This is a genomic window from Streptomyces sp. NPDC001108 (genome assembly GCF_053598535.1).
Window position 1 is genome coordinate 1 of the sequence record NZ_JBSFKL010000028.1, and the last position, 53,108, is coordinate 53,108.

General features: G+C 70.3%; 50 protein-coding genes and 2 pseudogenes. 23 read left to right on the forward strand and 29 right to left on the reverse strand.

Annotated elements, in window-relative coordinates; translation table 11 throughout:
• The first annotated feature begins 858 nt into the window (after positions 1–858).
• Both ACWC97_RS32685 and ACWC97_RS32690 read left to right on the forward strand, forming a co-directional pair.
• Positions 859–1,077, forward strand: a complete 219-nt coding sequence (locus ACWC97_RS32685) for a hypothetical protein (RefSeq protein ID WP_450653310.1) — start codon at positions 859–861, stop codon at positions 1,075–1,077.
• A gap of 102 nt (positions 1,078–1,179) precedes the next feature.
• A complete protein-coding gene (locus ACWC97_RS32690) occupies positions 1,180–4,317 on the forward strand; it encodes a Tn3 family transposase (RefSeq protein ID WP_450653312.1) in 3,138 nt (1,045 codons plus the stop codon).
• 143 nt (positions 4,318–4,460) lie between these two features.
• On the opposite strand, the gene ACWC97_RS32695 is transcribed toward ACWC97_RS32690, so the two are convergent.
• Together ACWC97_RS32695 and ACWC97_RS32700 are read right to left on the reverse strand one after the other, a co-directional pair.
• Entirely contained in the window at positions 4,461–4,985 is a 525-nt protein-coding gene (locus ACWC97_RS32695) for a hypothetical protein (protein ID WP_450653314.1), read from the reverse strand.
• A gap of 89 nt (positions 4,986–5,074) precedes the next feature.
• Positions 5,075–6,241: a hypothetical protein gene (locus tag ACWC97_RS32700; protein WP_450653316.1), complete on the reverse strand. Its 1,167-nt coding sequence runs from the start codon at positions 6,239–6,241 to the stop codon at positions 5,075–5,077.
• A gap of 420 nt (positions 6,242–6,661) precedes the next feature.
• Between ACWC97_RS32700 and ACWC97_RS32705 the strand changes: the two genes are divergently transcribed.
• The 3 genes and pseudogenes from ACWC97_RS32705 (at position 6,662) to ACWC97_RS32715 (ending at position 8,939) form a co-directional block, all read left to right on the forward strand.
• A complete protein-coding gene (locus ACWC97_RS32705) occupies positions 6,662–7,585 on the forward strand; it encodes a recombinase family protein (RefSeq protein ID WP_450653317.1) in 924 nt (307 codons plus the stop codon).
• 139 nt (positions 7,586–7,724) lie between these two features.
• Positions 7,725–8,351 (forward strand): annotated as a pseudogene (locus ACWC97_RS32710) (site-specific integrase); the annotation flags it as partial.
• 102 nt (positions 8,352–8,453) lie between these two features.
• Positions 8,454–8,939 (forward strand): hypothetical protein, encoded by a 486-nt coding sequence (locus ACWC97_RS32715; protein WP_450653319.1) that lies wholly within the window; start codon positions 8,454–8,456, stop codon positions 8,937–8,939.
• Between the two features lie 93 nt (positions 8,940–9,032).
• Here the strand turns inward: ACWC97_RS32715 and ACWC97_RS32720 are convergent.
• Positions 9,033–9,338, reverse strand: a pseudogene (locus ACWC97_RS32720) (Tn3 family transposase); the annotation flags it as partial.
• Positions 9,339–9,714: 376 nt separating this feature from the next.
• Between ACWC97_RS32720 and ACWC97_RS32725 the strand changes: the two are divergent.
• The 3 genes from ACWC97_RS32725 (at position 9,715) to ACWC97_RS32735 (ending at position 11,207) form a co-directional block, all read left to right on the forward strand.
• Positions 9,715–9,861: a hypothetical protein gene (locus ACWC97_RS32725; RefSeq protein ID WP_450653321.1), complete on the forward strand. Its 147-nt coding sequence runs from the start codon at positions 9,715–9,717 to the stop codon at positions 9,859–9,861.
• Positions 9,862–10,157: 296 nt separating this feature from the next.
• Positions 10,158–10,826, forward strand: a complete 669-nt coding sequence (locus tag ACWC97_RS32730) for a class I SAM-dependent methyltransferase (RefSeq protein WP_450653323.1) — start codon at positions 10,158–10,160, stop codon at positions 10,824–10,826.
• 129 nt (positions 10,827–10,955) lie between these two features.
• Entirely contained in the window at positions 10,956–11,207 is a 252-nt protein-coding gene (locus tag ACWC97_RS32735) for a hypothetical protein (protein WP_450653325.1), read from the forward strand.
• A gap of 335 nt (positions 11,208–11,542) precedes the next feature.
• Here ACWC97_RS32735 and ACWC97_RS32740 read toward each other — a convergent pair whose 3' ends face one another.
• Positions 11,543–12,799 (reverse strand): hypothetical protein, encoded by a 1,257-nt coding sequence (locus tag ACWC97_RS32740; RefSeq protein WP_450653327.1) that lies wholly within the window; start codon positions 12,797–12,799, stop codon positions 11,543–11,545.
• The gene (locus ACWC97_RS32745; protein ID WP_450653329.1) at positions 12,796–13,575 is read right to left on the reverse strand and encodes a hypothetical protein; all 780 of its coding nucleotides are present in this window, start codon (positions 13,573–13,575) and stop codon (positions 12,796–12,798) included. The genes ACWC97_RS32740 and ACWC97_RS32745 overlap by 4 nt, the downstream gene beginning before the upstream one ends.
• 333 nt (positions 13,576–13,908) lie before the next feature.
• Between ACWC97_RS32745 and ACWC97_RS32750 the strand changes: the two genes are divergently transcribed.
• The 3 genes from ACWC97_RS32750 (at position 13,909) to ACWC97_RS32760 (ending at position 16,105) form a co-directional block, all read left to right on the forward strand.
• Positions 13,909–14,730, forward strand: a complete 822-nt coding sequence (locus tag ACWC97_RS32750; protein WP_450653331.1) for a ParA family protein — start codon at positions 13,909–13,911, stop codon at positions 14,728–14,730.
• On the forward strand, positions 14,727–15,086 hold the full coding sequence (locus tag ACWC97_RS32755) for a hypothetical protein (protein ID WP_450653333.1): 360 nt from the start codon (positions 14,727–14,729) through the stop codon (positions 15,084–15,086). The genes ACWC97_RS32750 and ACWC97_RS32755 overlap by 4 nt, the downstream gene beginning before the upstream one ends.
• A 632-nt stretch (positions 15,087–15,718) precedes the next feature.
• On the forward strand, positions 15,719–16,105 hold the full coding sequence (locus tag ACWC97_RS32760) for a peptidoglycan-binding domain-containing protein (protein ID WP_450653335.1): 387 nt from the start codon (positions 15,719–15,721) through the stop codon (positions 16,103–16,105).
• Between the two features lie 431 nt (positions 16,106–16,536).
• Here the strand turns inward: ACWC97_RS32760 and ACWC97_RS32765 are convergent, their stop codons facing one another.
• From ACWC97_RS32765 to ACWC97_RS32785, 5 genes are all read right to left on the reverse strand, one after another.
• The gene (locus ACWC97_RS32765) at positions 16,537–16,974 is read right to left on the reverse strand and encodes a bifunctional DNA primase/polymerase (RefSeq protein WP_450653337.1); all 438 of its coding nucleotides are present in this window, start codon (positions 16,972–16,974) and stop codon (positions 16,537–16,539) included.
• A gap of 286 nt (positions 16,975–17,260) precedes the next feature.
• Positions 17,261–17,689, reverse strand: coding sequence for a hypothetical protein (locus ACWC97_RS32770; RefSeq protein ID WP_450653339.1), 429 nt, complete (start codon positions 17,687–17,689; stop codon positions 17,261–17,263).
• A 206-nt stretch (positions 17,690–17,895) separates the two neighbouring features.
• The gene (locus tag ACWC97_RS32775; RefSeq protein ID WP_450653341.1) at positions 17,896–18,813 is read right to left on the reverse strand and encodes a recombinase family protein; all 918 of its coding nucleotides are present in this window, start codon (positions 18,811–18,813) and stop codon (positions 17,896–17,898) included.
• On the reverse strand, positions 18,806–18,952 hold the full coding sequence (locus ACWC97_RS32780) for a hypothetical protein (RefSeq protein WP_450653342.1): 147 nt from the start codon (positions 18,950–18,952) through the stop codon (positions 18,806–18,808). The genes ACWC97_RS32775 and ACWC97_RS32780 overlap by 8 nt, the downstream gene beginning before the upstream one ends.
• Positions 18,953–19,082: 130 nt before the next feature.
• The gene (locus ACWC97_RS32785) at positions 19,083–19,706 is read right to left on the reverse strand and encodes a hypothetical protein (RefSeq protein WP_450653344.1); all 624 of its coding nucleotides are present in this window, start codon (positions 19,704–19,706) and stop codon (positions 19,083–19,085) included.
• Between the two features lie 318 nt (positions 19,707–20,024).
• On the opposite strand from ACWC97_RS32785, the gene ACWC97_RS32790 reads away from it, so the two are divergent.
• The 3 genes from ACWC97_RS32790 (at position 20,025) to ACWC97_RS32800 (ending at position 22,504) form a co-directional block, all read left to right on the forward strand.
• Entirely contained in the window at positions 20,025–20,765 is a 741-nt protein-coding gene (locus ACWC97_RS32790) for a hypothetical protein (protein WP_450653346.1), read from the forward strand.
• 175 nt (positions 20,766–20,940) lie between these two features.
• Positions 20,941–21,330 (forward strand): hypothetical protein, encoded by a 390-nt coding sequence (locus ACWC97_RS32795; RefSeq protein WP_450653348.1) that lies wholly within the window; start codon positions 20,941–20,943, stop codon positions 21,328–21,330.
• Between the two features lie 661 nt (positions 21,331–21,991).
• Positions 21,992–22,504 (forward strand): hypothetical protein, encoded by a 513-nt coding sequence (locus tag ACWC97_RS32800; RefSeq protein WP_450653350.1) that lies wholly within the window; start codon positions 21,992–21,994, stop codon positions 22,502–22,504.
• A 1,104-nt stretch (positions 22,505–23,608) separates the two neighbouring features.
• Here ACWC97_RS32800 and ACWC97_RS32805 read toward each other — a convergent pair.
• On the reverse strand, positions 23,609–24,724 hold the full coding sequence (locus ACWC97_RS32805) for a tyrosine-type recombinase/integrase (RefSeq protein WP_450653352.1): 1,116 nt from the start codon (positions 24,722–24,724) through the stop codon (positions 23,609–23,611).
• Between the two features lie 120 nt (positions 24,725–24,844).
• Here ACWC97_RS32805 and ACWC97_RS32810 point away from each other — a divergent pair, with 120 nt between their 5' ends.
• The 3 genes from ACWC97_RS32810 (at position 24,845) to ACWC97_RS32820 (ending at position 27,248) form a co-directional block, all read left to right on the forward strand.
• On the forward strand, positions 24,845–25,699 hold the full coding sequence (locus ACWC97_RS32810; RefSeq protein WP_450653354.1) for a hypothetical protein: 855 nt from the start codon (positions 24,845–24,847) through the stop codon (positions 25,697–25,699).
• Positions 25,700–26,412: 713 nt separating this feature from the next.
• Positions 26,413–26,625, forward strand: coding sequence for a hypothetical protein (locus ACWC97_RS32815; protein WP_450653359.1), 213 nt, complete (start codon positions 26,413–26,415; stop codon positions 26,623–26,625).
• Between the two features lie 368 nt (positions 26,626–26,993).
• Complete coding sequence (locus tag ACWC97_RS32820) at positions 26,994–27,248, forward strand: hypothetical protein (protein WP_450653364.1); 255 nt, start codon at positions 26,994–26,996, stop codon at positions 27,246–27,248.
• A gap of 81 nt (positions 27,249–27,329) precedes the next feature.
• Here the strand turns inward: ACWC97_RS32820 and ACWC97_RS32825 are convergent, their stop codons facing one another.
• The 18 genes from ACWC97_RS32825 to ACWC97_RS32910 form a co-directional block, all read right to left on the reverse strand.
• Positions 27,330–27,602 carry a hypothetical protein gene (locus ACWC97_RS32825; RefSeq protein ID WP_450653366.1) on the reverse strand — a complete coding sequence of 91 codons (273 nt, stop codon included), beginning with the start codon at positions 27,600–27,602 and terminating at the stop codon, positions 27,330–27,332.
• Positions 27,603–28,318: 716 nt separating this feature from the next.
• Positions 28,319–32,494: a MobF family relaxase gene (mobF, locus tag ACWC97_RS32830; protein WP_450653368.1), complete on the reverse strand. Its 4,176-nt coding sequence runs from the start codon at positions 32,492–32,494 to the stop codon at positions 28,319–28,321.
• A gap of 974 nt (positions 32,495–33,468) precedes the next feature.
• Positions 33,469–34,026: a Uma2 family endonuclease gene (locus ACWC97_RS32835; protein ID WP_450653370.1), complete on the reverse strand. Its 558-nt coding sequence runs from the start codon at positions 34,024–34,026 to the stop codon at positions 33,469–33,471.
• Positions 34,027–34,381: 355 nt separating this feature from the next.
• On the reverse strand, positions 34,382–34,852 hold the full coding sequence (locus ACWC97_RS32840) for a Pycsar system effector family protein (RefSeq protein WP_450653372.1): 471 nt from the start codon (positions 34,850–34,852) through the stop codon (positions 34,382–34,384).
• A gap of 16 nt (positions 34,853–34,868) precedes the next feature.
• On the reverse strand, positions 34,869–35,390 hold the full coding sequence (locus tag ACWC97_RS32845) for a RapZ C-terminal domain-containing protein (protein ID WP_450653374.1): 522 nt from the start codon (positions 35,388–35,390) through the stop codon (positions 34,869–34,871).
• 87 nt (positions 35,391–35,477) lie between these two features.
• Positions 35,478–35,825: a DUF7739 domain-containing protein gene (locus tag ACWC97_RS32850; protein ID WP_450653376.1), complete on the reverse strand. Its 348-nt coding sequence runs from the start codon at positions 35,823–35,825 to the stop codon at positions 35,478–35,480.
• Positions 35,822–36,049, reverse strand: coding sequence for a hypothetical protein (locus ACWC97_RS32855; protein ID WP_450653378.1), 228 nt, complete (start codon positions 36,047–36,049; stop codon positions 35,822–35,824). The genes ACWC97_RS32850 and ACWC97_RS32855 overlap by 4 nt, the downstream gene beginning before the upstream one ends.
• 16 nt (positions 36,050–36,065) lie before the next feature.
• Positions 36,066–36,260, reverse strand: a complete 195-nt coding sequence (locus ACWC97_RS32860; RefSeq protein ID WP_450653380.1) for a hypothetical protein — start codon at positions 36,258–36,260, stop codon at positions 36,066–36,068.
• Entirely contained in the window at positions 36,257–36,751 is a 495-nt protein-coding gene (locus ACWC97_RS32865; RefSeq protein WP_450653382.1) for a hypothetical protein, read from the reverse strand. Before ACWC97_RS32865 ends, ACWC97_RS32860 begins: the two co-directional genes overlap by 4 nt.
• Positions 36,752–36,838: 87 nt before the next feature.
• Complete coding sequence (locus tag ACWC97_RS32870; protein WP_450653384.1) at positions 36,839–39,232, reverse strand: hypothetical protein; 2,394 nt, start codon at positions 39,230–39,232, stop codon at positions 36,839–36,841.
• A gap of 76 nt (positions 39,233–39,308) precedes the next feature.
• Positions 39,309–39,806 (reverse strand): conjugal transfer protein TraB, encoded by a 498-nt coding sequence (locus ACWC97_RS32875; protein WP_450653386.1) that lies wholly within the window; start codon positions 39,804–39,806, stop codon positions 39,309–39,311.
• 4 nt (positions 39,807–39,810) lie between these two features.
• The gene (locus ACWC97_RS32880) at positions 39,811–41,652 is read right to left on the reverse strand and encodes a hypothetical protein (RefSeq protein WP_450653388.1); all 1,842 of its coding nucleotides are present in this window, start codon (positions 41,650–41,652) and stop codon (positions 39,811–39,813) included.
• Positions 41,653–41,788: 136 nt separating this feature from the next.
• Positions 41,789–42,022, reverse strand: coding sequence for a hypothetical protein (locus tag ACWC97_RS32885; RefSeq protein WP_450653389.1), 234 nt, complete (start codon positions 42,020–42,022; stop codon positions 41,789–41,791).
• Positions 42,022–42,564, reverse strand: a complete 543-nt coding sequence (locus ACWC97_RS32890; RefSeq protein WP_450653391.1) for a hypothetical protein — start codon at positions 42,562–42,564, stop codon at positions 42,022–42,024. Before ACWC97_RS32890 ends, ACWC97_RS32885 begins: the two co-directional genes overlap by 1 nt.
• 87 nt (positions 42,565–42,651) lie before the next feature.
• The gene (locus tag ACWC97_RS32895; protein ID WP_450653393.1) at positions 42,652–44,592 is read right to left on the reverse strand and encodes a hypothetical protein; all 1,941 of its coding nucleotides are present in this window, start codon (positions 44,590–44,592) and stop codon (positions 42,652–42,654) included.
• 31 nt (positions 44,593–44,623) lie between these two features.
• A complete protein-coding gene (locus tag ACWC97_RS32900) occupies positions 44,624–45,040 on the reverse strand; it encodes a hypothetical protein (RefSeq protein ID WP_450653394.1) in 417 nt (138 codons plus the stop codon).
• 11 nt (positions 45,041–45,051) lie between these two features.
• On the reverse strand, positions 45,052–45,192 hold the full coding sequence (locus tag ACWC97_RS32905; RefSeq protein WP_450653396.1) for a hypothetical protein: 141 nt from the start codon (positions 45,190–45,192) through the stop codon (positions 45,052–45,054).
• Positions 45,189–45,608 (reverse strand): hypothetical protein, encoded by a 420-nt coding sequence (locus tag ACWC97_RS32910; protein WP_450653398.1) that lies wholly within the window; start codon positions 45,606–45,608, stop codon positions 45,189–45,191. The genes ACWC97_RS32905 and ACWC97_RS32910 overlap by 4 nt, the downstream gene beginning before the upstream one ends.
• Before the next feature lie 544 nt (positions 45,609–46,152).
• Between ACWC97_RS32910 and ACWC97_RS32915 the strand changes: the two genes are divergently transcribed.
• The 6 genes from ACWC97_RS32915 (at position 46,153) to ACWC97_RS32940 (ending at position 52,748) form a co-directional block, all read left to right on the forward strand.
• Positions 46,153–47,076, forward strand: coding sequence for a sigma-70 family RNA polymerase sigma factor (locus ACWC97_RS32915; protein ID WP_450653400.1), 924 nt, complete (start codon positions 46,153–46,155; stop codon positions 47,074–47,076).
• A 1-nt stretch (position 47,077) separates the two neighbouring features.
• Complete coding sequence (locus tag ACWC97_RS32920; RefSeq protein ID WP_450653402.1) at positions 47,078–47,950, forward strand: hypothetical protein; 873 nt, start codon at positions 47,078–47,080, stop codon at positions 47,948–47,950.
• A 778-nt stretch (positions 47,951–48,728) separates the two neighbouring features.
• Positions 48,729–49,976 (forward strand): hypothetical protein, encoded by a 1,248-nt coding sequence (locus ACWC97_RS32925; RefSeq protein ID WP_450653403.1) that lies wholly within the window; start codon positions 48,729–48,731, stop codon positions 49,974–49,976.
• Positions 49,977–50,042: 66 nt separating this feature from the next.
• Positions 50,043–51,449: a replicative DNA helicase gene (dnaB, locus tag ACWC97_RS32930; protein WP_450653406.1), complete on the forward strand. Its 1,407-nt coding sequence runs from the start codon at positions 50,043–50,045 to the stop codon at positions 51,447–51,449.
• A gap of 52 nt (positions 51,450–51,501) precedes the next feature.
• Entirely contained in the window at positions 51,502–52,332 is an 831-nt protein-coding gene (locus ACWC97_RS32935) for a DnaB-like helicase C-terminal domain-containing protein (RefSeq protein WP_450653408.1), read from the forward strand.
• 98 nt (positions 52,333–52,430) lie between these two features.
• Entirely contained in the window at positions 52,431–52,748 is a 318-nt protein-coding gene (locus ACWC97_RS32940; RefSeq protein ID WP_450653409.1) for a hypothetical protein, read from the forward strand.
• Positions 52,749–53,108 lie beyond the last annotated feature (360 nt).

Here is a 53,108-nt window from a genome sequence, read left to right on the forward strand (position 1 = left end):
TAGAGCGGACGGGCTTCGCCCGGCGACCGGAAGGGCAGGGTGGAGTGTCCGTAGATCACCGCCTGACGGCTGTTCGTGGGCTCGGGGTGGAACAGGGCCGCCGTCGGGCGATCGGCGTTCTCCGGGCCGTACAGGGGTGTTCCCGGGGCTGCCCCGACGGGTGGCCCGGTGTAGATGTGGGCGCGATGAGGTCGGTGGCGCACCCGGTGGTCAACCGCGCACGCAGCCCGGCTCGGCGCTGTTCGGCGCTCTCGCGGCCGCTGCTTCGGTGCGCTTGGTGCCGGCTTCCGGGGCACGACCCGCCGGAAACCGGCACCTCCCGAAGCGTCAGCGGATCGCTGACACGCAATTTCCGCTAACTGTTCAGCTCCGCGAATGAGTTGCCGGGAGGAGATCCATACAGGTTGCCTTACAGCTTGTCGAAATAGGTAGCTCTTAGCTAACTGAGCAGACAACATTCCCGCTAGCGAAAATGATCGCCTCATCGGGGGTCTTCAGGGTCGGGTTTCTCGGTTTCCCCTCGCACGTACGGGATCCCGCGTGACGATGACCTCCGGGTTTACCGCGAGAAAGGGAGGACGCGCGTGAGCATGATGCGTCGAGGAGGACGCCCGCCCCGGAGCTGCCGGTTGCTCTCGACATGCCGGGCAAGGTCGGGCAGGAGGGTGGTCAGCGCGATCGGCGCTCTCCGGTGGAGCTGCGCTCCACGGCCTCACTGACCCGCAGGGTCCTCCCCTGGAATTCCCGCTGGTCCGCCCGACCGAGCGCGAGAGCATCCGCGAAGCCACCCTCGAAGGACTCGACGCCGCCGCCCGCAAGGGAAAGCACGGCGGCCGGCCCCCCGTCATCACCGACGACATGCTGCACACCGTGCTCCGCCGCCGGGCGGCAGGCGAGTCCGTCGAGCAGATCCGCCCCGACCTGATCATCCCCACCGGCAAGCGCAAGGGCCACAACCCCGGCCTGGCCAGCATCTACCGGGCGCTCGCCGAGCACGAGAAGCGCCAGGCGTACCCCGAAGCCGTCGAGCAGGCCCGCGCCGACTTCGGCCTCGGGGAACATCGGTACAGCTGTTAACGCTAAGCCGGTGATCATGGCGCCTACCACAGGCGGCAGGCCCGGCGGCGCGGTTCGGTGGAAGATCCCTGAGCGGCTGCGGGCGCCGATAGCTTCGCGTCCATGCCAGTGGAGTTCCTGACCGATGAGCAGGCGGCGTCGTACGGCAAGTTCAATGAGGAGCCGACCCGGCCAGAGCTGGAGCGGTTCTTCTTCCTGGACGACGAGGACCGCAAGCTGATCGCGAAGCGACGCGGGGACCACAACCGGCTCGGGTTCGCCGTCCAGATGTGCACGGTGCGCTACATCGGCCGGTTCCTCCCGGACGACCCGCTGGATGTGCCGTGGGCCGTGGTCGAGCACCTGGCCGCGCAGATCGGCATCGAGGACGTCTCCTGCGTGAAGGCGTACACGGAGCGCAAGCCGACGGCGTACGAGCACGCCTGGGAGATCCGGGACGGCTACGAGTACCACGAGTACGACGACCCGGAATGGTCCCGGCGGTTCCGGACCTTCCTACACGGGCGGGCGTGGACGCACGCCGAGGGTCCGAAGGCGCTGTTCGACCACGCGGTGGGCTGGCTGCGCCGCAACCGGGTGCTGCTGCCGGGCGTCTCGGTGCTGGCCCGGCAGGTGTCGGAGGTGCGGAAGGTCGCGGAGAAGCGGCTGCACGCCACGGTCGCGGGAGCGGCCCGCCGCGCGGACCCGGCACTGCCCGGGGATCTGGTGGCGACGCTGAAGACGCCGGAGGGCTCGCGGTTCTCGGAGCTGGAGCGGCTGCGCCGGCCGCCGACGCGGACGACGGGCACGGCGTTCGCCCGTGCGCTGGAGCGGGTGGACGAGATCGGTGCCTACCGGCTCGGCAGGTTGAGGCTGTCGCAGATCCCGCCGAACCGAATGGCCGCTTTGGCCCGGTACGCGCTGGGGTCGAAGGCGCCGCTGCTGGAGCGGGCGGCGGAGCCGAAGCGCACGGCGATGCTCACCGCGGTGATGCGGCACCTGGAGGCGAAGGCGATCGACGAGGCCCTGGACCTGTTCCAGGTCCTCATGTCCACCCGGCTGCTGAACACGGCGAAGCGCAAGACGGAGAAGGAGCGGCTGTCGACGCTGCCGCAGCTGGAAAAGGCGTCTCGGGTGCTCGCGCGGGCGGCGAAGGTGCTGTTCGAGGAGTTGGAGCTGGTCGAGGAGCATGAGGCGGACCTGGACGTGGCCGCGCTGTGGGCGGCGGTGGAGGAGGTCGCGCCACGCGCCGCCGTGATGAGCGCGGCGGCCACCGTGGTGACCCTGGTGCCCGAGGACGAGAACTCGGCCGAGGTCGCCATGCGGGCCGCGCTCGCGAACCGGTACGCCACGGTGCGACCGTTCCTCGCGTTGCTGGGTGAGTCGAAGGCGCTGGACGCGGCAAGCGCCGGGAAGCGGGTCCTGGCCGGGGTGCGGGGCCTGCCAGCGCTGGCCCGGCGGAAGGTGGGTGTCAAGCCGCTGCTGCCGCGCGAGGTGGACGACAAGCTCGTGCCGCCGGCGTGGCGCAAGGCGGTGTACGCCAACCCGGATCTGCCGCAGGGTGCGGTGGACCGGGACGCGTACGTGGTGTGCGTGCTGGAGCAGCTGCACCGGGCCCTGAACAACCGCGATGTCTTCGCCTCGCCCTCGCACCGCTGGTCCAACCCGCGGGCCCGCCTGCTGGACGGGCCCGACTGGGACGCGGTGGAGGAGGACGTCCTGGCGGCCCTGAGCCTGGACATGCCCGTCACCGAGCACCTGGCGGAGCTGGTACGGGGCCTGGACGCCGGATGGAAGCAGCTCGCCGAACGTTTGGAGGAGGCGGGGCCGGCGGCGAAGGTGTCCATCGAGGTACAGGACGACGGGCGGGTGAAGCTGAACGTCGACAAGCTCGGCGCGCTCGGCGAGCCGAAGTCCCTGACCTGGCTGCGCCAGCGGGTCGAGAAGATGCTCCCGAAGATCGACCTGCCGGACCTGCTGTTCGAGGTGAATGCCTGGACCGGCTTCCTCGACGCCTTCGTCCACCTCGGCAACGGCACGACCCGGATGAAGGACCTGCCCACCTCGGCGGTCGCGCTGCTGGTGTCCGAGGCGTGCAACATCGGCCTGGCCCCGGTGGTCAACCCCGGCTACGAGGCCCTGACCCGGGCCCGGCTCGTGCACGTCGACCAGTACTACCTGCGCGCCGACACGATCGCCGCGGCAAACGCGCGGCTGATCGCCGCCCAGGCCGGCATCCCGATCGTGCGCTACTGGGGCGAGGGGCTGCTGGCTTCGGTGGACGGGCTGCGCTTTCAGGTGCCGGTGCGCACCATCAACGCCGCCCCGTCGCCGAAGTACTTCGGGTTCAAGCGGGGCATCACCTGGCTCAACGCCGTCAACGATCAGGTCGCGGGCATCGGGCAGATGGTCGTGCCCGGCACGCCGCGCGACTCCCTGCACATCCTGGACGCGCTGCTGAACCTGGACGGCGGGGTGAAGCCGGAGATGGTGGCGACCGACAACGCCTCGTACTCCGACATGGTTTTCGGCCTGTTCAGGATCCTCGGCTACAACTTCTCACCCAGGTTCCGTGACCTGGACGACCAGCGGTTCTGGCGGGCCACCATGCCCGGCGTCGAGACCGGAGCATACGGCGCGGTGGAAGACCTGGCCCGCAACCGCGTGAAGCTGAACAAGGTGATCACGCACTGGCCGGACATGCTGAAGGTCGCCGGTTCCCTGGTCACCAACCAGGTCCGCGCCTACGACCTGCTGCGCATGTTCGGCCGCGACGGCCGCCCGACCCCGCTCGGGGCGGCGTTCGCGGAGTACGGGCGGATCGCCAAGACCGAGCACCTGCTGCGGGTGGTCGACCCGGTGGACGACACCTACCGCCGGCAGATGAACCGGCAGCTCACCGTGCAGGAGTCCCGCCACAAGCTGGCGAGGGACGTGTGCCACGGCAAGCGCGGCACCATCCACCAGGCGTACCGCGACGGGATGGAGGACCAGCTCGGCGCGCTCGGCCTGGTCCTCAACGCCATCGTGCTCTGGACCACGAAGTACATCGACGCCGCCATCGCCCAGCTCCGCGCCGAGGGCAACGAGATCCGAGACGAGGACATCGCCCGCCTGTCCCCGCTCAAGCACCGCAACCTCAACCTGCTCGGCCGCTACAGCTTCACCGCCACCGTCCCGGCCGCCGGCGCCCTGCGCCCGCTGCGAGACCCGGACACGCCGGAACTGGACGAGGACGACGACGGGAACGGACAGGAGTAATCGAGGCTGGCACCACATCACCGGGCATTCCCGGCCAGGGGGCAACTTCAGCACGTCGATCAGCTCCGGGCAGAACACCACCGGTGCTGTCACCGGGCCAAATACCGCTTCGCCCGCCGCCACCATTCCGCGATCAAGTTCCGCTATTTTCCGGATGAACCGTTGGTCCCGACGTCCCGACCCTTGACGAAAAGTTGACCGTCGTCAGCACTCTGGCCAAACCATTTAAGGCGATAGTTCGCAGGACCATTATGCTCGCCCACGGCGATCACATGGGCCTCCGATGCATCGTCATCGCAGACGAAGAACAGCGAGACGGAATCGTTACCATTCTTGCTGGTTGACCCTGCGCTGGCATGCCAGGCCGAGTGGGTACTGTAATGCTTATCGTCAGGACCAACGAACACTTGGCCGCTCGAATTTACGCGATCCGTCTTGCCTTTTTTATTATCAGGCACACCGACCGCATTCTGCATAGCTGTCACCACATGCCGCAGATTCGCGTCCCGACTTTCCCGATCACCGCCGAGAAGATTGCCGATCTCCTCAACTGCATCACCGAATTCCCTTTTGTCTGGATTTTGATCCTTCTCGCCTTGCGTCATTTTTTTCAGGGTGAATTTCTTGAGCCTTAGCTTCCTCATTCTCCGGGCCTTGTCATACGGCATTACGTGCAACCTTTCGGTTAATTATCATTCATCATGGTCTCCACGTGGGCGGCCACTTTCTGTTGGCCGCCGATCTACGGGCTTCTCCCCTACTTTGGCGACGAAACGGCCAGGTCAGCCCTCCTTTCCTCGGCCTCATCATCACTCATCTTCGGATAGCAGGTGCTCATGTAGCGACCATAAGCTTTGAAGTCGATTCCCTGGTTCCCGGACGCGTGCGTGTGGTCTGCGTCGTTGCGCACGACCTCGATACGGTGGGTCTCGGCATAGAGGCCCGTGGTGTGGTAGGCGGGCGCCGTGCAGTCGACCACCTTGGTGGTCTGCTGCATCGCGGTCACCGAATGCATACTCTCGTAGCCGAGTTCCAGACTCAAGGAAACAGAGGTCTTGGCGCTGGCACCCATGAACTCCGCCCCGCCCTCATACCCGACAGTCAGCCCCACGCTCGCCCGGAACGTCTCGGCGGCAGTCTTTTCCACGCCCCACATCACTGATTCCGAGATCGAGCCGTCCCGGCCGTTGTCCTTGAGGTTGAGCGATCCCACGAGCGTGTAGTAGCGCTTACAGCGCACGGTGTAGGTGGGGGAGTTCTTGAGAATCCAATCCCACGATTTTTCATGATCAGTCACGGCCGTGCAGGGGACCACTACCTCTCGATAGATTTCCTCCTGGGTCGTGCCCGGAACCGCGTTGTAGTCCGAGATGATTGGTTCCTTGGGACTGGAACCGGTGACGACCTTCATGGGCAGGTCGAGCACGTATGTACTGCCGGGATCATTTCCCCCGTATGTCGTCCACGCGCATTCGCCCGGGGCAACAAGTACTCCCGTCCCCTCGGGAATGATGGCCGGGCTCCTCGCCATCCTGAAAGGCCCGGTCATCAAGGAAGAGCCCAAGGCGACGTAGCGACGGCCGTTGATCACTTCCTTGACGCAGCGGATGTACTTTCGGTCGATTGTATGACCCCACGTAACGCCAGCGAAGGCGTCGGTCAGCATTCGGTAGCCTGACGGCGCGTCGCCGCGCCAAATCTTCAGATTGCCTGACTCTCCAAGCAGACGCCAGTTCGTGGGCTCTGCGAGTGCTCCCGATCCCGGAGTGGTCTCCTTCACCCACGCCATAATCCCTCCACCAGTGTCTGCGGCGAGGGAGAAGTACCCTGAGGGCGGGGCGCTCTCATAAACGCTGAATACCAGCGTCAACTCCCCGAATACCTGCGGCTCCGAGTAGACCATGAATTCCCCTTCGTCGGGCATCTTTTCGTACGTATGCAAGGCGTCAATCAGGCGACTCCCTGCACCTCGCTATTGTTGGATTGCTCTACGGGTGGAAATCTACCAATAGATGTCCTGCGGTTTGTGGAGGCGTCTGGCATTAGGCGCAAGGAATCGATTCTGCAAACCGTTTCCGCAGATTTCCTTTCCCGAACCAGCTGGGGGAGCGGCTGTGGGCAATGGATCTCCATCCCAGGGCAAAGGGGCGCCGATGTGATCCGCAGTCACTCTTGGGGCTGCCTGTCGTCAAACGATCGAATGACGACAGGCGCGGCGCGCGTCCAATGAACCCAGTGATTCCGGGGCCTGACGACGACTCCGATCCAATGAGATCCGATGGTGATTGCTGACGGGGTTTGACGACAGGTAGGGTCCGATCCTCCGTACGGAAGGGGCCCTTCGGTGGCGAACCTGGTCTACAAGCGGGTCTCGACGGACCAGCAGTCGACCGCCCGGCAGGACCTCGTCCTGGCCGAGGCCGGGATCGAGGACCCGGTCGTCTTCGAGGAGGAGCCGGGTACCTCCAGCCGTCTCCACCCGCTCCAGCGCCCGAAGTTCGGCGAGCTGCTGACGTACGCGCGGCCGGGCGACACCGTGCACATCTCCGAGATGTTCCGCCTGGTGCGCGGCAACCAGCACATCCTCGACGTGCTCGACGTCCTGCACCGCGACCGCCTCGCGTTGCGCATCCACGACGGCGCGTTCTCCGCCATGGACCTCACCGCCCGCCACCCGCGCACCGGCGAGCTGCTGTCCACCGTGAAGTTCATGGTGCAGACCCTCGCCGCCGCCGGCGAACTCCAACGCGACCTCCAACGCGAGCTGACCTACGACGGACTGCGCGCCGCCGAGGCCAAGGGCAGCAAGGGCGGACGCCGACCCGCCGTCGCGGCCGCGCAGACCGCCGACGTACGCACCGCGTACCTGGAGGGCCGCTCCATCGCCGCCCTCGCGCGCGACCACGGCGTCAGCCGCGGCGCGATCCGCACAGCCGTCGCCGATCTCCTGCCCGAGCACACGGCTAGCGACCCGAGCGTCCCGGCCCCGGAGCTGCCGGTCACGCTCGACATGCCGGGCAAGGTCGCCGACTACCTCCGCACCACCGAGCTGGAGCCCGCCGAGCGGGTCGCGCTCGACCAAGGGGTGGCCGTACGGCGCGGCCAGGGCTACACCCTGCGCGTCAGCGCCGTCCTCGCCGTACACCGCCAGCTCCTCGCCCGCTGCCACCCGCTTGACGGCGGCCACGGCGCCCCCGCAGTACCAGCTCAGCGCAAAGCCCGCCGAGAGTACGCGAACCGTATCGCCGCTCTCGGGGCCCCGGCCTGATCAAGATCACCGGCGTAGCGTTAACCGCTGTACCGATGTTCCCCGAGGCCGGACTTCGCCACGCTCCAGAACAGCTGACCCCGGCCAGCCTCAAGGCTTCAAGATCGTCTCGCTGCCCCTTTTGGGCTCACCTTGGCTGGACCCGAAGATGGCCGTCGACCGGCTGATCGCCCGGCGCGAGGTCCACCTCCGGGAGAAGACCCTGTGGCGGATGCTCTACGAGACCTCGGGCCGGGCGGAGGAGATCCTCGGCGTGAACATCGAGGACCTGGACTTCGCCGGGCGCCGCTGCTCGGTCAAGGCGAAGGGAGCCCGGAGCAAGGCCCGCCGCCGGGGGCAGGTCCGCGAGGACTACGTGCTGGAGACGGTGTATTGGGACGCCGGTACCGCCCGGCTCCTGCCCCGGCTTCTGAAGGGACGCACTCGCGGGCCGGTCTTCGTCACCCATCGGAAGCCCGGCCCCGGCAAGGTCGTCAGCCAGCGCGACGTCTGCCCTGACACCGGGTTCGCCCGGCTGTCGTACGGGCAGGCCCGCGCCCTGCTGGACGAGCACACCGCCGTACACGGGCCAGGGACCGGGTGGGATCTGCACGAGTACCGCCACTCCTCCCTGACTCACCTCGGCGAGCAGGGCGCCTCACTGCTGATGCTGATGGCGAAGTCGAGGCACAAGAAGCCGGAGAACGTCCGTCGATACTTCAAGCCGTCCCCAGAGGCGATCGCCGGGCTCACCAGCCTGCTCGCCCCGGGCGACAGCCGCCGCTGAGCTGGGGTTGCTTCCAGGTATCCCGCGAGCCTGAAATCCCTGGACCGCAGTATGTGTGTCGAGTCTTGACAATCAAGGGATTTGGAAGCTGCACTTCGGCGCATGAAGAGGACTAGCTTAGCTGCGCTGATACTTACTCCGGTCCTACTCACCGGCTGTACCGGGGGCGGCATGGACCGTGATGATCCGAAGAGGGATGGGACGCTGTCCCCTGGAGCCGAACCTGCTGGCGACGGTGGCCCCTGCGCTGAAGGAGATGCGCGCGGTGACCTCAAGGGCGTCTTGATCTCAGCCCCCGAAGGCGAGGAGACCATGATGGTTGTGATCAAGATCGAGAACAGCTCCAGCGCCACCTGCGATTATGAGTTCGATCTGGAGTACACAGACTCTCAAGGCAACGCACGCACCCTCACTCAAGACATGGGTAGCGGCGGCCACGACTGGAACGGGGTTGCTCCGGGCGAGCTCCGCAGGGTGGAGATCCGGGACGTGCCGACCAAGGACAGGATGGAGGACTGGAAAGGCCCGTCCGGAGGAGTTTCCCCTGACCACCTACTCACCTTCGAGCGCAGGGCGCACATCGGCTAGGTTGCCCAAGCGAATCTCACGGCCGATGCCTAGCCTGGGCCTTCAGCCCGCCTCAGCCCTCCAACCGTCCGACTTTTCGGTCCACTGCCGGATTCACCCGTCCTCTGAAGCCTTCTTGTCCCGCAGGGGGTGCAGGCCCCCTGGCAGGTCGGGGAGCTGGAAGGAGTACCGGCCGAGCATGTTCACGTGGTGGCGGACGAACGGGGAGAGGCGCGCGACGTCCTCGTCGCGGACGTCGAAGCCGTCGGTGCGGAGCTGGGCGACGGCGGCGTCCATGTAGCGGGTGTTGAAGAGGACCAGGGCGTTGAGGACGAGGCCGAGGGCGCCGATCTGGTCCTCCATGCCGTCCTGGTAGCGCTGGTAGAGCTGTCCGGCCCGGCCGTGGAAGATCTCGCGCGCCTTAGCCACGACGAGACCGAACCGAACGCCAGTGACCACACCGGCCGCAATCGGATCGCGGCAGCAGGTGCCCCCCCGCCCGCCCATCTCCGGTTCCGCAGGGCCGCGTACGCGCCCGTCATCCGTGACGGCGGCGGTACGGCGGCCGACCCCGTGGGCGCCCGGCAGACGGCGAACCGACGCCCCGCGACCCCACCCTCCTGCCCGACCACACCGCCAGCGAGGAGGACGCGCCCGCCCCGGAGCTGCCGGTCGCGCTCGACATGCCGGGCAAGGTCGCCGACTACCTCCGCAGCACCGAGCTGGAGCCCGCCGAGCGGACCGCGCTCGACCAGGGGGTGGCCGCGTACGGCGCGGTCAGGGCTACACCTTGCGCGTGACCGCCGTCCCCGCGGTGCACCACCAACTCCTCGCCCGCTGCCAGCCGCTCGACGGCGGCCAGGGCGTCCCGACTGTTCCGGCCCAGCGCAAGGCCCGCCGCGAGTACGAGAACCGCGTCAGCGCCCTCACGTCCCGACCATGATCGTTCTCACCGATAACCGCTGTACCGATGTTCCCCGAGGCCGGTCACCGTACGGCGCGGCCAGGGCTACACCCTGCGCGTCAGCGCCGTCCCCGCGGTGCACCAACAGCTACTCGCACGCTGCCAACCGCTCGCCGGCGCCCAGGGCGTCCCGGTGATACCGGCACAGCGAAAGGCCCGCCGTGAGTACGAGACCCGCGTGAACGCCCTGACGAGGTCAGCCGGGCCGTGAAGAACGGCTTGGCGTCAACCGCTTCACCAGCCCCAAGTCTCCCGTGCGGTCCTATGGTTGGCTGATGCGTGCACACCCTATTGACCGCCCGGCCGATCTCGACGTCGTACGTGATTCCTACGACCGGGTGGCCGACAACTATGCCCACATGGTCGTGACGACTGGAGTCGGCGACATCCGCAGGGATCCGTGGCTCAAGGCGTCGATCGACGCCTTCGCTGACACCGTGCGCGGGCTCGGGCCTGTCCTCGATGTCGGCTGCGGGCCCGGAACAGTGACCGCCTACCTCGCCGAACGCGGACTCGACGTGTCCGGGGTGGATCTCTCTCCTCGCATGATCGAGAACGCACGCCGCCTTCATCCGGAGTGCCGCTTCGCTGTCGCTTCCGCCACCGAGCTCGACCTCGGTGAAGCGACCCTGGGCGGCGTGCTCGGGTGGTGGTCGCTGTTCAACCTCCCCCGCGACGTCCTTCCCCAGGTCCTCGCCCTGTTCGCGCGCGCGTTGAAGCCAGGCGGACACTTCATCACCGGAACACACGTCGGCGACGAGGACGCGGTGCGCACCGAGGCATACGGAGGCGTACCCATCCGCTGGACGACCCACAAGTGGCGGCCGGAACAACTCGTCAATCTGATCGAGCAGGCCGGCCTGAACCCGGTCGCCGAATTGCGGCTCCCCCCGACGGGGTACAGCGGGCCCGGTCTGGTCGTCATGGCCAAACGCCCGGGCTGACGATCAGGCGTCGAAGTGGCGCAGGGTCTTCGGCCTGGATCCATAACCTGACGCCTACCGCTATTTTCCGTTCGGATACTCCCCGAGGGCCAGGACGGCCCGGCCCCGGAGCTACCGGTCACCCTCGACATGCCGGGCAAGATCGCCGACTACCTCCGCACCACCGAGCTGGAGCCCGCCGAGCGCGCCGCGCTCGACCAGGGAGTAACCGTACGGCGCGGCCAGGGCTACACCCTGCGCGTCAGCGCCGTCCCCGCCGTGCACCGCCAGCTCCTCGCCCGCTGCCAGCCGCTCGACGGCGGCCAGGGCCTCCCCGCAGTCCCGGCCCAGCGCAAGGCCCGCCGAGAGTACGAAAACCGGGTCAGCGCACTCACGCCCTGACCATGATCGTTCTCAGCGCCAACCGCTGTACCGATGTTCCCCGAGGCCGTCAACCGCGCGCGCACGCAAGCCCGGCTCGGCGCTGTTCGGCGCTCTCGCGGCCGCTGGGGGCTTCGGTGCGCTTGGTGCCGGTTCCGGGGCGCGACCCGCCGGAAACCGGCACCTCCCGAAGCGTCAGCGGATCGCTGACATGCAATTTCCGCTAGCTGTTCGGCTCTGCGAATGGGTTGCCGAAAGAAGATCCATACAAGTTGCCTTACAGCTTGGCGAAATAGGTAGCTTCTAGTTAACTGAGAAGAGAGCATTTCCGCTAGCGGGAATACTCGCGTACGGGCTCACACGGCGGCCGCCTTCGAGGGTCGGCCCCAGCCCTGGGACCGGTCGATCGCGGCGAGCAGCACCGGCTCCCAGCCGGCGGCCGCGAGCGAGGCGGTGTCGGGCAAGCCCGCGTCGGCGAGGGTGGACAGCTGCACCGCGTGCTCGATGCCCTCCGCCCACGCGTCGCGCACCGCCTGACGTACGGCGACGCGGGCCTGCAGCTCGGCGGTGGAGTTCTCCTCGCCCGCCCGGCGCAGCCCGGCGAGGTCGCGGCCGCGGGCGGCGACGTCGTCCAGGAGGACGGCGGCCTTCTCGGCGTCCGGCGCTTTCGGCGCCCGTACGGCGGTCGGCGTCACGCCCCGGCGCAGCTGCTCCATGCGTGTGGGCAGCGGCTCCCAGGACGGCTGGCCGGCCATCTCGATGTTCGTGTCGACGACGGCGCGGGTCCAGGCGCGGGCCAGGCCCCGGGGCATCAGCGGCGTCCCGGCCGGGACAGCCCGGCCGCCCTGGTGGTTGCCGTGCAGGGAGACCCACAGCGCGGTCGCGGTGCCGCCGATGCGTTCCAGCAGCCGCAGCCGCTCCGGCAGCCACCTCTTGAGGGCCGCCCTCGACAGGCCGGACAGGGCGAGCAGCTCGGTGAACGCCTCCGCCTCGCTCCAGCCCTGCGGCCGGCGCACCACCCGCAGCTCCTCCAGCGTCGGGGAGAGGTCCTCGATCGTGCGGGCGCACATCTCGCCCGCACGGACGCCGGTGTCGGAGACGACCGCGCCGACCGCGAGCATCCGCAGCTGGCTGGTGGTCGCGCCGGGGGAGTCGGCGAGCCCGGTGAGCTGGGAGCGCAGCAGGGAGCGGGGGCGCTTGGCGACGGGCGCCTTGCGCGGCGGGTCCGGCTGCGGCGGGAGCTCGGCGAAGCCCTCGGCGCCGCACGCCGTCACCAGCAGCTTGAGGACCTCCAGGCGGATCTGCTCGGAGTGGTCGGAGCCCTTGGCCGGGTCGGCGGCCGTACGCACGCGCAGCTGCCCGGCGCGGGCCAGGCGCAGGTAGACGCGGACCGGGTCGGCGGCGAAGACCTGGCGGACTCCGGCGTCGTCGGCGAGCGGGTGCTCGGCGTGGGCCAGGGCGCGGGTGTACTCGTTCGCCACCCACTTCACCTGGCGGGCCCGGGCGGCGGACACCGAGGGCCAGGACGTCACCGCGGCGGCCGCCGCGGCGAACAGCTCGGCGCCGGTCAGCCTGCTGTCGACGACGTCGGCGGCCGTCTCCCCGGGGCTCACGACGCCGCCGTGCCGCGTACGGAGGTGACCCGGCTGCGGGCGGCGGTGTGCTCGCTGGTCAGCTTCTGCAGGTCGGCCAGGGCCTGTGCGGCGCCGGCGGCCCGGGTGCCGGTCGGCTTCGCCGCCTCCCCGTCGTACGGGGCGAGGTGGAAGCGCACACTGCCCAGAAGACTGACGAGCCGCGCCGGGCTTCCGTCGGTGGCCAGCAGCTCCCCGATGCCGTGCACGGTGCCCCGGATGTCGATCCGGTTCAGGTTCTGCAGGTCCCACGCTCCGGAGGTGTCGTAGAACCGTTCGGCGACGTCCCGGATCCGGTCGGCGTTCTCCTCGCACCACGCCGCCCCGGCCCGGTCGCGCGCCTTGTCCAGGCGCTGCGCGGCGACGTCGCGGCCGCGGTAGCTCTGCACGCCGCGTTCCAGACGCAGGGCGCGGGTCTCGGCGGACTGCCGGGTGCCCAGCCCCATCGCGTCGGCCACCTTCTGCCAGGACGCGTTACGGGAGCGCGCGGCCCGGATGAGCTTGAGCTCCATCGTGTCCAGGTGCTGGCGGGCCTCGTCGATCTGCGAGAGGGCGGCGAGGACGTCTTCCGCCGGCACCTCGGGCGGCTCCTGGCCGCGCGGCGCGTAGCCGCCGAGGGCGACCACCACGGCGGTGATCGCCTTCTCCGCCGACAGGGAGCCGCCGTAGCGGGCGTCGTCCTCGCTGCCGTAGCGCTCCGTCAGGAGCTTCTCGGCGGCCCGCTTGGTCTCGTAGTGCTTCGCGTGGTCCTTCACCATGCGCGTCAGCATTCCACTGACACTCCCGGGACGTCAGCATTCCGCTGACAGTGCTAGCGGATGTGCGAATCGAACCAGACAGCGTTACAGCGACTTGATCCGCTCGCCATACCGCTAGCGAAAATGCTTAGTGGTGCAGCTGAGCTTTACGGATACCCGCTTGTCAAGCCTGTCGGCGACAGAGGGGGAGAGCCGTCATGATGACCGGTAACGCTCGCTGGCACGCGGGCGCTCCGGTGCGAGCCGGATGCCGGGAACGGCCGCCGCCGTACCCGATGCCGAGCCCTATGAGCTGGCCTGATGAGTCGGGCGAGCGGACTGGAGGAACTACAGATGACGGCTCGCCGCGTCGCCATGCTCAACAACAAGGGAGGTGTCGGGAAATCCGGCACCACCATCCGCCTCGCCGAGGGTCTCGCGAAGGCGGGCAAGCGGGTGATCGTCGTGGACATGGACCCCCAGGGCAACAGCTCGGGGATGCTCGGCTGGCAGTACGACCCGAAGGTGAAGCAGCCCACGATCAGCCAGGCCATCAAGGCCAACACGGACCCCAACGAAGCACCCGGCTGTGCCCGCGAGGTCTTCCAGCCGATCGGCTGGAAGTGCAGTTACGCCGAGCGGATCCAGGTCGCGCCGTCGCGGCTCCCGCTGGAGAACCGGATGTCGGAGGCCGGGATCGGCGGCGCCTGGCGGCGCCTCGACCAGGCCCTGGAGGGTGCCGACGACGGTGTCGACTACCTGCTGATCGACTGCCCTCCCAGCCTGCTCCACCTCACCCAGCTCGCTCTCGCGGCCGCGCACGACGCGATCATCGTGACCGACGCGGACGTCTACGCCATCGAGGGCGCGATGCGAGCACGCGACCTCATCGAGAAGAAGGCGGCCAAGAACCTCGGCAATCCGGGCCTGCAGATCCGCGGCGTGATCCTCAACAAGTACAAGGACACCGTCCGCCAACGCGAGCAGCGCGACTCGATCCACAGCATCTTCGGCCCGGCCGTCTGGGATCCGACGGTGAAGTTCATCGAGTCCCTGGCGACCGCCAACAACAACGCCGTCTCCCTGGAGGAGTTCAAGGGCGACCGGGCATCCGAGATCCGCGCCACCTACGAACTGCTCACCCAGACCTTCCTGAAGGAGATCCCGCTCCCGTGACCCGCACCCGTACCGCTGAGAACCCGCAGCTGCCGGACGACGACGAGGACATCAACGTCGGCGACGACACGAAGACGCCGAGGAAGCGCGGCTCCGTCACGCCGAACAGCCGCAAGCAGCTCGGCCGCCCGGAGCGCCGGCGCGGCCGCAAGCCCGGACCGACCCGCGTGATGATGAACGTGCGCGTCCTACTGGAGACCGACGACCTGGTCACCGAGATCGGCGAGGAGACCGGCATGGGCCCGCAGGACATCACCGACGCCGCGATCGCCCATTACGCCGCCCACCTGCGGCGGACCGGGAAGCTCCCCAAGGCCCCCAAGCGGGACCAGGAGGAGCAGACCGAAGCGCCCTGACCTCCCTCTCGCGAACGGCCCCGTGGAACTGCCACGGGGCCGTTCACTGTTTTCTGGCGTCGACGGGCCCTCCAGGAGTACCTGCCACCCGGCCAGGACGTCGACGGAGTTGACGGCCTGACCGCCTGATCGCGGCTCGCCGGGGCCCGCACCACCGCGCCGGCCCTGGCACCCCGCTGAATCGGGGTCCCCGTATCATCGGCCGCGAAAACAACGGATATCGCTGACCTGCGACGTCGTCTGGCCGACCGGTCAGCTTTCCTGCGAGGCTGGTTCCGCAACGGTGCCTTCGCGGTACGACCCGGACGCCCCTGCACTCCGGGTGGCATCGTCCCAGGTCAGCGATATCCGTTGTTTTTGCGGCCAGTACGGGACCCCATACGGGCTGTCGGCCTACGCGATTGCCACGCAATCAGGACGCCACATGCTGGCTCACCCTCCCTGCTCGCAGCTGCAGCGAGCAGCTGCCACCAGCGGCACTTACTCACTCCCTGGCCATCCGACCTACGCGGCACAAGAGGCGCCCACCGGGCATCCTTCCGCGACATCCCGCCACATCCCTCCGCCCGCCTGACGCCCGCACTTGCCCGGTCCACAGTGGATGACGTCCACCCCAATCAGATGGAGACCCCATGAAGTGGAGAAAGGCAGCCGTGACGCTCGGCCTCGTTGGCGCGCTCTCGGTATCAACGGCCGGCATCTCTGCGGCAGCCCCGGCCGCCCCTTCCACCATCGAGGCTGCAGCGGCGGCAACATGCTGGCGTGCACAGTTCTTCGGGTACTACTGCGGCTACGACATGAGCAACGCCTATACAGACCGGGGCGACTCAGGCGCGAAGGTCAAGGAACTTCAGGCGCTGCTGATCTTCTGGGGCTTCTCGGTCGGTTCCGCCGGAATAGACGGCCAGTTCGGGGCTGGCACGGAAGCCGCCGTGAAGCGGTTCCAGAGCGCTGATGGGATCACCGCCGACGGCATTGTCGGACCAACCACCTGGTCCTACCTTCGCGTCTTCCCCTAACTCCCCAGAGCACCGACCCCCGACCTGCCAAAGAGGGGACACCGGCATCCAGGGCGGAGGCGAGGCCCCCTCCCGGATGCTCAGGAGAGCAGAGTAGAGAGCCGAGAAGGTACCCGAAACGCTCACATTTCCGCTAGCGGAATTGATTGCAAATTAGCGATCGATATAGAGAACTACATCGGTAGCCATATCGAAGAGCATGAACGCTAGATGGATTACTCATCAATTGGGCTACTTTTCAGGGGAGTGCAAAACGTGTCAGCTTTTCGCTGACGCATCCGTGAGGCCCTGCCACCCGGGCCTCGGCAGACTGGCAAGCGCAGGCTGACACGCTGGCGGGCTGGCACGTCAGCACGCAGGCACACCGTCCTGAGCAGCACGAGAGCCCCGCACCTTGTCCGGTGCGGGGCTCTCGTGCTGTCGGCTGTGCCTCACATGTGGGCCTGGAGGCGCCGGCCGATCCAGTCGGGCAGCGGCGCCACGGGCAGGTCGTGGACGATCGAGTACGGCCGTCTGCCGACGACGGAGCCGGGGCCGGCGAGGTATCCGCCGCTGCGGCGGCCGGGGCCGCGGACGTCGATCCCGGGCCCGAGTGCCGTGCGCCCGCCCGAGATGCTGCCGATGGTGCAGCCCATCGGCGCCCTGAAGTAGAGGTGTCGGCCGCCGGACGGGGTGGCCACGGTGAAGGTGTCGGGCACCTCCTCCCCAAGCCGGTCGGCCAGGGCGGCGAGGACGCCGGGCCCGTCGTCGTCGCCGTGGACGTCGAGGTCGAGGGCGACCGTGTTGGAGGCCCGGCAGCCGATGCCGACGCCCCGTCCGGCAGCAGCTCGGGCAGCCGCTCGGGCAGCAGGGTGGCCTGGCGCTGCCACCCGGGGTCGGGGACCCGGCCGCCGATCGGGAGCGGGAAGACCGCCAGGCCCCGGCCGACCGCCGTGCGGGCGGCGGCCAGGACCTGCGGGCACTCGGCGGCCCAGTGCCAGTACTGCACCGGGTCGAGGCTGTGCTCGGGGCAGTCGTCCCGCTCGTCGCAGGAGGCGACGGCCCCGCACGCGGCCGTGGGGCAGACGCAGGTGCTGTACGAGCCTCCGTGCCGTGTCACGCCGCCGTGGCGGACGTAGTCGCTGGCCGCGATGACGGCCTGGACGTCGCGGACGTTCACGCGGCCTCCTCCTCGTCCTCGTAGCAGCAGCACTCGCCGTACGGGTCGCCCCCGCCGTCGGCCCCGCACTCCTGGCAGCCGTAGGGGTCGCTGTCCGGGTCGTCGTCGGCGTACTCGTGGTGGCGCCAGCCGGAACACTGGTCGTTGTAGCAGCCGCACCCGGGGCACTCGGGGCAGACCATGCCGTTCGTCCAGCCGCACGTCTCGCACAGGAGCTGGTTGCGGGGGTTGTTCTTCTCCTGGGTCAGGTAGTCGACGGCTTCCTTGTACGTGTTGATGTCGACGTACTCCGCGAGGTACCGCTCCAGGGTCTCCCGCTCGTCGGCGTCGGAGTGGTCCAGGAGCGCGATGGCGTCGGTGTGCTTGATGCCCAGCTCGTCCTTGACGGCGGCGAGGGCCTTCTTGCGGGCGTGGTCCTTCGGCATCTCAAGCTCTTCCCGCGACTGCGGTGATCCCAGACTCACCGGCCGCCAAGAGCGAGACCAGCGAAGTTGAAGCAGTGGAGAGGGTGGCTCGGCGCGGAGCACCTTCGGCGTGCGCGTCCGGTCTGAGCCGGGCGCACCGGGCCACGAGCCGGGCCCACGGCCACCGTGGTGACCGCAGACCCGACTGCAGCGGGCGGCACCGACACTCAGGGCGTGATCCGGACGGACGTCACGCGGTCGGAGTGGATGCGGTGGGCCTTGCGGCCGGCGGGCGACTGCATGAGGGCGGTCGCGGAGTGCTCGATCATCGCCACGTGCACGCTGACCGGGGCGGTCACCCGCACCGAGTAGCCCTGCCCGCGCCTGATCGTCTGCCCGGCAGCGAGCGCCTGGCGGACCGGGGCGTCGGCGACGTCGGCCAGGTGCTCGGCGACCAGGCCGGGCACGTCGACCACCACGACCGGATCGGCGGCCACCGCCTCTTCCTGGCTTGCTTCCGCGGGCTTCGGCGAGAACGTGTCCAGATCGGGGGCCTTGCGGGCTTCGGCAGAGTCAAGGGCCCGGCGGATCACCTTCGGGTCGACGCGGTACTGCCGCGCGAGCGCCTTGACCGCAGTGCCGGTCTCGTAGGCGCGGACGATCTCGGCGGCTTGGGTGGCGCTGAGACGTGCCGGCCTGCCGAGGGTCTTCCCCTCTGCCCGTGCTGCGGCGACCCCGTCCTTGGTGTTCTCGCTGATCATGTCGCGCTGGAACTCAAGGACCCCGGCGAGCATCGTGACGAAGAGCTTGGTCATCGGGTCCTCGGAGGTGAGGTCCATGCCCGCCCAGGGGCCGGAGGCGATCCGCAGGTGGAGCCCTCGACGCCGCAGGACGTCGCGGACGTCGAGCACGTCCTTGACCGAGCGGAAGAGGCGGGCGGCGTCGGCGAGTCGTACGACGTCGCCGACCGCTGCTTCGTCGAGCAGTCGCAAGAGGCCGGGGCGTTTGAGCGGATGGAGACGACTGGAGGTCGCAGGGTCCTCGTAGGCCGGGGCGCCGGCGTCGAGGTAGGACGCGAGGTTGTGCTTCTGGCGGAGGTTGGTCTGCTTGTCCGTCGAGTGCCGCAGGTACAGGCGGTCAGCCACGGTCGGCGTCCTCCTGGCCCTCCTCGTCGAGCGGGTACCGCTCGGCCTTGAGCCCGGCCTTCACCAGGCTGTCGAGCACGCCGACCGCGCGGTACTGCCAGCCGTTCAGGTCGGTGGTGGTGATGTCGCCCAACGCCATGAGGTGTCCCCTCACTTGTGCCAGGCCGGATGGCCTGGCGGTTTCCGCCCCCGGGCTGATTGGACGACGTTGGCGGCCGGGAGGTGCAAGCAGGGTGTACGAGTTGCCGGACAGCCCGACCCCGGATCGCTTACCGGGCGGTCACCCATTCAGTCCACTCCATCGGTTCACCGGGCAGATCGGCGGTCAGTCTCCAATCCTTGTGCCCGGCCACGTGGCACGTCGCCCACAGTCGTATGGGATTGCCGGACTGTTCCCACCGCCACCCGCCTATCGGGTCGCTGTCCGTGAACCACGAGGGGCTCAGGGAGGGGTCGAGAGCGAGACGCCGTTTCTCGCCGTGTTCGAGGTGGAAGGCCCCAGCGTTGCGCCCGGATTCATCAGCCCCGTCGATGCCGGGGCGGAAGCGGTAGGGGCCCCAGATGATTTTGGCGCGCTCCTCGGCAGTCACCCCTCCCGCGAGCACCGGATCGCTGCTGCGGTCGCGGTCGTCGCGGATGGACAGCTCAAGCCGGTTGATGCGGCGCAGTGGAGCCGGCCCGTCGAACAACACCAGCAATTCGGGGTTCCCGCGCGACCTCGTGAACTGGAACCGAAGGTGGGGAGTCATCTCGGTGTGCCAGCGGTCCCGCTCGATCTGGGCGAGGGATGCGGAAGTTCGGTTGGCCTCCCTGGCGGTTTTCCAAGCGCCGAACGCGGCTCCGCCGCTGAAGACGGCGGCCGCGGCCGCGATTGAGGTGTCTGCGATACCCATGCCGGAAGTATCTAGGTGTGGGACAGGCCGAGAGCGCCAGTCGCCGATCTCGGAATCGGCCTCGCTGTCCCTCCCGGCGAATGCCCGCGTCCTGAGCGGGCTGGTCACGACCGTTTCCGCCCCCGGGGGGTAATGGATCATAGGCCCCGTCCCGGAGAGTGGCGGGAGGGCGGACGCCCCGTCTTGGCAATGCGGCGCCTTCTAGACAGAGCGGGCGAAATTGCGCCAACTTCCGCATCGGGTGCACGAAATGCCCCATTATTCCCCTTGACGGGCTGTGTGTATGCCGACCGTATTCATCGGTGGAAGGAGTCCACAGTGATTGAGACCCAGAAGATCCTGAGGGTGGAAACCGGGAGCGCCCAGCGCCCCGGCACCGAGCCGCCATGTGCGGATGGCGTCCACGTCCACCGACGGGGCGAGCGGGTTTGCGCGGCTGTCGTCGACGGCGCCGGCCACCACGAGGAAGTCGTGGACTTTGCCCGGCACGCGCCGTCCGCGATCGCCCTCATGGGGATGGCGATGGGCGGGCTCGTCGGCCTGACCGCTGCGGGGCGCATGGCCGATGCGTACGGCCGCCCGCCGCACATGTCCGCCATCGTCGCCTCCATGGAGCCCGGACACCCCACCAGCGTCCACTGGATCGGCGACTGCCGGGCATACGGCTGGGACGGCGAGAAGCTGACCTTGTGGAGCACAGATCAGACCATGGGTGAGTGGCTCCGCTGGAACGGCGGAAAGACCATCGAGATGGTTCCGATCGAGACTGCCGAGGACCAGGACAACTGGGCGAGGCTCGGCCTTGCCCAGGCGACGGAGATGACGTGCCGCCAACTGGAGATCCCCGAAGACGTCCCTCTCGTCCTGCTCGTCTCGGACGGCGTCTCCGACCAGGTCGACCAGGAAACGGCCGAGGCCCTGTGCCGGGAGCATTTCGACGCCCCCCAGGCCCTCGCGGACGCGCTCGTCGCCGCCGCCGAGGGCGAGGATGACCCGGAGACCGGAGAGCTGTACCGGGATGACGCGACCGCGATCGTCCTGCGCAGGCCCACCGCCTGATCCGTGCCCCAGGGCTCCGCATCTCCCGCTTCCTGACGTCTCGCAGCGCGAAGGCGGCCTCGCTCGCGGGCGAGGCCGCCTTCGACCGATTCCGCCTCCTGGTCGGGCCCCGGGCGTCCCGCCGCGTATCCGCCATGTCCGTGCCCTCCTGGTGCCGTTTGCCGTTTGGCAGGGCATGACGACTTCTTCGGTCGGCGAGCGGTTCGCGACGACCCTGGTGCGGCTGTGCGCTGCTGGTGACGTGCACGGCCTCAAGGGGTTCTACGAGGACCTCCACGCCGCGCTGGGCGACCGAGGGCATCTCCACCCGGTGTACGACGCCCTGGACCAAGCTCTGTGCGAGGCGCTGGCGGGGCGCTACGTGGCGCCCTACGACCACGGGCGGGCGGAGATCGCGGCGGAGCTGGTCCTCACGGGGGTGGGTCCGTCGGGGCGGGTGAGGGCAGCGGTCCGGCGGGCGGTGGTCGGTGACTCGGGCGGTCTCACCACGCTGACGTCCGCCGAGGAGCGAGTGCTGGGATTCGCTGCGAGCTGCGCGGCCCTGGACCGCGCGGTGAAGGGGTGATCGCACCGGGCACTCCGAGTACCCGCCCGCCGCTGGCCGTGATCTCTGTCGCGCTTACGATCCGGGGATGACGACCCGCCGCCGTTCTCTGGGATCTGGCCCTCTTGCCCGCAGCACCCCCGACTCCGGCCTGGACGGCCAGGCCGCGGTCCCCCGTGTGCGAGCGGTGGACGCGGACCTCGACGCGGGCACGCTGTACCGGCCCGATTCCGATTCCCTGGCCGACATGCGGGCCAGGGGCGTCCTTGGGTGGCAGCCGTCTGCCGGGGGCCCGGCTTCCCGGCCGTACGGCACGGGGGCCCGCCGGACCGGCCGACCGTAGAGGGGCGAGACCTGGACGTGTGCGGCCTGCGTCAGCACCTGGGCGGGGACAGCCGTCTCCCACGGGAGACACGGGGCCGGCGCTCAGCTCATCTGCCCGGAGGGCGCGCCTGGGCTTCAATCTGGCTCTTCACCTTCACTCTTACTTTCGGGAGATCCGCCCTGTAGCTGATGGACGCATATGGCGTCTGAGCTGGGGGAACGGGCGATTCCCGACCATGTTTCCTCCACCATCAGGTGATGGACCTGGTGATGGCCTTGACCGCTGGGCTGGAGGCGGAGTGTCCGGACGAGCAGCGGCCCGTTGTTCCGGACGACACCAGCAGAGAGGGGCACGACCATGCGGCTCGCGTACTACCGCCCGACCCCCGTAGGGGCCTGGCCGTTCGACGGGATGGAGGTCCACGTCAAGGAGTTCCCCGACGAAGCCGAGCACTGGAGCAGAGGACGCGCCAGGCAGGCGGGGATGGCCTGCGCGGCGTGCGGCAAGGTCGACTTCCGACGAGACAGGAGCGACGACAAGCCCGAGACACTGCCCTTCGAGGTCCCCGGCCCGGACGGCAAACTCCGCTTCGAATGCGGAGGCTGCCGACCTGAGTTCGTCGACCCGGACGCTGTCCACGGGCAGCGCACCGCAGAGGTCGACATCTGCACGCGCGTACAACGCGAGATCCCCGAACTGGACCACTGTGAGTACTACGAGGTCGACTACAAGGGCGAGAAGCTGTGCGTCGCGGTCGACTTGGTAGTCCGGGGTGTGTGGGCGTTCCGCGACGGCGAGCTGTGCGGCGTCGACGAGGAAGCCGATCCCGATCTCAAGGCCCTGCTGGTCCGCAACGGAATCCGCGTCTGACCTGCGCATCCCCATCCCGCGCGCACGCGTAGGGCGGTCCAACAAGTGCAGACCCCCCCCCCGACGGACCGGGGGGGCACAGTGAGACCGAGACCCCCGCGCGCGCGTGGGACGGTCTCACGAGTTCCATCTGTGTACCTTCACCGTCCGCCGTCGACGAAGCCGCTGTCTCGTCTCCCTGAGCCGTCTCACGGCGCCTTCCCCCGTGGGCCCGGGCGACGGACGAAGCCCCGACGGCTGCTCCTGCACCGAGCACCGTCGGGGGCTTCTCATGACTGGTCAGGCGAGGCCGCCGCCGTTAGGCCCAACGGGACTATCCCCGTCGCGCGCGTCATGGGGCCGACCGGAACTTTCCACCTCGCGCGAGCGGACGTACGCCCAGGCTCCACCAATGGTGGTGACCGACACACCTGTGGTGGCCACGGCGGTGGCGGCCTGGTCCAGCCCTTCCCAGGCCAGGAAGGTCGATCCGAGGACGGATGCGGCCCCGGTGGTCACGACCGCCCAGACCAGGGCACTTCGCGCTCGGGGCTCTCGGGTACGGTCGGTATGTGTCATCGGTTCGTTCTCCTCACATGGGACGGAGCCCGACGACAGGCGATAGGGAGACCTCACGGCGCGGCCTGCCGGCAAGCATCGGTCCGCACCGCAACGAGGTCTCCCTACGTCGTTTCCCGACGCAGGGCTGAACGAGACTGAGCCTACGTCAGGCAGCGTGAACAGTTGTAATTTCCGATCACTGCGCACCGGGCAGCATCACCTCAGCTTTTCCTCACCAGGATTCAGTTTTTCCCTATACCCGCAGGTCAACGCGGTGACACATTCTCGGAACCGTAATCCTGTCACCATTACCTGCGACCATTTCGCAGATTTCGGCAATGTAATTCCCCACCCGGAAACGCATTACCGAAAGCTGCCATCTTCTGCCCGCACGGGGCTGGTTCGTCGACCTCTTCGCGGGAGGAGGTGGTCTGGAGGCCGAACCAGACACCCCACCGGGCTCACCGCCCCATAGACGGGCCTCCCCGGCCCTGTGAGGGCGGCTGCCGGTGGTAACTGGCCGACTCCTGCGCCCTGGCCCGGGACTGCTCAGCGCCGGCCCGCTCACAGGCCGATGCCGACGAGCGGGCTGTTCTTTACGCGGTCGACGTCCTCCATGTAGCGGGCCAGGACGCGCGAGCCGTCGGCCCAGCCGCCCGCGCGGGCGATCTCCAGCGGGTCGTGGCCGGCGGCCCGCGCGGCGGTGGCGAAGCCGCGGCGCAGGGAGTGTCCGGACCAGTCGCCGGAAAGGCCGGCGACGTCGGCCAGGCGCTCGATGACCTCGGCGGCGGCCTCGGCGGTCATGCGCCCGGCCGGGTCGCCGATCGGGCGGCCGTTGCGGGTGATCGGCGGGGCGAGGCGGTCCCAGCGGTCGATGCGGACGAAGAGGGGGCCGTCGTGGCGGCCGACGTCGGCGAGGGCGGCGAGGTAGGCGCGCAGGGCGCGGACCGGGCAGGTGGCGGGGTCGGTGCCGTACAGGATCGCGTTGGTGGTGTGTTTGCGGACCTTCTTGCGGTACACGGTCACGTCGTAGCCGTGCTCGGCCTCGGTGACGTCGGCGAGGTCGAGGGCGACCAGTTCGGAGGCGCGGGCGGCGGCAGCGAAGCCGAGAAGTACCAGAGCGGCGTTGCGCTGCCCGGCCAGGGCGGTGCGGTCGGTGCCGGTGAGCATCGCGCGGATCTGTGCGGGCAGGGCCGCGGTCGCCTGCCGCGCCCGGGCGGCCTCGTCCTTCTGCTCGGCAAGCCGGGCCTTGTAGGCGTTGAGGACGGCGCGGGCGCCACGCATGTTCGGCTTGGCGCGGCCCTGCTCAAGGTGCCAGGTGGTCACGGCGGACATGGCTCGCTCGATGGTCGACGGGCCGGCGGGGCGGTTCGTGCGGGGCCGGGGCGTGACGGTCAGGTGCCGCACCCACTCCGCCATCGTCTCGCCGGAGGCCGGGACGACCGTGCGGTCCTCCTGGCGGCACCAGGCGGCGAACGTTTCGCGGTCCGCGGCGTACGCGCGGCGGGTGGAGGCGGCCGCGCTCGCCTCGATGGCGGCGACGGTCTCGGCGGACAGGTGCCGGTCCCGCGCGGTACGGATGTCCGCCCCGGCGCCGACGGATTCGTCGTCGTTCACGAGTTCCACGTCGACGATGCTGGAGGCTGCCGGGACGGCCAGCGCTCGGCCCACTGAACTCATGTGCTCCCCCTCGTTTCTGACTCTTGAGAAGGAACATTATCAAGAGCCAATAAAGCTCTTGCGTCAGATAACGAAGCACGGTTATCCGACGCGACTCCTCCTGCCACTACCGTTTTCGCTATGACAATCGCACCGCGCCCGCGCTTCTCCGTCCGCGCCGGCCTCGCCGACGCGTCCGAACACGACGGACCGTTCGACGACGTACCCGAGCACCTGCTCGTGCCGCTCCAGGTATGGGTCGAACAGGTGCTGACCTACCGGGGCTCGTCGCTGGAGGACCAAGCTCAGGGAATCTGCCTGCGCCTGCACATTGCGCCGTACAGGGACGCGCGCTTCGGGGTGAGGTACGTGAAGCCGCTGACGCAGAAGACCGGCCCGCAACTGTTGGACGTGGTGGACGAGATGCTCCGCTCCAACGTGGCCACTGACAGCGAGCTCCACCTCCTCGTGAGCATGCTCGACGATGCCGGATCCGCCTACCGCGTCAACGAAGCCCAGGACGGGCTGGAGGAGCGGGTCACCCCGGCCGTGCGCGACGCCGTCCGCCAGACAATCGCCGACGCGGCGGCCGGGCCCGCCGCCGGATCGGCCGCCGACCACCTGGCCGCGGCCTGGCAGGCGGCCTACGGGCGCGGCCCGGATCCGGTGCGCGCGTACGGCGAGGCCATCAAGGCGGTGGAGTGCGCGGCGCACGCCGTCATCCAGCCCAACAACGCCAGGGCCACCCTCGGCACGATGCTGGGCGAGCTCAAGGGCGCCCGGCACAAGTTCACCGCCGCGATCCCCTCCCCGGCCGGCGACCCGATCGCCCCGGCCGAGGCGATGATGCGCGCCCTGTGGGAGGGGCAGACCTCGCGGCACGGCGCCCAGACCGCGACCGTGCCCGAGACCCTGGAAGCCGCCCGGGCCGGCGTCCACCTCGCCGCCGCTCTGGTGCAGTGGTTCGTCTCCGGGGCCGTCGTCCGCACACCCTGAGAACGAGTCAGCTCAAGGGTCCACTGTTCGTCCGCATTCCGCGAGGAGAAGATCCGGCACCCGGACAAGGCCGAGGACGAGATCGCCTACTTCGAGAAACAGACGAAGCAGCGCAAGAAGCTCCACGCGGACGCCGAGTTCGGCACGGGCGCCGCGAACATGTACCGGGACTTCACGAACGACATCGTCGACAAGCAGAAGTATCGGTCCGACACCGACACCATCGCCTTCGCGAAGTCCTGAGGGAGACATCAGAGCAGGTCAGACAAGCTCAGCGAGAGCATCTACCCGACGGCGGCGCTTGGTTCTCGCATCAAGGGCGACACGCAAAAGGCAATGTCGCCTACGTGGGATGCATCACAGCCCCAACTGCCCAGCAGCGGATCAACATCCCCGCTTGCGTCGCCAGGCCATGGCGCTGACCTGCTAGAACCCCGCCCAAGTGGTGACGGGACGGAGCACAACAACCACGTTACATAGCCCACGGAAAAGTGTTCCCCCCGCTCAGGCTTGATCGGCCGTCAGGCAGGCGAGCGAAGGCCCGAGTGCCCGCTGGTTGTCAACACCCCTCTGTACCGTTGTCGGCACCGAAACCCCTTCGGCACGACGAAGGGAGACCTCGTTGCGGCACTTGCTTCCTACGGCTGACCGCGAGGAGGTCTCCCTCTCGTTACGTCGAAGTGGTCCGCCCTGCCGTGAGGAGAACTGACCGCGTGACGTCCACCGACGGTACCCCAGCAGGTACCCCCGACCCCAGCTCCAACCGACTCTCCTGGGCCACCCTCGCGACGGTGCTCATCTCCATCGTCGCCGTGGTGATCCTGTCGCTGACGCACAACACCGAGGCGGCGGCCACCGTCGGCAGCATCGGCACTGCGATCACCGTCGGCGGCGGTGTGCAGCTCACCGCGCGCCGCCAGCAGTAGACCGTTGTTGCACGGGGTTCCCGGGCACCCGAACGCCCTGCGGGGTCCTACCCGCAGGGCGTTCGGGAACCGATCGGTTGTTGGACGCGACGGTGGACCGTGTCCGTACGTCATGAGGGCCACCTATGAAACGCATGGCCGCACGCGAGAGGTGACCCGGATCGGGCTGTGGGGAACCGCCCGGCACAATCGGGCCCATGCCTGACTGGATGCCCTCGTGGGGCACAACCGCCCTCATCTCGATCGTGATGTCACTGCTCACCCTGATCGTGCTGCGAGACACTCCGCTCTCCCAGATGAGTTGACGCTCGTCAGGGAACGTGATTTCGAGCGTTCACCCGATGCGCGATCCCGGGCACAATCTGGGGATGACGACCCGCCGCCGGCCCCTGGGTTCCGGCCCCGCCTCGCACGTCCCCCACGCCCAGGACGCGGGGGACGGCCGTCCCGACCCGGCGGCCCTCCGCGTCCGTGCCGCCGACGCGGATCTCGCCGGGGGGACGCTGTACCGGGCCGACTCCGATGTCCTGGCGGATCTGCGGGCCAGGGGCGTCCTCGCGTGGCGGCCTCCCTCCGGCGGTCCGACTCCCGGTCGTACGGGGCGGGGGTCCGGCCAGTCGTGAGCGGGCCTGAAGTACGCCCCCACTGGCCCATGCTGGGGCCCTCGGGACTGCGTCGTCGTCAGCGGTTCGTGCCGGGCGGCCCTACTCCGGGGTTGCTGCCGGATCGAGCTGGTCCTGGTCACAGCCGCATGTGAACGGCCCGCACTGCTTCCCGAACCACATCCAGTCGACCATCGGAAGGCCCCGCATCTGGTCGTCGAGGATCTCGCCCTGTTCGTCGACGCGCGCGAACGGCTCCTCGTACTTGACGCGGCAGCCCACGCACCGGGCGTCGAAGTAGTACGAGATCTCGCTGTGCCGGGGGACCGGGATCACCGGGTACGTGTCTCCGCCGTCGTGCAGCTGGACGGTCAAGCCTTGGGCGCATGCGCAGGACATGGGCCGATACTTCCAGCGGCCCGGACCGATTCGCCACACGACACCCGGCGCGTACGGGCGATGCAGGAAGTCGGGCACCAGCCGCCGCGCACGAACTGGAGGCGACCGCGCTCGCGCGCAGCAGCGGGCGGGGGTTCCGCACGGAAGTCTCCGGCGGCCGGCCGCCGGAGACTTCTCCCAGCCCGCCTGCCACGGATCTTTTTCCCCTAACGAGTTGAAGAGCCCGAAACTTGCCCGGACTTGCCCTACGTTAGAGAGCGCCTTCCCCTCGTTCAGAGGCCGGGCAAAAGGACGGGGGACGCACTCTGAGTGCGCCCCCCGGGTACGGCGAGATCCCGAGTTCGGACCCGTGCTAGTGCCTGAGTAACTCGATCGTGAGTCGAATTACGTTCATCAGGACTGAGCACAAAGCGAGGGCCCGGCTCGGGGTCCACCGCTTCCGCCTGGGCGGCTTAGCCTCTTGATCCTCCACAGCCATCCTCCTGGTCTGGTGTCGTATGACCCAGGGGAAGGGCACGTGGGGTGACGCATCACCACCTGAGGGTGAGAGTAGGCGGGCGCGCGGCCCCGTGTCTCATGAATCAGACCTTTTACCGAACTGCGCCTCTGGCATATGCCAGAGGTCAATTCGCTCGTCAGGCGTCTGCTACGGCTGGTCTCGTCTGACGCCGCCCCCGCTGGGCCCAACGGGTCTATCGGCCTCCCATCGACGGCCCGGTGCGCCTATAGGGAGGCGGCTGGCGGCGGTAGCCGGCCGAGTCCTCTGCCCGGGCCCGGGACTGTTCGGCGGCCGCGCGCTTCTGCGTGACGATGTACGACCGGCGGGCCTGGATCTCGATGTCGTGCAGCTCGGGATACTTCCCGGCGATCGTCCGGCGCAGGACCTGCTCGGCCTGTCCGATCGCGACGGTCTTGCGACTGCTGGCGGCCGCGTCGGTGTACTGGGTCACCTCACCGCGCAGGCGGGCCAGCTTCTGGGCGTCACGGCGGTCCAGGCGCATCTCGACGTCGGGCAGCCGCTCGCGCATCGTGGCCAGCCGCGTGGTGACGACGTCGAGGTCCTTCGGCACGGGCTCGTCGGCGCCGAGGTCGCGGAACTGTCCGGCGAAGTTGCTTTCGCGGACCAGCTTCCACGCCTCCTCTCGGGCCGTGTCTGCCGCGTCCGCGGCCCGGGTCGCTTCCGTTCGCAGGGCCGCGCGTTCGGCGGACACGTCCCTGATGTCGGTGTCCAGCTGCTTCAGGGTGAGCTTGGCGCGGCGCCGCTCGAAGAAGCTCAAGCCCCGCTTGGGCTCAAGGTACTCGCGCAGATAGGTGTCCTTCTTCTCGGCCTCCGCGCGCGCGTTGATGGCGCGGGCGGTCTCCTGGGCCGCCTCCTTCGCCTTGGCCTCCGCCTGGTCCAGCACGGTGGCGGCCTCGGCGACGAACGCCTGCCCGCGGGTCTGCCCGGACGCCTTCTCCTCGATGAGGCGCTCTTCGAGGGTGCGGGCCTCCTGCGCTGTCTGCGCCGCTGCGCGCTCGGCATGGCCGGCCGCCTCGTAGGCGAGGCTGATCGTCCGTGCCAGTCCGGCGTCCGACCACTTGCCGTACGGCCGGGTCTTCCAGGACTGCACCGACGCCATCTCGCGCTGCCGCTGGCTCTCGGCCAGGCGCTTCCCGCTGGCGGCCTGCTCCCGGGCGTTGTCCTCGGGTGCGGCCTCCTGGTGCTCCTCGGCGGCAAGCCGCCGGGCCTGCTCGTACGCCTCGCGGGCACGGCCGGGGGAGACGGCCGCCGCCGCCCGGGCCCGTCGTAGCGCGGCCTCGGACTCTTCGCGGGCGCGGACGGCGGCCTCGTCCTCGCGTACGGCCTGGACGGGCACACGGGCGGGGGCCGGCGGCTCGCGCAGCAGATCCGAGACCATGTAGTCGCCCCGGTCCTGACCGAGGAACTTCGCGAAGGCGGTGACCGCGCGGTGCAGGCGTTCGGCCTCGGTACGGGCCTCGCCGAGACGGGCCTGGGTCTCGTCGTCCTCGATGGCGCCCAACGGCAACCACAGGTGGTTCTCGGCGCGGCCGCGCGTGATGCCCGGGTAGGTCGCGAACGCGTTGGAGCCGTGCCCGTAGAGCAGGCTGACGTCGCTGGTGAGGCCCTGGCTCGCGGCGACCGTCATGGCGTAACCGAGGGACAGGGCGCCGGAGCTGATCGTCTTCGGCTCGTACCAGGCGGCCACCGTCTCGTTGGTCTTCTTGTCGCGCCAGGTGATCTCGACGCGGTGGTTCTCGTCGGTCGCCGTGACCACGGCCCGGTAGCCGTTGAGGACGTCGGGGCCCTCGCCGCGGCGGGAGCGGTAGTCGTTCTGGCGGACGCGGACCAGGTCGCCCACGGCGAGGTTCAGCTCCGCGCCGCCGGAGAGGACGTAGCGGTGTTCCGCGCCGAGTTCGCCGCGCTGCCGGCGGATCTGCTGGGCCCCCAGGTTCAGGACGTCCACGTCCGTGTTCTTGGCGGCCAGCACGGTCAGCGAGTCGATCAGGTCGTGCGGGTCGCTCCAGCGGGTGCGCAGCTCGTCCCAGGTGGTCAGAATTTGGGTATGGGCCTCGATGGCGCTCTCGGTGGCGTGCACCCGGCCTGTGTCGGCCAGGATGCGCAGGGCCTGCTCGTGGTCGCCGGTGCGCCATACCTCCAGGGCGGCGCGTTCGGCGTCGTTGCGCTGACGCCGGTTCTCGGTGAGGACCAGGCCGCCGACGAGCCGGTGGACCTCCTTGAACCAGCCGCCCGGGCCGATCGACTGCAGCTGCTTCGGGTCGCCGATCGCCACCAGCTTCGTGCCGGTGCGCCGTGCCTCCGCCATGAGGGCGGCGGCCTGCCGGTCGTTGGACATGGTGGCCTCGTCGACGACCAGGACGTCGATGCCGGTGAGTCCTTGGCCGTCGCGGATCTGCTGGAGCCAGGAGGCGATCGAGCGGGCCGGGATGCCGGAGGCGTCGTCCAGCGACTTGGCGGCGACGGCGGACACGGTGGCGCCGGCGTAGGTGTGGCCGGTGGCGTCCCACGCGATCCGGCACGCCTCCATGAGCGTGCTCTTGCCGGTGCCGGCGGCGCCGATATGCGCGTCGATGCCGTGCCCGGCGGTTAGCGTCCGCGTGATCGCGGCGCGCTGTTCGTCGGACAGGGCGAAGCCGTTGGCGACCTCGAAGACGGACATGGCGGCCGCGGCCTGCTCGACGGTCAGCTTCACCGCCCCCTCGTCGAACCGCGCCAGGGCCTGGCCGGTGACGAGCTCCTCGGCGTCGAGGATGTCGCGGGTGGTGTAGCGGTCCATCGACGACATGACGGTGGAGCCGACATGCGGCAGGCGCACCGCGTACCCCTCGACGGCGAGGACCTGGTCCGCGAGTTCGTCCAGGAGGCCCGGCTCGGCGCCGATGCCGAACTCCATCGCTGTCGCCACGGCGGCGAGCAGCTGCGCGCGGGAGAACGACTTCTCCGACGCGGTCAGCCCGGTCTCGGGGTCGAAGACGATGCGCGCGAGGTCGTCCGGGCCGGGCCGCTGCGGGCCGCTGCCGGGGCCGTCGAGGCCCGCACCGCCACCACCCTCGGGCGGGCCGGGCGCGGCGGCCGCCACCATCGCGTCGACGTCGCCGACGACGGCCTCGGCGCGGGTGCGCCAGCTGGAGCGCATCCCGGACGCGTCGGCGTCGACCTTTGCGCGGCGGGTCTCGTCGGCGACGCGCTGCCGGTCCTGCCGTGAGGCGTCCGTGCCCACCCGCTCGTCGAGCGCGATGTGCCGGCGGGAGAACGCGTCGCGCAGCTCCTCGGGGACGTGCCGGACCTCCCACGAGCGGGTTTCCGGGTTGTACTCGCGGCGTACGCCGAACGTCTCGTACGTGAGTTCCCGCACCCGGGCCTTGAAGTACGCGTCGAGTGCCTTGGCGTGGCGGTGGAAGTCCTGTCCGCTGTTGGCGATGGCCCTCCACTCGCCGTCCTCGCCCCGCGCCATGTTGGCGATCGTGACGTGGACGTGGAGGTGCGGGTCTCCCGGTTCGCCCGGCGTCACCGGGCGTGCGGCAAGGTGCTCCACCGACCAGCCGAGCAGACCGCCGGTCGCGATGCGTACCTTCTCTCCGTCCTCGCCGGTGACGGAGTAGCCGATCCACTCCTGGGCCTGGCGGACCGTGTCGTCCTTCGCCTGCTGCACCAGCTCACGGAACGTGCGCTCGTTGAGGTCGCCCAGGAGCCCGGACAGGGTGCTGTCGGACTTCGGCAGATCGAGCACGAGGTCCCAGCCGCGCACGCGGGTGTCGATCCGTTTGTCCTTGCTCGCCCACGCCCGGTCGACCGTCTCGGTGCCGTAGACGTCGGCGAGGTCGAGGCCGACCGCGCGGGCGAGCTTGTGCAGCGTTCCGACCTGGAGCCGCTGCCCCTCGCCGAACCGGTTGACCATCCGCTGCTGGGTGGCGAGCTGCCTCTGCTGCTTCGGCTTGCCCGCGAGCAGGTCGGCCGGCTCGACGCCCTTCTCGGCGGCCAGCGCCTCGATCGCCTCGGTGAGCCGGGCCACCGTCAGGTGGGCGTCGGGATGGACGCGCACCGAGGCGGTGGAGGCGAGCAGCCGGGCGCCGGTGGCGGGGTGGCAGCCGTTCATGATCCGGCGCGCGGCGTCCTTGGCTTCGTCGTCCAGGTGCTCGCCCGCCGCGTACCCGAAGGCGCTCATCCCGCTGCCGACCCACACCAGGTGGCCGTCGCCTGGTCGCAGCCGGTAGTCGAGGGCGGCGTCGGCCGAGTCGTCCAGGACGACGGTCTCCACGGCGTCGGCTTCGACGACACCGCATCCGGCCTGCTCGCGCAGCCGGTACTCGACCTGCGCGTCCGCCGTGATCTTCGTCAGCCAGGCCATCTGGCCGCCCTCCCGCTTGTGCGCTTGTGCGCCGTTCGGCCCGGCCGTACCGGACCTCCCCGCGAGGGGAGGTCCCTTTGTGCCTAGCTCTTTTCTGATCTTGAACCTGTGGACAGGTGATCGGGTCATCCACAGGGGGCTCGACAGTAGCTCGAGGTCGGCGGCTGTCATGCGCAGGGTGGATGCCAGCGGGATGCGCAGGGTTATGGCAGGGGGAGCGCAGAGTCCCCGGGCAGGAGGCGCTGGCGGATCGGAGAGCAGCCGAAAACTGGAGTGGCGTCCGCGATTCGCGGACGCCACTACTTACGGAACGTGATCACGTTCTTTGGCCTCACCTCGATGCGGCGGCCTTCTTCGCGGCCAGGGCTCGCTCGCGGTGCGGGGTTTTGGACTCCGCCCTCGACCCGTCGCTGTAGCGGAGGACGCACTGCTGGCCCGGCTGCGACGAGCACTGTGTGCATGAGATGTCGATCCATGCGGTTGCCGGGTCCGCACCCGGGGCCACCCGTCCTCGGATCTGCGGTGTCCGGTCCTGCCTGCCTTGCCGTGGCGGACGTTTGGGCCTCGTCCGCTTCGCCGACGGGTCGCACGACGCGTGAACCGGCTTGCCTCTCGTACCGCGGGCCGCGCTGTACACGGTCGGATACTCCGTCGTCGGGTCTCCGCACATGGCGCAGACCAGCGGACCGCGCCTGGGCTTCTGCTTCTGGGTGGCCTGCGGTTTGCGCGCGGGCACGGTCTCCGTGGTTCCGTCCGCCCGGGTCACCGTCACCGCTGAGGCCGGCGGCACGCTGTACGAACGGAGCTTCGGGGTAGCGGTGTGGGTCTGCCCCTTGCGTCCGCCCCGGCCGATGCGTCGAGTCACGGGAGCAGCGTAGGGCTATACGTCTCGGCAAGTCGCTGGAAACGCAAAGAGCCCCCGCTCGGGCCGGACGGTCCGGCGGCCCGGGCGGGGGCTCTGCTTGTGCGGGCGGCTACCTGCGGACGAGGGAGCCGGGGTCGAGCGTGATCGGAAAGGGGTCGTCGAGGTGCGCTACGACCCCGGGCAGAAGAGGAGCTTCCTCGAAGTAGCCGCCGTGACGCAGACGCCCGGCCAGCAGGCGCGGGGCGGGCTCCAGCTCAAGTCTCCAGTAGTGCGGGATGCCGGCGGCTGCGTACAGGGCGGGCTTCAGCTTCCGGTCGGTGACGCGGGTCGAGGGGGAGGCGATCTCGACGACCAGGAGAACGTCCTGGGCGTGGACGGCGGTCGTTTCGTTGGCGGCCGCCGTGTCGATGATGGCCAGGTCCGGGATGAGCAGGCCGTCGGGGACCATGACGTTGATCCCCTCGAACACTTCGACATCCGCGCTGGCGGCCTCGGCGGCCTGCTCCAGCAGGACGTGGAGCCGGTGGGAGGCGCGCTGGTGGGGCAGGCCAGGTGCGGGGCTCATCATCAGCTGGCCCCCGACGAGCTCGACGCGCTGCGTGGTGTCCTCGGGCAGCGCGAGGACGTCGTCCAGCGTCCAGGGCCCGATGTGGTGGGCGACACTCATGCTTCCTTTCACCTCCTTGTCCGAGCGCCTCCAGTGTGACCCGGCGCGGTATCCGGTGTCTCGTCTGGGGCCGCTCGGAGCGGTCAGGGGCGGTCGTGGTCGGTCAGCGGCGGAACGGGTTGCCGAGCTCGCCGGGGTAGGTGCTGACGGTGGTGTCCATGGTTTCCTCTCAGTGAGCCAGGGCCGGTCTGGCGGCCCCGGGCTCATGCTGTCGTGCGGGTGTGGCACCCGTTGGGGGCGTTGGGCCTAACAGCCCTGACCGCTGGCCTGCGGGCGGTCGGTGATGGGTCCGGGGCCGTGCTCGCAGGCCACGGCCGCAGCCGCCCGGCAGGCATGCAGGATGTCGCGCGGGCGGTCAGATCAGGGCGGTCAGGAGTGCGGCGGCCAGGGCCAGGAGCGCGGCGGCGGTGATGTCGCCCGCCAGGCGCAGGCCCTTGTATTTGCGGTGCGCGATGCGGGAGAGGTGTACGACGTGGTCCGCGCGGTCGGCGGGCGCGCGCAGATCGGCGACCAGCTCGTCGGCGGTGCACAGCGACCAGTAGAGGAATGAGCCGCTGCGGTGGCCTCCGAGGCGGGGCCGCACGACGAGGAGGACGACGAGCATCGCGGCGACCAGGCCGACGGCGCCGGCGCCGACCAGGGCGGCGGGCAGGGCCGGGAGCCGCTGGCCGGGCACGGCCGCGACCAGCGCGGCCAGCGGCAGGGAGAAGGCAGTGAGTAAAACGCCCGACTTGGCGTCGGTCCTGCTGATCTCGGCGAGGACCGTTTTGGTCGCCGCGTCGAGCCGCGCGTCGATATCGGTGTCGGGGGCGAGTTCGTTGGGCACGGTGTGTCCTTCCGTGTCAGCGGTCGACGACCGGGCGGTCGAGGTCGCGGTGGATCAGGTCGACGGTGAGGTGTCGCCGGGTGAACGCCTGGGCGGCGGGGGCGAGGCCGTACGAGCGGGCCTGGTCGATGTCGCCGGAGACGACGGCGGCCAGGGCCATGGCCGTGGTCGCGGCCCTGTGACGTCCGCCGGCGCACTGCGTGACGACGGTGAGGGGGGCCCGGGTGGGGCCGCAGAGGTAGCCCTCGATCTGCAGGGCGGTGGCGGAGACGACCTCGCGGATGCCCGGGGTGGCCATGACGGCGTCGCGCACCGCCTGGTCGTGCGCGGTAAGGCCGCGCAGGGCCGGGTCGACGTGCGGGTCGCGGAAGGCGGTGCGGAGGTCGAGGGCGATGCTGGCGCGCTGGAGGATGTCGGCGTGCGGGCCGTCCTGGCCGTCGTGCAGGCGGCCGATGGAGACGATCATGACGTCGGCCGGCGGCTGGCCGGTGACGCCGTCGCAGCCGACGGGCGCGGCAGGGTCGGTCTCGTAACTCATGGTTCTCCTACTCAAAGCGGGTTGACCCTGTTGGGTCCAACAGGGGTGATGCGGCGCCCGGCCGGGCGGCGGGGACGGCCTCGGCGTTCACGCCTGCCATCCGTCGTTCTCGGTGGTCCACGTCCAGGGCTGGCCGGTGCGGGCGGCGGTGGCGGCGGCGATTCCGAGGCGGGCCGCGAGGGCGGAGTGATGCTTCTTCAGGCCCCTGGTGGTGGAGGCTCGGCGCAGCAGGGCCGCGAAGGCTGCGGCCTGGGCGGCATCGATGTGCTGCTGGTCGGTGCCGGCGGTGGAGAGGATTTCGGTGAGCGGCGGGTGGTCGGCGGCGGGAAGGAGCCCGGGCAGGTACGTCGCGAGGTCGCGCAGGGCGGCGGCGTCGAAGACGTCGACGCCGAAGAAGTCGCTGCCGTGGCTGACGGTGACGGTCACGGTGGTCATCGAGGCTCCCCGGTCGTCGTGGTGGTCTCGGGGGTCGTGTACGCGGGCGCCGGCGGCCTGTCCGTGGTGTCGTCGGCGTGCGTGGTGCCGATCCAGTACGCGGCGAGCAGGGCGGCCGCGGTGAGCCCCCAGCTGCGGGCCCGTGCCCGCAGCTGGGGTGCGGTGGGCGGTTCGGCCGGGGTGAGGGTGACGGTCCAGTGGGTGGGCTCGGTCGGTAACGGCATCGTCGTGTCCTTCCGGTCAGCGGGCGGTCGGCGGTCGGTCAGCGGGGTGCTCGTCGCAGAGCCAGGTGCCGGCCTTCTCGCGCACCCAGCCCTGGCCGGGTGCGCGGGCGGCGAGCCTGGCGTGGGCGGTGCTGGGGAGGCCGTACACCGCGAGCCAGCTCGTGCAGGCCCGGCAGCGCAGGTAGGTGAAGACCGGGTACTCCTCGCTCATCGCGTGGTCCCCTTGTTGGTCGTGCGGGCGATCAGGCCGCGCGTCGTGCTGGAGACGGTGGTCGTCTCCTGCCGGACCGGGCCGGTGTAGTGCTGGTGGATCTCGGTGTGCGCCGCCGCCTTCGCGCGGCCGGCGGACTTCAGCAGGGAGCCGACGGCGAGGACCAGGGCGACGGGTCCGGCCGCGCCGACCGCGAGGGTGACCGGGTCGACCTGCCCGAGGGTGTAGAGGACAAGGCTGGTGGCGCCGCCGACGGAGAGGGCGGCGACGCTGCCGCTCAGCATCAGCGCGCTGGTGTCCGTGGCGCGCTGGCTCATCGGGGGGCGGCCGGGCTGGGCGACCGGCGGCGTCGGCCCGTAGGCGGGCAGCGGGGCGCCGTCGCGGTACGCGGTCGGTGCGTACGCGGCGTCGATGATCTGGCGGGCGCGTGCCTCGACGTCGGCGTCGCTGAGCGGGCGGCCGGCGGGGACGCGGTTCTCGGTGTGGTCCACTGTTCTGCTCCTTCGTAGGGATGGGGGAGTGATCGGGGCCCCGGAGTCGCGAGCTCCGGGGCCCCACCTGACGGCGCTGGTGGCCGGTCAGGTCTGGTCGGCCAGCGCCCAGATGCCGTGCCCGGTGCGGGCGGCGAGGCCCTGCTCCGCGAGTTTCGACAGGGCGTTGTCGACGGATCCGGCGGCCGGGCCCTCGGGGGTGCCGACACCGACGGCCTTGCGGATGTCCCGGGTGCGCTGGGGGCCGTCGGCGAGCGCGGCGAGCACCAGGTCCGCGAGGGCCGGGGCGGTGGCCGGTGCCGCCCCGGCGTCCGGTGCGGCAGTGCGGGTGGCGCGGCGGCTGGGCCGCTCCTCCTCGTAGTCCTCGCCGAAATCCCCTTCGTAGCCCTCGCCGGACTCTTCACCGTCGGCCGAGCGACGTCGGCGGTTGGGCTTGGGGGCGCCGTTCTTCATGAGGTCCTCGGCGTACGGGAGGACTTCCTCGTAGGTGGTGCGGAAGATCTTGGTTTCCTCGGGGGTGAGGCCGGGGATGGGCGCGGACTCCATGAGGGCGACCAGGCCGGGGTAGGTGCGGTTCTCCTTCACGGCGCGGAAGACGCGGGTGAGGCTGGGGTGGCCGCCCTGGATCAGCCAGGCGCATCCGGCGGTGACCGGGCCGACGGGGGCTTCCTCGCCGGACCAGGCGGCGTCGATCTCGCCGCGTCCCCCGGCGCCGAAGTAGCGGGGGATCGGGCTGATCTCGATGGCGCCGGTCGTCATGTCGGTGGCCATCCGGCGGGTCATGGACCCGTTGACGCGGCCGAGCCAGACGGTGCCCTGCTTCGCGCCCGCGCGGATCTTGTCGCTGTCGCCGAGGTCTTCCAGGTGGATGGACTGCCCGGCGAACCGGATGCCCAGGCCCAATTTCCTGCCGGTGAGCTGGGCGCGGCTGATCATGCCGGTGACCCAGGTCCGGAAGTCGGCGTGGACGCCGTCGGCGTCGGCGGCCAGGACGCGGTTGATCTCGTCGAGCGTGACGATCAGCAGCGCCCACGGGTCGCCGAGGGTGAAGGACCCCCACCCGTTGCTGGCGGAGACCTTCTCGCGGTAGTCGGCGACCGCGCAGACCGCGGCGAGGGTGGCGCCCATCGCGGCCCGGCCGGCCCCGAAGTGGAAGACGCGGCCGTCGGCCTCGGGGAGGCTCATGCCGTCCTGGGCGTCCGCGACGACGGAGACGACGCCGGAGAGCCGCTCGGCGGCCAGGAGCGTCAGCAGCGTGACGGACTTTCCGGAGCCGGGGGCGCCGACGAGGAGGTCGGTCAGCGCGCCGAGCTCCGGGTCGTAGAGCGGCATCCGGGCCAGGCGGCCGTCGTGCCGCAGCCCGATCGCGACCCGGCCGTCCGCCCCCATCGTCAGGTCGGCCTTGGTGGCTTCGCGGATGTGGACGAGGGGGTGCTCGCGGTAGATGGTGACGACGCCGTCGCCCAGGCCGTCGGTCTCCACCATCACCAGGTCGGGGTCCTCGACGCCCAGCGCACGGGCGAGCCGGGTACGCGACAGCTCGATCATCCGGTCGTCGGCGGCCTGGACCCGGACGGTGAGCCGGTCGGTGCTCAGCCGGTAGTCCAGGAGGTGCATCCCCGGGGCGCAGCCGCCGGGGCCGGCCACCCGGGTCTCCCACATCGCGCGGACGCCGTCCGGGTCCTCGGACGCCGGGCCGCCGTCCCCGTCGTCGCCGCCGGTCCTGCCGGGGGTGACGGTGAGGGCCAGGCGGCCGGGCCCGTATCCCTCCACGGGGGCCAGGGCGACCGCGGTGACCGGGACGTCGAAGACACCCGCGACGCTCCGGGCGTCGAGGCCGGGCGGGATGGTCTCCCCGGCCGGGGCCATCACCACGGCGGTGAACGCCGGGTGCAGCGGGTCGGGCTGGACGACGTCCTCCAGGGCGGTGTCGCCGGTCGAGCGGGCGGCCTCCCACATCCGGCGCAGGCCCTCCACGTACGTCTCCTCCCGCGGGACGTCCCCGGTGGCGGTCGTGCCGGCGGCGAGTGCCTCGCCCTGGAGGGCGATCTCCTCGGGCAGAGCCCGGACGGCGGGGCCGATGTCGCCGAGGGACCGGGCGACCGGGACGGCCAGCCCGGAGAGCACCGCCGTGACGGCCGGGGCCGCGTACTCCCACCAGGAGGAGCCGGGGGCGATCAGGGCGGCGGTGTAACAGCCGGACAGGCCCAGGAGCGGGAGGGACCGGTAGCAGGACAGCAGCAGGCCGTGGGACGCGGACCTGGAGCGGCGCCAGAGGTAGGCGAGGATGCCCGCCCCGGCGGCGACCGCGGCGGTGTGCAGGGGCAGGACGTCGGTGTGCGGGCCGACGGCGGCGAGGGCGCCGCCCGCCCCGTACAGGACGCGCTCGGCGATGGCGATGCGCCGGGCGGTACGCCGCGAGACCTCACGGCGCGGTGCCGGGGCGGCGGGGCCGGGCCCGGCGGTGTCGAGGATCGTCACGGGGTTCTCCAGAGGTATGGGGAGAGGGGCCCCGCCGTGGTGGCGGGGCCCCTCGCGGACGGGTGGTGTGGGGGTGTCAGGACTGGCGGTAGAAGCCGGGCTTGGCCTGCTGGACGCCGGAGGACCGCACCGCCGTGTAGACGCCGGTGTACTCGCGGCGGTGGGCGCGGGCGAGGTCGTCGGCCGCGTCGGCGAGGTCCTCGGCGCCCATGGCCAGTGCCCCGGACGCCGTGGCGACCTCGGCCAGGGCGTCGGCCGCCTCCAGGACCAGGTTCGTGAACCGGGGCTCGACCTCGGCCTGGGCGCACTGCTCGGAGATGACCAGGCAGTCCGTCGCGTCGACCCTCATCTGCCGGCGCAGCTGCCGGAGCCCCTCGGTCAGCCTCACCGCGCTCGCGGCGAGGAGCGTGAGGCGCCCGGCCAGGCGTCGGAAGGACGGCACGGACGGGGCCGTGGCCTCGCCGAGCGTGCCCGGCGAGGAGGACTCGGGGAGCTTGAGCCAGTCCGGCGTCTTCGACTGCCAGGGCGTGATGGGCGTGGGCTGGCGGGGGGCCAGATTCTCACTGTCGAACATTTCGTCAGTCCTCGTTGTGGATACGGGCGGACGGGGCGGCCAGTCCGGCGTCGGCGGCGGCTTCCTGCACAGGGCGGTAGGCGTCGGCCATCGCGTCGTGCGCGATCTCGACCGACTCGGCCGCCAACAAGGACTTCTCGCGCATCTCCTCGGCCTTGCGGGCCACCACGTCCATGCAGTCGGCGAGCCGGTGCGCGGCCGCCCGCGTCAACCGCCCGCGCACGTTGTGGCGGCCCTTGAGGTCGTCGAGGACCTTCTCCAGGGCCCGGCGGAGCTTGCGCGCCGCGTCGGCGAGGTCGGCGCACTCGTCGTACGTACGGAAGCACCGCTCCTTCGACTTGGTGAGGTGGTCCAGGACCTCGTCGAGCGTGACCTCGGTCCGGTGCTCGGCGTCCATGTCCTGGCCCAGCGTGAACATGCCCGGCAGCGGGGCACTCATCGGCGACTCCTTCGTGCTCGTGCTGGTGCGGGTGGTGCCGGGGCGGGCCCCGGCGGGCTGCTCCGGGGCGCGGGGCAGGCCCGGGACCCCGGTCGTGATGGCCGCCGGGGGCGGCGGCTTGCGCTCCTGGTCGCCGGGCCGGTCGGCCCGCTCGACCGTGATCACGGTCTCCCCGTGCTCGGCGGACGAGCGGAGGTCCTCGTCCGCGCCGCGCCGGCCGCCCGGCCCCGACGGGGGCGGGGTGCCCGGACCGGTCTTCTGCCGCCGCTTCTTTCCGGGCCGCTCGCGCCGCTTACGGCCCTCGCTGCCCGGGGTCGAAGGCTGGGGCTGGGGGCCCTTGGCCTTGGTCTTGGCCGCCTCGTCGCGGCGGCGGGCGGCCCTGCGGCACCGCACGCACCGGCACCCGTGCGTGTCATGGCCCTCGGGAGTGCCGTGGCGGATGCCCGGCTTCTTCTTCGGCCCCCGCCCGGGCGCCCCCTTGCCCTGGTCCTGCTCCGTCGGCCCGGTCCGGCCCTTGGGGCCAGGGCGCTTCCGGTCCTTGACGGGGTCCCCGCCGGGCAACTCCTTCTGCGGCTTCTTCGGGTTCTTGGGATCCGGCTTCGGGTCATCGGCCCCGCCAGGCCGCTTGCGGTCCCTGACCCGCCCCAGGGCGCTCTTGTCCGCGCCTCCTGACTGCCCGCCCTTGCCCCGGCGCGGGGACACGACCCCCTCCGACGCACCGCCAGGCCCCTTCGGGCGCTTCTCCAGGGGCCTGGGGGAGTCGTGCCGGCGCTCCGGCGACTTCCTCTCCGGCGGACGCGGGGCCTTCCCCGTACCGCCCGTCCCGCCGCCCTGCGGACCGGCGGGGCGCCCCTGCGGTGCGCCGCCGGGGCCCTTGCGGCCGTCCCGGACCGCTTTGCGGCCGAACTCGGCGCTGCTCGGCACCGGCGACTTCGCCGCCGCGGCCAGTGCGTCCTCCTCGGCGGCCCGGCGCTTGACCCTGGCCTGCCGCCAGGCCGCCTCCTCCGCCTGCTTCTCCATCCGGCGCTGACGCCAGTCCTGGACGAAGCCGACCGTCCCGCGCAGCGCCGCCAGCGCCACGGCGAGGATCGCCGAGAGGGACAACGCCCCCAGCGGCAGACCGGGCCCGTCATCGCCCGGCCCGTCGTCGAGGCCCTCCGACCGGAACGTCGCCGGAACCGCCCGAGTCGGGGCGGGAGCCGGAGGCATCGGCGCACGGACCGGGGCAAGCGCGGCCAGTGCCGCCGCCGCAGACTGCCGGGGCCGCTCCGCAACCGCGACGGCCCCGGCCCCCGGGGGCGGAGGCGGGGCCGTCGTCGGCGCGGGCGGCGCGGCGGGCAGAGGCGGCAGCCCGGGCGGGGCCGCACCGGCCCGGGGCCGGAAGGTGACCACGTTTTCGTCGTCCATGAACCCTCCAAGGGGGTTGACAGATAGTGACGGGGTGAGGGATCCTCGCGCGCCCGCGCGGCCGTGCGCCCGTGCGCCCGCCTTGGAACCCCCGCCCCGTACACCGGGGCGGTGATGAAGATGAAGATCCCGCCCGCTACTGTCTGTAGCGGTCGCAGTAGTTCGAGAGGAACAGCGCGAGCTCGTCCCACGCGGCCGGATTACCGGCGCGCTCCTGCTCAATCGCGACCATCCGGGCCCGGTCCCACCACGCCGCCGCGACCCCCTTCGGGCCACGCGCGGCCTGCTCGCGCTGCCGGGCCTCAGCGTGGATGCGCTGGTTCACCGCGCGCCGCTCGGCACCGGTCAGCGGCCTGGGCTGCGTGCTCATCAGGCCCCCCGCTGCCACAGGTCGGAAACACCACGCGCCGGCGCCGCCTTCTTCGGCTCGGCGGCCGACCCGGTCTCCGACGGCGCCGCCTCACCAGCCTCGGCCTGCGTGAACGCCGACGCCGACTTGTTCAGCGACTTCGCCGCGATCTCCCCGACCACCTGCCGGGGCCCCTTGCGCAGCTCCTTCGCCGCCCGCTTCGCCTCCCGCTGCGCGGGGAGCGCCGTGACATGGGCGACGTGCGCGGCGTAGGCGTTCCGCAGGTCCTCCGCGGCCCGCTCCTGCTTCCGGGCCGCCCTGACCATGCGCTTGAGGTGCTTCTCGACCCGGCGGGACCGGCGGGCCGCGTCCCACCGCCCGTCGCCGTCGATGCCCTGGGACCGCAGACCGGCCTGCATCGCCGCGAGCGCGGACGCGTAAGAGACGGCGTCGGCGGCGTGCTCCTGCTGCCTCGACGCCGTCCAGGTCGTCATCGCCGACAGATTCAGCAGCCGCTCGTAATGGGGAGGGTCAGTGTTCGTGTGCTCAGGCGCGGCACTCATCGAGGTCTCCTCACGGATTCGGTGGGGTGTACGGGATCAAGGGAAGAGGGCGGGCGGGCCCAGTGGGCCCGCCCGTTGTGCCGACGTTCAGCTCGTCGGCGTGAGGTGCTTGGCCCGGTCGGCCGGGCTCAGGAGCCCGGCCTCGTCGAGCAGCCGTACGGCCCGGTCGCGGTTGCAGCCGAGCGCCGTACGGGCGGCGTTGACGGTGACGAACGCCTCGGCCGTACGGGGCAGGCCCCGCAGGGCGGTGATGCACTCGGCGTCCGTACGGGCCGGGGCCGAGCTGCCCGTACGGGCCTTCGCCGTACGGGCCGTACGGGGTGCAGGCGTACGGGCCGTACGGTCGCCCGCCGTACGGTCTGCCGTACGGGCCGTACGGGCCTGCCCCGTACGGTCTGCCGTACGGGGCGTACGGTCACCCGCCGTACGGGCCTCCGTACGGGCCTCCGTACGGGCGGAGTCGGTCGGGGCCGTACGGTTCACGCTCTGCCCGTCCGTACGGGCGGAGTCGGCCGGGGCGGTGGTGTCGCTGTCCGGACCGCCGGTCGCGGGGGACTCCTCGGCGGCCGACTCAGGCTTCTCCTCGTCGTCCTCCAGGAGACGGTGGATCCGCCAGACGATGGCGACGACGACGATCACCGCGATGGAGATGAGCCAGACCGCCGGGTGCTCCGTCCCGTCCGCCCCCTCCTCGATCCCGACTCCGGTCATGTCCGCCGCGTGGTACGTCAGGTTCGTGGCGGCCATGAGTCCGAGGGCGAACAGGACGTCCTTCTTCTTCCGGAACGCGGTGACGGCGTAGATGTCGAGGCCGACCGGCAGGGCCCAGCCCGCGTCGCCGACCGGGGTCTTGCCCAGACCGACCATGGAGGCGAAGGCCCACTCGCCGGACGCGGTCAGGATGATCACCGCGCCCAGACCGGCCCAGAGGCTGACCTGCTTGACGACCTGACCCGTGGACCGCTCCCTCTCGAAGCTCCTCGCCCGTTTCTCGGCGAGGTCGCGGGCTGCCCGGGCGGCGTCCCTCTCCCGCTGGGCCTCCCGCAGCGCGACCGCGGCCTCCTCGCGGATCTCCACGGCGGCGGCCCTGGCCGCCTCCTTGGCGTCGGACTCGGCCCGTCGGCGCACCTGCTCCGCCTCGGCGGCCAGCCTCGTCCGCTGGTCCTCACGGGCCCGTTCGTGCTTCTCGCCGAGCTCACGGAACTCCTTCTCGACGAGTGCCTGCGCCCGGTTGTTCTCCTGGCGCTGGCGGGCGAGCTCGGTCTCCATCTCCATGCGGCGGGCGGCGAGCTCCTCCTCCAGGCCGAGCGCGGCCGACCGGCGGGCCAGCTCCAACTCGGTGTCAAGGCCGGCCCGCCGGGCCGCGAGCTCGGCCGCCCTGTTCTGGGCTTCGCCCATGATCTGCGCGGCGTCCTCCAGGGCCTTGCGGTAGGCGGCCTCGGCGGACGCGCGGCGCATGTCCACCAGGGCAGTCGCCCGTTCCTCGGCTGCGGCGAGAACCGTGTTCACCTGGTCCTCGGCATCGGCGAGGACCTGCCCGGCGTGCTCCTCGGCCGCCGCCATCGCGGCTGCCAGCGCCTCCTTCGAGCGGCGGGCGTCCTCGGCCTGCGAGCGGTCGAGGTGTGCTCGCGCCTCGGCGTCGGCGGCCAGGCGGATCGCTTCGGCGTCCCTGGTCGCCTGCCGGAGCGTGTCTCCGGCCGCGTCGGCGGACTCGGTCAGGACCTGCCGGGCGGCGGCGGCCGCCGCCCGGCGGATCGTCTCGGCCCGTGCCTCGGCGTCCTGGCGGATCTCGGCGGCCTCGGCCCACGCGGCAAGGCGGGCGGTGTCGAGGAGCTCGGTGGCCAGGGCCAGGTTGTCGGCGGCCCGGTCCCGGGCTCCCGCGAGGACCGGGTCCGCTTCCTCCCGTCCCCCGGCGACCGGGGACACGGCCTCCGCCGGGCCCCCTGCGGGGCCCGAGCGGCGGGGCGCGGGGGGCTTGCGCGCGGTAGTCGTCTTGCGGGTGGGCTTCCGTGTCGTACGGGCCGCCACGACGCCCTCCTTCCTTCTCTGGGTAGGCCCGTCAGATCCGGGCGAGACGGTCCGTCACCCGTGCGACCAGGCCGGTGAGCCGGTCCGTGACGCGGGTGATCAGGGTGGTGATGGTGTGGTCACCGGCACGGTCGCGCTCGACCAGCGCGTCGGTGAGCCTGCCGTCCGCCTCCCGCAGGTGGGCCTCCAGCCGCCACCACAGCTCGCCGTGCCGGGCCCCGGCCAGCGCGGCCAGGACGTACACCGGGGCGATGTAGATGGCGAGGGCGAGAACCCGCGCCCGGCGGGCGGCGGTGCGCAGATGGTGCCAACGGGCGGCCCGGGCACCGGCGACGAGGTCGAGGTAGACCTCGATCCGGTCCGCCGGCCACGCCCCGATCGGGCCGTGGCCCATGCGGAACGCGCGGGCCGCCCGCATCCGGCGGCCGTACAGGGTGTGCGTGCTCATCAGAGGAACAGTCACTTGGGTCCCCCCAGGTCGAGCACCGTTTGAGCGTGCTGCTGGAGGGACTGCGCGTACTTCTGGCTTTCCTCCGCGGCCTTGGCGGCCGCGGCGGCCGCCTCCGCGGCGGCCGCCTGCTGCTCGTCGGGGGTGCTCATGCGGCGTACCCCCTCGCGGCCTCAACGCCGGCGTACACGTCGAAGTCGACGTCGGCCGCGGCGACCAGGGCCTCCAACTGGCCGACGGTGACCTCGGCACTGTCGACGACGATGCGCAGGCCCACGTTGCCCTGGCACATCGTCCCGGCGATCCGGAAGCCGGTCTCGGTCCGGGTGATACCGCTGTTCTCCAGCTCCTGGACCAGGGCGGGCACCAGGTGCGCGGCCTCCCTGCGGACGACCAGGTCGGCCAAAATCTCGCCGGGCCGGACGGTCACCGCGACCTCGACGCCGAGGCGGGCCAGGTCCTGGACCTCGCCGAACACGGTCCACGCCTCGGCGACGACGTCCTCGACGCCGTCGGACACGGCCTGGGCCCGGACCGGAGCGGCGGTGGTGAATGGGATGATGGTCATGCGGATCGGTTCCTTTGCTGGTAGATCCGTGGACCCCCGACACATCAGGCGCTGCAATCGCCGTGTCGGGGGTCGCGCCGTGCATGAGTGCAGGCGCGGCGAGCGGATGGGGAGTTGCACAACCTGACGGCCGCTGGCCAACGCCAGCCCCGGCCCCACCCCAGGGGCCCTGCTCAGATCCGCTCTCGGGCTGCCGTGCGGCCAGCCCCCTGCTCAAGACCCCGCCGGCGAGTGCCAGCAGGTGGGTTGTCTCGTCGTGATGACGGCAGGGGGGCCGCGGCCCGAAATTCAACTCTCTGTTGAGTTCTTCTCGCCGGTACACCGGGCTCGGCACAGCTCCGAGGCGGTCCGGTATCGCCGCTCTAGACGTCGTACGGGCGCCAGAAACAGCGCCTGAAGTGCATGTATAGCCAACGCGACGATCGAATTTAGCGGGCTAAACCGACCGTGCATCGAAACCATAGGGCGCCGCTCCGCCGGGCGTCAACCACCTTGAACAGTTGCGGTTTAGTGGGGTAAACATGAGCTACGAAGGGAGGCACGGATGGAAAAGGAATGGCTCAACGCTGCTCCGCTGACCGAGCCACAGGAGCGACTCAACGCGGCGTTCGACATCGCATTGGCCCAGCTCAAGGAGTTGAGAAACCCTCTCCAGCGGGCCAAAGCCGCCCACGAGTTGATTGCCCAGATGCAGGACTACGGCAACGAGGCTCAGGCGGTACGCAACGAGGCAATGAACGAGACCCTGCGGGTCGGGGACCTGAGCAGCACCCAGCTGGCCAAAGAGCTCGGCATCAGCAAGGGGCGGGTGAGTCAGCTCGCGAAGGGCGCCCCACCGGAGCGCCTGTTCCTCGGTTCGGGCAAGGTCGTCGTGGCGCTCGCCGAGAAGCTGGAACACGGCAAGCTGCACGACGGTCGCGACAAACGAGTACAGGGCCCCGTGATCGCCACGGAAGACTTCCAGACCTACGAGCACCTGCGGGAGCTTGCCGAGGATGTCGGCCTGGAGGTCACGTTCGAGCGAATCCCGCTCGGGGGCAACGTGCGCCTCAACCGGAACAACCTGGTGGTCATCTGTGGCCCCAGGCTGTCACCCTTGATCGAACAGATTCTCGAAAGTGACCCGCACTTGCGGTTCGACAAGGACGAGGACGGCTGGTTCCTGACCGACCGGAAATCCGGCGAGGTCTACCGATCGCCGATGGATCACGGCGGCAACAGCGACGTCGCGTACTTCGGCCGGCTCCCACGCCCCGACGGGCAGGGCACTTTCCTCTACATCGCGGGCATCCATGCCCGCGGCTCCGGCGGCGTCGTCCACTGGCTCAACCACGAGCTGGCGGCCGTGCACCGCGAGCTGAAGGCTCGAAGGTTCTCGACGCTCATCTCCAGCGCTTTCGATCCCGACACACTGGAGATCGTCTCCAGCAAGCGCATCACGCCGTTCTACCGCCCAGAAGGGGCCTGACGTGCAGGTATCCATGGCATCGGCCCAAGGTGTGGGCGCCGCGAACGAGGACGCGGCCTACGTGAGCCCTGCCGGGGTGGTCGTACTGGATGGCCTGTCCGCCCCGAAGGATCTGCCCATGGGATGCGTTCACGGCACCCCGTGGTTTGTACGCCAGCTCGGCACCACCCTGATCAACTTGATCGGCGACAACGCGGTTCCCCTCCGGGAAGCCCTTCGTGTCGCAATCACCAAGGTCAACGACCTGCACCGCGACTCCTGCGACCTGGACCAAGAAGCAGTACCGGCCTCGACGGTGGTGATGATCCGCGAGCGCGGCAAGGCTCTCGACTACCTGGTGCTCTCCGACAACGTCCTGGTGCTCGACCTCGGGACCGACGGCATCCGAACAATCGTCGACAAGCGGGTCGAAGAGGTAGCGGCCGACGAGATGCAGGCCGCCTTGCGAGGGCCGACCGGAACTCCCGAGCACGCCAACCTCGTGTCCAAGCTCGTCGCGACCCAGCGACATCTCCGGAACAAGCCGGACGGTTACTGGGTCGCGGCCACCGACCCGGCAGCTGCCGACGAAGCGATCTCTGGCTCCGTGGAGCTTGCCAGGGTGCAGCAGGCCGCGCTGCTGACCGACGGTGCCAGCCGTCTGGTCGACTCTTTCGGCACCATCACCTGGTACGACCTGCTCACTCTCCTGCGTACCAAGGGCCCGGACGCGCTGATCGCCCGTACCCGTGAAACAGAACTCGCCGACCCGGCAGGAAGGCGCTGGCCGCGGTTCAAGCGCTCGGACGATGCCACCGCGGCGTACGTCAAGATCGGACAGCCCGCATCTCTCACCTCCCCCGCCAACGGCGACACTCCGCGACCGGCCTGCTAACCCACGCCAATCATCTGGAAGGGGGCAAGATGGCCCGCGAAACGCGAACAGGCCCCCGTGTGGGGGCCTGCCGGTCGCGCTCGCCGGTTGTGGTGGTCGGCGGCGTAACCAAGCACCTGACAAGGAGGTGCCTGCATGCGCTGCAGGCTACGCGTACCCACTGACGGTGGGCCAGCGGGACACGGTGACACGCCGTCGGCGACCTGTGCTTCCCGTGTGGCGGGACGCCTCCGCAAGTTCTTTCCCGGAGCACGGGATCTCGGAGTACTCGCGCCAGAAACCAGGTACAAGAGCACAGCAGCGTCGTGCACGATCACCGGGCGCGCCGCCACCTACCAGCTCGGCGCCGGTTTCGGAAACCGGCGGAAGGGCTTCACCATGGTCGCCATGACTGCTCGCGCCCCGTAATGCCAAGGGCCGCCCCTGCGCCAACAGGAGCGGCCCTCAACTCAACAACTTGACTCAGTCCCCGGCACACCAGCCACAGCTTCTGAGTCGTACGTCGGCGGTAACGCCGGGCTCCCGACCCCTCGGGGCCCGGTCACCGTTGTCCAGAGTAACCGGCTGCACAACCTTTACGCAGCACCGCCCACGGGCCCGTTCGGCTACCTGGTCAAGATCATCCGGCGTGCGGCTCTCATCCAGATTGAGAGCGTCTACCCCTAATGCACCGCCCCTCTTCGATTGCTTCCGCGGAGCCCGCGACGGTAACTGTCTCGGCCGCGTACAACGCCCGCGTGAATATGAACACCAGCGTGACCGCCGTGGCGGTGCCCCGATGAGTAACCAGCTCACCGACCCGAACGCGGCCGACGAAACCCTTGAGGTCACCCTCGGCCGACGTGCTCCTTTCAGTCAGCTCGGCGACTGGGTGCTGTTCTCAGGCGTGGACTCCGACGCTCGGACCCTGTACTGGGGTCTGTCCGCGCACATCAACACGAGCGAGCGCAGCGACAACGAGGTCTGGCCGGGGCTGGCAGCCCTGGCACGGATCCTCCAGTTGAAGAAGCCGGAGAACGTATCGAAGTTCATGCTTCAGCTGGAGGTCATCGGCGCGATCGAGGTCGTACGCACGATGGTCGGGCTGGTCAGGCGGAACCGGTATGTCGTCCATCAGACGCCGCCGGCCTCTCACACGGGCGCACGGTCGACGAGCGAGTGGTACGCGCTGAACCGTGGCCCGAAGGACGAGACGTCGGAGGCCCGTAAGGAGCGCGAAGCCGAGTTCGACCGGTGGCTGACGGCAGTCCGCGCCGGGCTCAAGGCTCACTGCGAGAAGGTCGCCAAGGCCCGCGTGGCAGCGAAGAAGGCGAAGGCTGCGGTGCCGCCCGTCGAGTTGTTCGTCGCACCGTCCCTCGCCGACTTCCGTACCCCCTGGCCAGGGGGTACGGCACGACCTGCAGTGATGCAAGAAACCGCAGGTCAGCCCGTACCCCCTGGCCAGGGGGTACGTACCCCCTGGCCAGGGGGTCCCGTACCCCCTGGCCAGGGGGTTGAACGAGACCAATCTCAACTAGACCAATCTCTCTCTCCCGTCCCGCGCGTCTCAGGCCCCTCGGCCGACCGGCTGGACACCACACGGGAGAGAGAGATCAGCGCTGCGCGGAAGACGATCGCGGCGCCGGTTGCCGAGTCGGCTCCGGTGCCGGAGCCGCGCCGGGACGACAGCGAGCTGGAGCCGAAGGTCGGCAAGGTCGTCGAGGCGTACGTTCTGGCGCTCAACGGCGTGTACCCGATGCAGGCGGTCGTCCAGCGGCTCCGCAAGGACGCCGCCGAGCTGCTGGCGCTGAACTGGCCGGTCGAGCACATCGCCAGGCTCGCGGGGCAGATGCCCGGCCTGGGCTACTCCAGCCTGGCCCGGCACGCTGAGCACAACCCGCCTCCCGCCCCGAAGGCCGTGGTGGGAGGAACTGTGCCCTGGTGCGGCAACTGCGACTCGGCGACCTACCGGTGGATCACGCCGCGCGAGGGCAGCCCGCGCAAGTGCCCCGAGTGCAACCCGTCCGTCGTACTCGCGACGGCCTGACCCCGCTCCAACGCAGATGGGCCGCCCCCTGGCCGGGGGGCGACCCGTTGCGATCACCCACATCCGATGCCACGAACTCAGGAGATCTCAGTGACCACGGTAGTCAACGCCCGCAGCGGCCACCACGACGACGAGGACACCGGCTTCCGTTCCGTCCCGCCGCAGGACCTCGACGCCGAGCAGTCGGTCCTGGGCGGCCAGCTGCTCAGCCGGGACGCCATCGCCGACTTCCTCGGCTCGCCCATGAAGCCCGCGGACTACTACCGACCCGCCCACGAGACGATCCAGCACGCGATCACCAAGATCTACGGCGACGGCGAACCGGTCGACCCGATCACCGTCGCTGCCGAGCTGACGAAGTCCGGCGACATCACCCGAGTCGGCGGGGCGTCCTACCTCCACGCGTTGGTCCAGGCCGTGCCGACCGTGGCGAACGTGGAGTACTACGCCGAGATCGTCCACGACCTGGCCGTCCGCCGCCGTCTCATCGAGGCCGGCACCCGCATCCAGGCCATGGCCTGGTCCGGCGAGGGAGAGGTCTCCCAGGTTTCCGACGCCGCCCAGGCCGAGATCCACGCGGCCACCGAGGTCGCCACCGCCACCGACCCCCGGCGCCCGGGTGAAGGCAGCCTCGCCTCCACCATCGACGAGCTGCAGGCGATCCAGAACCGCAACGGCAAGCTCACCGGCGTGAGCACCGGCTTCAAGGACCTCGACTTCCTGACCAAGGGCCTCCAGCCCGGCCAGCTCGTCGTCGTCGCTGCCCGCCCGGCCATGGGCAAGTCCACCCTCGCGCTCGACTTCGCCCGGGCCTGCTCGATCCGCGACGGACTGCCCAGCGTGTTCTTCTCCCTGGAGATGGGCCTCTCCGAGATCAACATGCGGATGCTGTCCGCCGAGGCCCGCGTCGCCCTGCACCACATGCGCGGGGGCAACCTCAGCGAGGACGACTGGAAGGCCATCAGCCGCAAGACCCCCGCCATCGAGGCGGCCCCGCTGTTCCTCGACGACTCCGCCGACCTGACCATGCTCCAGATCCGTTCGAAGTGCCGGCGCCTCCAGCAGAAGCACGGCCTGAGCATGATCGTCGTGGACTACCTGCAGCTCATGGAGTCCGGGAAGCGTGCCGAGAACCGCGTCGTCGAAGTCGGCCAGATCTCCCGGGGCCTCAAGAAGCTCGCCAAGGAGCTCGGCGTCCCGGTCGTTGCCCTGTCCCAGCTCAACCGCGGCTCCGAGCAGCGCACGGACAAGCGGCCCCAGGTCTCTGATCTGCGTGAGTCCGGCTCCATCGAGCAGGACGCCGACATGGTGATCCTGCTGCACCGCGAGGACGCCTACGACAAGGAGTCCCCGCGCTCGGGCGAGGCGGACCTGATCGTGGCCAAGCACCGCAACGGGCCCACGGCGACGATCACCGTGGCGTTCCAGGGCCACTACAGCCGCTTCGTCGACATGGAATCCGAGAACCTCTGATCCACCAGAGAACACACGCTCCCGCACCTCCCGGCCACAGGAAGGACCATCCGTGTCCCACGCCCCGTTGTTCACCGGCCTGTCCGATTTCGATGCCTTAGCAGGCCCACTTCCCGCAGGGAAGGTGACGGTCGTGGCCGGTCGGCCGTCCGTCGGCGCCAGCGCCTTCGTGCTCACGGCCGCCCGCCACAACCTCGCCGAGGGCCACGCGGTGGCCTTTCTCAACCTGCAGGTCGGACACGACGCCCTGCTGCGCAACTTCCTGGCGGCCGAGTCCTCGACCAACGTCGACCGGTGGGACACCCTCAACGAGGGGCGCCTGGTCAGACTGAAGCGGGCGAGCACGGTCCTCAAGGACACTCGGCTGTGGACCTGGACACCTTCGGCCCTGACACGGACCGAGCAGATCGCCGAGGAACTCGCCCCCGTCAAGGACCTGGACCTGCTCATCGTCGACGACTACGGCATGGCCACTACCCACGAGCCGTCGGCCGGCGCCACCCTCCGGGCCCTCCAGAACCTCGCGGCCGCGCGCGGAATGACCGTACTGGTCACCGCTCACCTCAACCGGGCCGACTACGGCCAGGACCACGTGGTTCCGACCCTGGCGGACCTGGGCCACCGCGACACGGCCGTCGGCGCGGCGGACGCCGCGATCGTGCTGCACCGGCCGGACGTCCAGGGCAGCGTTCCAGAACGCCGGGGTGAGGTCGACGTGATCGCCGCCAGAGGCTGGGCGCGGGCCGGCACCGCCACGGTCCGGTTCGAGCCCGAGTACCACCGCCTCGTCGACCAACCCAACACGGTGCCCACCAGGACGTCGCTGCCGCGCCCTGCCGGGAGCCCCGGGGGCCACGCCCCCGTCAGCGGACCGCTGACGTAGCTGCTGGACCCCTTTCCGAGGCCCCGCCGGCCGATCCGGCGGGGCCTCTTCGCGTGCCGCGCCGCCGCCAGGCGGTGCCCGACCGAAACGAGGACGACGTGATCGCGATCCACGGAGCCATGCTCGCCACCGAGACCGACTTCCACGGGCCCGCGGCCTACCTCGCGCTGTGCGCGGTGGCCGGGCTGCAGCCGACCGCCGAGGGCTACGCCTTCCTCCTGGCCCTCGACGACGACGGCGAGCCGTACACGGCGGTGCTGTGGGACGTGGAGTACGCACGCCTGCTGCTGTCGGCGATGGAGGCCGGGGAGGCCCGGGACATCACGGTGCCGGCGGAGAAGGTGATCGGGCACATCCGGGAGTGGCCGTGGATGTGGGTCGGGTTCGACGCGCCTTGCGGCGCGTTGCGCCGCTGAACGAAGGCCATCGGCACCAGCCTCGTTTCCCTAACAGGCCCTCGCGCGGCTCTCCTGGCGAGTCCCGCCTTCCGGTAGCAGCGAAGCGACAGGCAGGGCCATTCGAAGGCGCGAGGGCCTGTTAGGGGTCAGAGGAGAGGGGCGCGGGGCCCGTCACCCGTTCAGGTGAGGGCCGTGCCGGACTGACCGCATCGCCGTGGCCGGCGTACTGACGGGCCCCGCGCCGTGGGTGGCTGGCCTGGGTACGTACGTGCAGGTCAACCCGTAGAGCGGACGGGCTTCGCCCGGCGACCGGAAGGGCAGGGTGGAGTGTCCGTAGATCACCGCCTGACGGCTGTTCGTGGGCTCGGGGTGGAACAG

Excerpts from the sequence above, each read along its gene's own strand:
- ACWC97_RS32750 (WP_450653331.1), top strand. The coding sequence starts at position 13,909 with ATGACGGCTCGCCGCGTCGCCATGCTCAACAACAAGGGAGGTGTCGGG.
- ACWC97_RS32805 (WP_450653352.1), bottom strand. The coding sequence starts at position 24,724 with ATGAGTTCAGTGGGCCGAGCGCTGGCCGTCCCGGCAGCCTCCAGCATC.
- ACWC97_RS32695 (WP_450653314.1), bottom strand. The coding sequence starts at position 4,985 with ATGCCGTATGACAAGGCCCGGAGAATGAGGAAGCTAAGGCTCAAGAAA.
- ACWC97_RS32835 (WP_450653370.1), bottom strand. The coding sequence starts at position 34,026 with ATGAGTGTCGCCCACCACATCGGGCCCTGGACGCTGGACGACGTCCTC.
- ACWC97_RS32730 (WP_450653323.1), top strand. The coding sequence starts at position 10,158 with ATGCGTGCACACCCTATTGACCGCCCGGCCGATCTCGACGTCGTACGT.
- ACWC97_RS32770 (WP_450653339.1), bottom strand. The coding sequence starts at position 17,689 with ATGCCGAAGGACCACGCCCGCAAGAAGGCCCTCGCCGCCGTCAAGGAC.
- ACWC97_RS32860 (WP_450653380.1), bottom strand. The coding sequence starts at position 36,260 with ATGAGCGAGGAGTACCCGGTCTTCACCTACCTGCGCTGCCGGGCCTGC.
- ACWC97_RS32900 (WP_450653394.1), bottom strand. The coding sequence starts at position 45,040 with ATGAGCACGCACACCCTGTACGGCCGCCGGATGCGGGCGGCCCGCGCG.
- ACWC97_RS32880 (WP_450653388.1), bottom strand. The coding sequence starts at position 41,652 with ATGGACGACGAAAACGTGGTCACCTTCCGGCCCCGGGCCGGTGCGGCC.
- ACWC97_RS32820 (WP_450653364.1), top strand. The coding sequence starts at position 26,994 with ATGACGACCCGCCGCCGGCCCCTGGGTTCCGGCCCCGCCTCGCACGTC.
- mobF (WP_450653368.1), bottom strand. The coding sequence starts at position 32,494 with ATGGCCTGGCTGACGAAGATCACGGCGGACGCGCAGGTCGAGTACCGG.
- ACWC97_RS32890 (WP_450653391.1), bottom strand. The coding sequence starts at position 42,564 with ATGAGTGCCGCGCCTGAGCACACGAACACTGACCCTCCCCATTACGAG.
- ACWC97_RS32685 (WP_450653310.1), top strand. The coding sequence starts at position 859 with ATGCTGCACACCGTGCTCCGCCGCCGGGCGGCAGGCGAGTCCGTCGAG.
- ACWC97_RS32760 (WP_450653335.1), top strand. The coding sequence starts at position 15,719 with ATGAAGTGGAGAAAGGCAGCCGTGACGCTCGGCCTCGTTGGCGCGCTC.
- ACWC97_RS32715 (WP_450653319.1), top strand. The coding sequence starts at position 8,454 with ATGAAGAGGACTAGCTTAGCTGCGCTGATACTTACTCCGGTCCTACTC.
- ACWC97_RS32925 (WP_450653403.1), top strand. The coding sequence starts at position 48,729 with ATGAGTAACCAGCTCACCGACCCGAACGCGGCCGACGAAACCCTTGAG.
- ACWC97_RS32795 (WP_450653348.1), top strand. The coding sequence starts at position 20,941 with ATGACGACTTCTTCGGTCGGCGAGCGGTTCGCGACGACCCTGGTGCGG.
- ACWC97_RS32690 (WP_450653312.1), top strand. The coding sequence starts at position 1,180 with ATGCCAGTGGAGTTCCTGACCGATGAGCAGGCGGCGTCGTACGGCAAG.
- ACWC97_RS32915 (WP_450653400.1), top strand. The coding sequence starts at position 46,153 with ATGGAAAAGGAATGGCTCAACGCTGCTCCGCTGACCGAGCCACAGGAG.
- ACWC97_RS32845 (WP_450653374.1), bottom strand. The coding sequence starts at position 35,390 with ATGAGTTACGAGACCGACCCTGCCGCGCCCGTCGGCTGCGACGGCGTC.
- ACWC97_RS32855 (WP_450653378.1), bottom strand. The coding sequence starts at position 36,049 with ATGCCGTTACCGACCGAGCCCACCCACTGGACCGTCACCCTCACCCCG.
- ACWC97_RS32785 (WP_450653344.1), bottom strand. The coding sequence starts at position 19,706 with ATGGGTATCGCAGACACCTCAATCGCGGCCGCGGCCGCCGTCTTCAGC.
- ACWC97_RS32810 (WP_450653354.1), top strand. The coding sequence starts at position 24,845 with ATGACAATCGCACCGCGCCCGCGCTTCTCCGTCCGCGCCGGCCTCGCC.
- ACWC97_RS32850 (WP_450653376.1), bottom strand. The coding sequence starts at position 35,825 with ATGACCACCGTGACCGTCACCGTCAGCCACGGCAGCGACTTCTTCGGC.
- ACWC97_RS32780 (WP_450653342.1), bottom strand. The coding sequence starts at position 18,952 with ATGGCGTTGGGCGACATCACCACCACCGACCTGAACGGCTGGCAGTAC.
- ACWC97_RS32800 (WP_450653350.1), top strand. The coding sequence starts at position 21,992 with ATGCGGCTCGCGTACTACCGCCCGACCCCCGTAGGGGCCTGGCCGTTC.
- ACWC97_RS32875 (WP_450653386.1), bottom strand. The coding sequence starts at position 39,806 with ATGTTCGACAGTGAGAATCTGGCCCCCCGCCAGCCCACGCCCATCACG.
- ACWC97_RS32905 (WP_450653396.1), bottom strand. The coding sequence starts at position 45,192 with ATGAGCACCCCCGACGAGCAGCAGGCGGCCGCCGCGGAGGCGGCCGCC.
- ACWC97_RS32745 (WP_450653329.1), bottom strand. The coding sequence starts at position 13,575 with ATGGTGAAGGACCACGCGAAGCACTACGAGACCAAGCGGGCCGCCGAG.
- ACWC97_RS32735 (WP_450653325.1), top strand. The coding sequence starts at position 10,956 with ATGCCGGGCAAGATCGCCGACTACCTCCGCACCACCGAGCTGGAGCCC.
- ACWC97_RS32885 (WP_450653389.1), bottom strand. The coding sequence starts at position 42,022 with ATGAGCACGCAGCCCAGGCCGCTGACCGGTGCCGAGCGGCGCGCGGTG.
- dnaB (WP_450653406.1), top strand. The coding sequence starts at position 50,043 with ATGCCACGAACTCAGGAGATCTCAGTGACCACGGTAGTCAACGCCCGC.
- ACWC97_RS32700 (WP_450653316.1), bottom strand. The coding sequence starts at position 6,241 with ATGCCCGACGAAGGGGAATTCATGGTCTACTCGGAGCCGCAGGTATTC.
- ACWC97_RS32910 (WP_450653398.1), bottom strand. The coding sequence starts at position 45,608 with ATGACCATCATCCCATTCACCACCGCCGCTCCGGTCCGGGCCCAGGCC.